Source organism: Neorhizobium sp. 05N33 (assembly GCF_056397445.1).
Window position 1 is genome coordinate 1 of record NZ_JBFTNK010000011.1, and the last position, 55113, is coordinate 55113.

58 protein-coding genes and 1 tRNA gene are annotated in these 55113 nt (G+C 62.0%); 30 read left to right on the forward strand and 29 right to left on the reverse strand.

From position 1 onward, the window contains the following. The first annotated feature begins 19 nt into the window (after positions 1-19). From AC1DLT_RS22980 to AC1DLT_RS23000, 5 genes are all read left to right on the forward strand, one after another. A complete protein-coding gene (locus tag AC1DLT_RS22980; protein WP_477488398.1) occupies positions 20-310 on the forward strand; it encodes a GIY-YIG nuclease family protein in 291 nt (96 codons plus the stop codon). Positions 311-816: 506 nt separating this feature from the next. Then, positions 817-1506, forward strand: coding sequence for a hypothetical protein (locus AC1DLT_RS22985; RefSeq protein ID WP_247138706.1), 690 nt, complete (start codon positions 817-819; stop codon positions 1504-1506). A gap of 350 nt (positions 1507-1856) precedes the next feature. Then, complete coding sequence (locus tag AC1DLT_RS22990) at positions 1857-3746, forward strand: ABCB family ABC transporter ATP-binding protein/permease (protein ID WP_477488293.1); 1890 nt, start codon at positions 1857-1859, stop codon at positions 3744-3746. Positions 3747-3788: 42 nt separating this feature from the next. After that, on the forward strand, positions 3789-3929 hold the full coding sequence (locus AC1DLT_RS22995) for a hypothetical protein (protein WP_157885094.1): 141 nt from the start codon (positions 3789-3791) through the stop codon (positions 3927-3929). A 98-nt stretch (positions 3930-4027) separates the two neighbouring features. Beyond that, positions 4028-5050 carry an LLM class flavin-dependent oxidoreductase gene (locus tag AC1DLT_RS23000; protein WP_477488294.1) on the forward strand — a complete coding sequence of 341 codons (1023 nt, stop codon included), beginning with the start codon at positions 4028-4030 and terminating at the stop codon, positions 5048-5050. Between the two features lie 83 nt (positions 5051-5133). On the opposite strand, the gene AC1DLT_RS23005 is transcribed toward AC1DLT_RS23000, so the two are convergent. Continuing rightward, positions 5134-6990, reverse strand: coding sequence for an ABC transporter ATP-binding protein (locus AC1DLT_RS23005; RefSeq protein WP_477488295.1), 1857 nt, complete (start codon positions 6988-6990; stop codon positions 5134-5136). Between the two features lie 291 nt (positions 6991-7281). Here AC1DLT_RS23005 and AC1DLT_RS23010 point away from each other — a divergent pair, with 291 nt between their 5' ends. The 3 genes from AC1DLT_RS23010 to AC1DLT_RS23020 all read left to right on the forward strand — a co-directional run bounded on the left by AC1DLT_RS23010 (position 7282) and on the right by AC1DLT_RS23020 (position 9138). After that, complete coding sequence (locus AC1DLT_RS23010; protein ID WP_477488399.1) at positions 7282-7980, forward strand: phosphatidylserine decarboxylase; 699 nt, start codon at positions 7282-7284, stop codon at positions 7978-7980. Between the two features lie 16 nt (positions 7981-7996). Further along, a complete protein-coding gene (gene pssA / locus AC1DLT_RS23015) occupies positions 7997-8836 on the forward strand; it encodes a CDP-diacylglycerol--serine O-phosphatidyltransferase (protein WP_247138950.1) in 840 nt (279 codons plus the stop codon). Between the two features lie 173 nt (positions 8837-9009). Beyond that, positions 9010-9138: a hypothetical protein gene (locus tag AC1DLT_RS23020; protein WP_255759033.1), complete on the forward strand. Its 129-nt coding sequence runs from the start codon at positions 9010-9012 to the stop codon at positions 9136-9138. An 18-nt stretch (positions 9139-9156) separates the two neighbouring features. Here AC1DLT_RS23020 and AC1DLT_RS23025 read toward each other — a convergent pair whose 3' ends face one another. Genes AC1DLT_RS23025 through AC1DLT_RS23035 form a run of 3 tightly spaced genes read right to left on the reverse strand, consistent with a single transcriptional unit; the run spans position 9157 to position 10967 of the window. Beyond that, a complete protein-coding gene (locus AC1DLT_RS23025) occupies positions 9157-9774 on the reverse strand; it encodes a LysE/ArgO family amino acid transporter (protein WP_477488400.1) in 618 nt (205 codons plus the stop codon). Positions 9775-9814: 40 nt separating this feature from the next. Next, complete coding sequence (locus AC1DLT_RS23030) at positions 9815-10582, reverse strand: SOS response-associated peptidase (protein ID WP_477488296.1); 768 nt, start codon at positions 10580-10582, stop codon at positions 9815-9817. Positions 10583-10640: 58 nt separating this feature from the next. Beyond that, positions 10641-10967 (reverse strand): YnfA family protein, encoded by a 327-nt coding sequence (locus AC1DLT_RS23035; RefSeq protein WP_477488297.1) that lies wholly within the window; start codon positions 10965-10967, stop codon positions 10641-10643. Between the two features lie 167 nt (positions 10968-11134). Between AC1DLT_RS23035 and AC1DLT_RS23040 the strand changes: the two genes are divergently transcribed. From AC1DLT_RS23040 to AC1DLT_RS23085, 10 genes are all read left to right on the forward strand, one after another. Next, entirely contained in the window at positions 11135-11413 is a 279-nt protein-coding gene (locus tag AC1DLT_RS23040; RefSeq protein WP_038585245.1) for a type II toxin-antitoxin system RelE/ParE family toxin, read from the forward strand. 15 nt (positions 11414-11428) lie between these two features. Continuing rightward, the gene (locus AC1DLT_RS23045) at positions 11429-11746 is read left to right on the forward strand and encodes a HigA family addiction module antitoxin (protein WP_407668866.1); all 318 of its coding nucleotides are present in this window, start codon (positions 11429-11431) and stop codon (positions 11744-11746) included. 25 nt (positions 11747-11771) lie between these two features. After that, positions 11772-12188: an NUDIX hydrolase gene (locus AC1DLT_RS23050; RefSeq protein WP_477488298.1), complete on the forward strand. Its 417-nt coding sequence runs from the start codon at positions 11772-11774 to the stop codon at positions 12186-12188. A gap of 47 nt (positions 12189-12235) precedes the next feature. Then, positions 12236-12667, forward strand: a complete 432-nt coding sequence (locus tag AC1DLT_RS23055; RefSeq protein ID WP_477485039.1) for a TIGR02301 family protein — start codon at positions 12236-12238, stop codon at positions 12665-12667. A 101-nt stretch (positions 12668-12768) separates the two neighbouring features. Continuing rightward, entirely contained in the window at positions 12769-13026 is a 258-nt protein-coding gene (locus AC1DLT_RS23060; protein ID WP_007752665.1) for a hypothetical protein, read from the forward strand. A 40-nt stretch (positions 13027-13066) separates the two neighbouring features. Then, the gene (locus tag AC1DLT_RS23065) at positions 13067-13816 is read left to right on the forward strand and encodes a hypothetical protein (RefSeq protein WP_477488299.1); all 750 of its coding nucleotides are present in this window, start codon (positions 13067-13069) and stop codon (positions 13814-13816) included. A gap of 308 nt (positions 13817-14124) precedes the next feature. Beyond that, positions 14125-14967, forward strand: a complete 843-nt coding sequence (gene ygfZ / locus AC1DLT_RS23070) for a CAF17-like 4Fe-4S cluster assembly/insertion protein YgfZ (protein ID WP_477488300.1) — start codon at positions 14125-14127, stop codon at positions 14965-14967. Positions 14968-15002: 35 nt separating this feature from the next. Then, entirely contained in the window at positions 15003-15587 is a 585-nt protein-coding gene (locus AC1DLT_RS23075) for a YfbR-like 5'-deoxynucleotidase (protein ID WP_477488401.1), read from the forward strand. Further along, entirely contained in the window at positions 15584-16108 is a 525-nt protein-coding gene (locus tag AC1DLT_RS23080; RefSeq protein ID WP_477488301.1) for a tyrosine phosphatase family protein, read from the forward strand. Before AC1DLT_RS23075 ends, AC1DLT_RS23080 begins: the two co-directional genes overlap by 4 nt. A 121-nt stretch (positions 16109-16229) precedes the next feature. Further along, positions 16230-17138 carry a mechanosensitive ion channel family protein gene (locus AC1DLT_RS23085; protein WP_477488302.1) on the forward strand — a complete coding sequence of 303 codons (909 nt, stop codon included), beginning with the start codon at positions 16230-16232 and terminating at the stop codon, positions 17136-17138. Between the two features lie 87 nt (positions 17139-17225). Here AC1DLT_RS23085 and AC1DLT_RS23090 read toward each other — a convergent pair whose 3' ends face one another. Further along, complete coding sequence (locus tag AC1DLT_RS23090; protein WP_477488303.1) at positions 17226-17918, reverse strand: RES family NAD+ phosphorylase; 693 nt, start codon at positions 17916-17918, stop codon at positions 17226-17228. Then, a complete protein-coding gene (locus tag AC1DLT_RS23095; protein ID WP_038585217.1) occupies positions 17915-18304 on the reverse strand; it encodes an MbcA/ParS/Xre antitoxin family protein in 390 nt (129 codons plus the stop codon). The genes AC1DLT_RS23090 and AC1DLT_RS23095 overlap by 4 nt, the downstream gene beginning before the upstream one ends. Before the next feature lie 351 nt (positions 18305-18655). Here AC1DLT_RS23095 and AC1DLT_RS23100 point away from each other — a divergent pair, with 351 nt between their 5' ends. Genes AC1DLT_RS23100 through AC1DLT_RS23110 form a run of 3 tightly spaced genes read left to right on the forward strand, consistent with a single transcriptional unit; the run spans position 18656 to position 22986 of the window. Beyond that, positions 18656-21463 carry a DUF2339 domain-containing protein gene (locus tag AC1DLT_RS23100; protein WP_477488304.1) on the forward strand — a complete coding sequence of 936 codons (2808 nt, stop codon included), beginning with the start codon at positions 18656-18658 and terminating at the stop codon, positions 21461-21463. Between the two features lie 20 nt (positions 21464-21483). Then, on the forward strand, positions 21484-22122 hold the full coding sequence (locus AC1DLT_RS23105; protein ID WP_477488402.1) for an HD domain-containing protein: 639 nt from the start codon (positions 21484-21486) through the stop codon (positions 22120-22122). Positions 22123-22134: 12 nt separating this feature from the next. After that, complete coding sequence (locus AC1DLT_RS23110) at positions 22135-22986, forward strand: MOSC domain-containing protein (RefSeq protein ID WP_477488305.1); 852 nt, start codon at positions 22135-22137, stop codon at positions 22984-22986. A gap of 248 nt (positions 22987-23234) precedes the next feature. Here the strand turns inward: AC1DLT_RS23110 and AC1DLT_RS23115 are convergent, their stop codons facing one another. After that, complete coding sequence (locus tag AC1DLT_RS23115) at positions 23235-24458, reverse strand: MFS transporter (RefSeq protein WP_477488306.1); 1224 nt, start codon at positions 24456-24458, stop codon at positions 23235-23237. Between the two features lie 158 nt (positions 24459-24616). Between AC1DLT_RS23115 and AC1DLT_RS23120 the strand changes: the two genes are divergently transcribed. Next, positions 24617-25234 carry a TetR/AcrR family transcriptional regulator gene (locus tag AC1DLT_RS23120; RefSeq protein ID WP_477488403.1) on the forward strand — a complete coding sequence of 206 codons (618 nt, stop codon included), beginning with the start codon at positions 24617-24619 and terminating at the stop codon, positions 25232-25234. A 153-nt stretch (positions 25235-25387) separates the two neighbouring features. On the opposite strand, the gene AC1DLT_RS23125 is transcribed toward AC1DLT_RS23120, so the two are convergent. Beyond that, positions 25388-27454, reverse strand: a complete 2067-nt coding sequence (locus AC1DLT_RS23125) for a hypothetical protein (RefSeq protein ID WP_477488307.1) — start codon at positions 27452-27454, stop codon at positions 25388-25390. Positions 27455-27943: 489 nt separating this feature from the next. On the opposite strand from AC1DLT_RS23125, the gene AC1DLT_RS23130 reads away from it, so the two are divergent. Further along, positions 27944-28843 (forward strand): DMT family transporter, encoded by a 900-nt coding sequence (locus AC1DLT_RS23130; RefSeq protein WP_477488308.1) that lies wholly within the window; start codon positions 27944-27946, stop codon positions 28841-28843. Between the two features lie 103 nt (positions 28844-28946). Beyond that, on the forward strand, positions 28947-30206 hold the full coding sequence (locus AC1DLT_RS23135) for an MFS transporter (protein ID WP_477488309.1): 1260 nt from the start codon (positions 28947-28949) through the stop codon (positions 30204-30206). Positions 30207-30225: 19 nt separating this feature from the next. Here AC1DLT_RS23135 and AC1DLT_RS23140 read toward each other — a convergent pair whose 3' ends face one another. Then, positions 30226-30600 (reverse strand): GFA family protein, encoded by a 375-nt coding sequence (locus AC1DLT_RS23140; protein WP_477488310.1) that lies wholly within the window; start codon positions 30598-30600, stop codon positions 30226-30228. A gap of 28 nt (positions 30601-30628) precedes the next feature. Beyond that, a complete protein-coding gene (gene recO, locus AC1DLT_RS23145) occupies positions 30629-31381 on the reverse strand; it encodes a DNA repair protein RecO (protein WP_477488404.1) in 753 nt (250 codons plus the stop codon). Between the two features lie 187 nt (positions 31382-31568). Between recO and AC1DLT_RS23150 the strand changes: the two genes are divergently transcribed. After that, entirely contained in the window at positions 31569-31958 is a 390-nt protein-coding gene (locus AC1DLT_RS23150) for a hypothetical protein (protein ID WP_051899676.1), read from the forward strand. 10 nt (positions 31959-31968) lie between these two features. Here AC1DLT_RS23150 and AC1DLT_RS23155 read toward each other — a convergent pair whose 3' ends face one another. The 7 genes from AC1DLT_RS23155 to AC1DLT_RS23185 all read right to left on the reverse strand — a co-directional run bounded on the left by AC1DLT_RS23155 (position 31969) and on the right by AC1DLT_RS23185 (position 36540). Further along, positions 31969-32466 carry a PAS domain-containing protein gene (locus AC1DLT_RS23155; protein ID WP_247036733.1) on the reverse strand — a complete coding sequence of 166 codons (498 nt, stop codon included), beginning with the start codon at positions 32464-32466 and terminating at the stop codon, positions 31969-31971. Between the two features lie 167 nt (positions 32467-32633). Further along, positions 32634-33590: a GTPase Era gene (gene era, locus AC1DLT_RS23160; protein ID WP_247036734.1), complete on the reverse strand. Its 957-nt coding sequence runs from the start codon at positions 33588-33590 to the stop codon at positions 32634-32636. Between the two features lie 10 nt (positions 33591-33600). Then, on the reverse strand, positions 33601-34317 hold the full coding sequence (gene rnc / locus AC1DLT_RS23165; RefSeq protein ID WP_477488311.1) for a ribonuclease III: 717 nt from the start codon (positions 34315-34317) through the stop codon (positions 33601-33603). Further along, positions 34317-35066 (reverse strand): signal peptidase I, encoded by a 750-nt coding sequence (gene lepB / locus AC1DLT_RS23170; protein ID WP_038541486.1) that lies wholly within the window; start codon positions 35064-35066, stop codon positions 34317-34319. The genes rnc and lepB overlap by 1 nt, the downstream gene beginning before the upstream one ends. Before the next feature lie 83 nt (positions 35067-35149). Next, positions 35150-35551, reverse strand: a complete 402-nt coding sequence (gene acpS, locus AC1DLT_RS23175; protein ID WP_477488312.1) for a holo-ACP synthase — start codon at positions 35549-35551, stop codon at positions 35150-35152. 40 nt (positions 35552-35591) lie between these two features. Beyond that, complete coding sequence (locus tag AC1DLT_RS23180; protein ID WP_046600223.1) at positions 35592-36152, reverse strand: DUF2062 domain-containing protein; 561 nt, start codon at positions 36150-36152, stop codon at positions 35592-35594. Positions 36153-36384: 232 nt separating this feature from the next. Next, positions 36385-36540 (reverse strand): DUF3563 family protein, encoded by a 156-nt coding sequence (locus tag AC1DLT_RS23185; protein WP_065814410.1) that lies wholly within the window; start codon positions 36538-36540, stop codon positions 36385-36387. Between the two features lie 288 nt (positions 36541-36828). Between AC1DLT_RS23185 and AC1DLT_RS23190 the strand changes: the two genes are divergently transcribed. Beyond that, positions 36829-38304, forward strand: coding sequence for an FAD-dependent oxidoreductase (locus AC1DLT_RS23190; protein WP_477488313.1), 1476 nt, complete (start codon positions 36829-36831; stop codon positions 38302-38304). A gap of 2 nt (positions 38305-38306) precedes the next feature. Here the strand turns inward: AC1DLT_RS23190 and AC1DLT_RS23195 are convergent, their stop codons facing one another. The 3 genes from AC1DLT_RS23195 to rpoZ form a co-directional block, all read right to left on the reverse strand. Beyond that, on the reverse strand, positions 38307-38744 hold the full coding sequence (locus AC1DLT_RS23195; RefSeq protein ID WP_038541475.1) for a VOC family protein: 438 nt from the start codon (positions 38742-38744) through the stop codon (positions 38307-38309). A 170-nt stretch (positions 38745-38914) separates the two neighbouring features. Next, on the reverse strand, positions 38915-41131 hold the full coding sequence (locus AC1DLT_RS23200) for a RelA/SpoT family protein (protein WP_038541471.1): 2217 nt from the start codon (positions 41129-41131) through the stop codon (positions 38915-38917). Between the two features lie 158 nt (positions 41132-41289). Further along, the gene (rpoZ, locus tag AC1DLT_RS23205; protein ID WP_037080919.1) at positions 41290-41697 is read right to left on the reverse strand and encodes a DNA-directed RNA polymerase subunit omega; all 408 of its coding nucleotides are present in this window, start codon (positions 41695-41697) and stop codon (positions 41290-41292) included. 289 nt (positions 41698-41986) lie between these two features. On the opposite strand from rpoZ, the gene AC1DLT_RS23210 reads away from it, so the two are divergent. Next, on the forward strand, positions 41987-42562 hold the full coding sequence (locus tag AC1DLT_RS23210; RefSeq protein WP_038585174.1) for a LabA-like NYN domain-containing protein: 576 nt from the start codon (positions 41987-41989) through the stop codon (positions 42560-42562). A gap of 98 nt (positions 42563-42660) precedes the next feature. Beyond that, the gene (locus AC1DLT_RS23215; RefSeq protein WP_477488314.1) at positions 42661-43722 is read left to right on the forward strand and encodes a bifunctional transcriptional activator/DNA repair enzyme AdaA; all 1062 of its coding nucleotides are present in this window, start codon (positions 42661-42663) and stop codon (positions 43720-43722) included. 213 nt (positions 43723-43935) lie between these two features. On the opposite strand, the gene AC1DLT_RS23220 is transcribed toward AC1DLT_RS23215, so the two are convergent. The 4 genes from AC1DLT_RS23220 to dapA form a co-directional block, all read right to left on the reverse strand. Next, the gene (locus AC1DLT_RS23220; RefSeq protein WP_477488315.1) at positions 43936-44901 is read right to left on the reverse strand and encodes a lysylphosphatidylglycerol synthase transmembrane domain-containing protein; all 966 of its coding nucleotides are present in this window, start codon (positions 44899-44901) and stop codon (positions 43936-43938) included. 81 nt (positions 44902-44982) lie between these two features. Continuing rightward, a complete protein-coding gene (locus AC1DLT_RS23225) occupies positions 44983-45276 on the reverse strand; it encodes a WYL domain-containing protein (protein WP_477488316.1) in 294 nt (97 codons plus the stop codon). Positions 45277-45371: 95 nt separating this feature from the next. Continuing rightward, positions 45372-45848 (reverse strand): SsrA-binding protein SmpB, encoded by a 477-nt coding sequence (smpB, locus tag AC1DLT_RS23230; protein ID WP_105402852.1) that lies wholly within the window; start codon positions 45846-45848, stop codon positions 45372-45374. Positions 45849-45973: 125 nt separating this feature from the next. Continuing rightward, positions 45974-46858: a 4-hydroxy-tetrahydrodipicolinate synthase gene (dapA, locus tag AC1DLT_RS23235; RefSeq protein WP_477488317.1), complete on the reverse strand. Its 885-nt coding sequence runs from the start codon at positions 46856-46858 to the stop codon at positions 45974-45976. A gap of 277 nt (positions 46859-47135) precedes the next feature. Between dapA and AC1DLT_RS23240 the strand changes: the two genes are divergently transcribed. Beyond that, positions 47136-49229 (forward strand): lytic transglycosylase domain-containing protein, encoded by a 2094-nt coding sequence (locus AC1DLT_RS23240; RefSeq protein ID WP_477488318.1) that lies wholly within the window; start codon positions 47136-47138, stop codon positions 49227-49229. Between the two features lie 175 nt (positions 49230-49404). Here the strand turns inward: AC1DLT_RS23240 and AC1DLT_RS23245 are convergent, their stop codons facing one another. From AC1DLT_RS23245 to AC1DLT_RS23265, 5 genes are all read right to left on the reverse strand, one after another. Then, entirely contained in the window at positions 49405-50445 is a 1041-nt protein-coding gene (locus AC1DLT_RS23245) for a porin (protein WP_247139051.1), read from the reverse strand. Positions 50446-50627: 182 nt separating this feature from the next. Continuing rightward, positions 50628-51692, reverse strand: a complete 1065-nt coding sequence (locus AC1DLT_RS23250; RefSeq protein ID WP_247139050.1) for a porin — start codon at positions 51690-51692, stop codon at positions 50628-50630. A gap of 419 nt (positions 51693-52111) precedes the next feature. Next, a tRNA-Ser gene (locus AC1DLT_RS23255) sits at positions 52112-52201 on the reverse strand. A 126-nt stretch (positions 52202-52327) separates the two neighbouring features. Beyond that, positions 52328-53128: an aldolase/citrate lyase family protein gene (locus AC1DLT_RS23260; RefSeq protein ID WP_477485064.1), complete on the reverse strand. Its 801-nt coding sequence runs from the start codon at positions 53126-53128 to the stop codon at positions 52328-52330. An 11-nt stretch (positions 53129-53139) separates the two neighbouring features. Further along, the gene (locus AC1DLT_RS23265; RefSeq protein ID WP_477488319.1) at positions 53140-54369 is read right to left on the reverse strand and encodes an NAD(P)/FAD-dependent oxidoreductase; all 1230 of its coding nucleotides are present in this window, start codon (positions 54367-54369) and stop codon (positions 53140-53142) included. Positions 54370-54649: 280 nt separating this feature from the next. On the opposite strand from AC1DLT_RS23265, the gene AC1DLT_RS23270 reads away from it, so the two are divergent. After that, complete coding sequence (locus AC1DLT_RS23270; protein WP_038541444.1) at positions 54650-55003, forward strand: PilZ domain-containing protein; 354 nt, start codon at positions 54650-54652, stop codon at positions 55001-55003. Positions 55004-55113 lie beyond the last annotated feature (110 nt).

A 55113-nucleotide genomic window follows, 5' to 3' on the forward strand; every position in this document is an offset into this window, starting at 1 on the left:
CCGGCGCCACACTTCAACCATGAAGGGTTACGTCTACATTCTCGCCTCTAAACGCAATGGTACGCTGTATATCGGCGTGACGCGCGATCTCCCCGGCCGCCTTTACGAACACCAGAACGAACTCACACCCGGCTTCACGTCGAAATACGGGGTCAAGACGCTCGTCTGGTTCGAGGAATACGACCTCCTTGTCGACGCGATCACCCGCGAGAAGACGATGAAGAAATGGTCGCGGAAATGGAAACTCAATCTGATCGAGGAACGCAATCCGGATTGGGAGGACGTCGCCTCGCATCTGCATTCGTTATGAAGTCGTTGGGGCAGAGTCCCCGCCGCGCAGACGCGCGGCCGCTGGATTCCTGTGACAAGCACAGGAATGAGGGTGGTTTAGGCCCAAGCCTTCACTCCAAATCCGATGTGTCTTCGGAAGCTAGTTTCGAGGTTGCTTTTGCAAAGAGGAACCCAGGTCTGAGGCGTTGCAGATAATCGCGGACAGCTCCCCTATCTCCCTCATTCCTGTGCTCGTCACAGGAATCCAGCCGCGCCGCGTCGGCGGAGCGAAAGACTCTTCCAGCGCATCTTCCCTGCCAAGAAACCGGGGGCGATTCCCCTGCCCCGTGAAAACGACCCAGCCCCTTAGCCACATTCACGTCCCCGTCCATCCCAGCCTCCCCAAAAGGCCCTTGGGCGGTAAAGCGGCCCCCGACTCCGGTTCGGCCAGCTTCGCGCAGGTTAGGAGGAATAGCGCGGTGGTCAGGCGGCGTGCTCGCATATTATCTCCGGCTCTGATCCATGCCGCGCGGACAGGAGAATAAAATGGTTTCCAGCATTAATTCCATTCGGATTTGGTCCTCTCAGGCAGCTCTCAACGCATTCAAAGATGTCTCCGACAACAGGACGCCGGGCAGCTCGACGTCCGGCTCGTCCTCCTCGTCGCTTGCCGACATGCTGTTCCCGGGCAGCAACGGCGGAGACGACTATGAGGACGACAAGATCGCGGCGCTGATCGCCTCGCTGCAGCGGACGATGAACGGCACCGCGCCAGACGAGACGGCCGGCGACGGATCGGTCGGCGACATGTCCAGCAAGGCATTCATGAAGGCGTTGCAGGAGAAGCTGGACGCGCTGAAGGCGAACCCCGACAGCAAGGCGATGGCCGAGGCGATGCAGAAAGCGCTCGACGCCGGCACACTGAAGCTGACCGACGCGGTCGCCGGCGACCAGATCACCGCCTGGGATATTACCGACGGCAAGCAGACCTCGACCGGCGTCACCTCGGTCGACAAGTCCGACTGGACCCAATTCCTGAAGGACCGCCTGACGCGGGACGACGGCGGCAAGTTCGTGCGCAACGCCGACGGCAGCTATATCGAGAAGGCGACCGGGGCCAGCTCCTATTTCGGCATGGTCGGCGAGGCCTATTATTACATTTCCTGGCCGACGCCGGCAGCGACCACCAAGCCCGCCGCAGGCGCCACGCCCGCCGCCTCCGCCAGCACCAAGTGACACGACAGGCCAGGGCCGGGCGAAAATCCCGCCCGGCCTTCCTTCCGTCTTCCGCCCGGCCTTTGAACTTTCACGAAACCGTCATTGCAACATCCGCCGCCGAACCTTATGTGCGGGAGGCGTTTTGACGCGCCCGTTATCGGGACAGTCGTATTTGGGAACGCCTCTCATCCGCCTGCGTCCTGCGGATCCTCCCCTCCCATTTGAACGGGAGAAGGACGCAAGCCGCCGGCTTTCTGCTTCCCCCAGCGATGGTGCGGGACGCTTGAGGCCAGCGGCTTTTCGTGCCGAGGGTCGGAGCGAGAGGCAATTCCATATGCGGCTGACCCGCGCCCGCTCCGGAGACATCGATGGCGAATACCAAGAAGACCATTTCGGCGGATGCCAGCAATCCGCTCGGCACGCTCGTCAACCTGTGGCCCTATATGTGGCCGGAAGGCCGCGCCGATCTGAAGGCCCGGGTCATCTGGGCGACCTTCTATCTGTTCCTCGCCAAGTTCGTGCTTCTGACGGTACCCTATTTCTTCAAATGGGCGACGGATGCGCTGAACGGCAAGCTGGACATGGCGGGCGTGCTGCCCGCCTTCCTGCTCGGCGCCGTGGTGCTGGTCATCGCGCTCAATTTCACCCGTATCCTGCAGGTCGGCTTGAACCAGCTGCGCGACGCGCTGTTTGCTTCGGTCGGGCAATATGCCGTGCGCCAGCTCGCCTACCGCACCTTCGTGCACATGCACCAGCTGTCGCTGCGTTTTCATCTGGAGCGCAAGACCGGCGGCCTGTCGCGGATCATCGAGCGCGGCACCAAGGGCATCGAAACGATCGTCCGCTTCACAATCCTCAACACCGTGCCGACACTGCTCGAATTCCTGCTGACGGCGGTGATCTTCTGGGTCAGCTACGGCTTCTGGTATGTCGCGGTGACGGCGATCACGGTGGCGCTCTACATCTGGTTCACGGTGAAGGCCAGCGACTGGCGCATCGCCATCCGCCGCTCGATGAACGACAGCGACACGGACGCCAATACCAAGGCGATCGATTCGCTCCTCAATTTCGAGACGGTCAAATATTTCGGCAACGAGGAGATGGAAGCCAGGCGGTTCGATTCGTCGATGGCGCGTTATGAGAAGGCTGCGACCGACGTGTGGACCTCGCTCGGCTGGCTGAACTTCGGCCAGGGCGTGATCTTCGGCCTCGGCACGACCGTGATGATGGTGATGTCGGCGCTTGCCGTGCAGCGCGGCGAACAGACGATCGGCGACTTCGTGTTCGTCAACGCTCTGCTGCTGCAGCTTTCCGTGCCCCTCAACTTCATCGGTTTCGTCTACCGCGAAATCCGCCAGGGCCTCACTGATATCGAGCAGATGTTCGAACTCCTGGAAGTGCAGCCTGAGGTCGTCGACCGGCCGGATGCCAAACCGCTCGACATCGCCCAAGGGTCGATCTCCTTCAAGGACGTGCATTTCTCCTATGATGCGGCCCGGCCGATCCTGAAGGGCGTCTCCTTCGACGTGCCGGCCGGCAAGACGGTGGCGATCGTCGGGCCATCCGGCGCCGGCAAGTCGACCATTTCGCGCCTGCTCTACCGGTTCTACGACATCCAGGACGGCTCGATCACCATCGACGGGCAGGACGTGCGCGACCTGACGCAGCATTCGCTGCGCGCGGCAATCGGCATGGTGCCGCAGGATACCGTGCTGTTCAACGACACGATCGCCTACAACATCCGCTACGGCCGGCCAAGCGCCAGCGAGGAAGAAGTGCTGGCCGCCGCAGACGTGGCGCAGATCGGCCACTTCATCAGCGCTCTGCCGGACGGTTTCGAAACCAAGGTCGGCGAGCGAGGCTTGAAACTGTCCGGCGGCGAGAAGCAGCGCGTGGCGATCGCCCGCACGGTGCTGAAAGCCCCGCCGATCCTGATCCTCGACGAGGCGACCTCGGCGCTCGACACCACGACCGAGCACGAGATCCAGTCGGCACTCGACGTGGTCTCCAGGAACCGCACGACGCTGGTGATCGCCCACCGGCTTTCCACCGTCATCGGCGCCGACGAGATCATCGTCCTGCGCGACGGGCTGATCGCCGAGCGCGGCACGCACAGTTCACTGCTCGAACAGAACGGGCTCTACGCCTCGATGTGGAACCGCCAGCGCGAGGCAGTGCAGGCGGAAGAACAGCTGCGCAAGGTGCGCGAGAGCGACGACCTCGGCGTCGTCCTGCGCGGCGTTCCGGCGGCGGAATAGGCCGGTGGCGGGCACGAACTCCAAAGCAGGAAGATCTCAACGATGAAACGATACCTCACTCCCCGCATGCTCGTCCTCGGCAGCGTCGCTGTCGCCTATATGCTGGTGCTGATCTTCTTCGGCTCGCCGCTGCTTGCCTTCACCACCTGGATGGGCTGGGTCGATCCGCAGGCGGCACGGTAAGCGGACGCACTGTTCACAGGGCGGCGACTGTTCATGTCGCGGTCGAGATGCCATCTAATGTGTAACTTCAGACACAGTAAATTCACGGTGGTAACATTATGAAAAAGATCGGCTTTCTCTCCTTCGGACACTGGACCCCCTCGCCGCAGTCGCAGGCGCGGTCGGCATCCGATGTCCTCCTGCAATCCATAGACCTCGCGGTAGCGGCCGAGGAACTTGGTGCCGACGGCGCCTATTTCCGCGTCCACCATTTTGCGCGGCAGCTCGCCTCGCCCTTCCCTCTGCTTGCCGCCGTCGGTGCACGCACGAAGCGCATCGAGATCGGCACCGCCGTCATCGACATGCGTTATGAAAACCCGCTCTACATGGTGGAAGACGCAGGCGCCGCAGACCTGATTTCCGGCGGACGCCTGCAGCTCGGCATCAGCCGCGGCTCGCCGGAACAGGTGATCGACGGTTTCCGCTATTTCGGCTACCAGCCGGCGGAAGGCGAGACCGACGCGGATCTTGGCCGGCGCCATGCGGAAGTGTTCTTCGACGTGCTGCGCGGTGAAGGTTTCGCCAAGCCCAATCCGCGGCCGATGTTCCCCAACCCGCCCGGCATGCTGCGCCTGGAGCCGCATTCGGCGGGCCTGCGCGACCGCATCTGGTGGGGTTCGAGCTCCAACGCGACCGCCGTCTGGGCCGCCAAGCTCGGCATGAACCTGCAGAGCTCGACGCTCAAGACCGACGAGAGCGGCAAGCCGTTCCACATCCAGCAGGCCGAGCAGATCCGCATCTACCGCAAGGCCTGGAAGGAAGCCGGCCACGCCCACGAACCGCGCGTCTCCGTCAGCCGCAGCATCTTCGCGCTGATGAACGACACGGACCGCGCCTATTTCGGCGGCAGCGGCGAAAGCCAGGACCAGATCGGCAATATCGACCCGCAGACCCAGGCGATCTTCGGCCGCTCCTATGCCGCAGAACCCGACAGGCTGATCGACCAACTGAAGGCCGACGAGGCGATCGCCGAGGCCGATACGCTGCTGCTCACCGTGCCCAATCAGCTCGGCGTCGAGTATAACGCACATGTGCTGGAGAGCATCTTGAAGCACGTGGCGCCGGGGCTGGGGTGGCGGTAACCAGGCGCAACCGCAACTAAACCTGGACAATACCTGACGACGGCTTGCCCCACGGAGCCGTCGTTCCAGTGCACCCATATGCACTAGCTATCATCAGCATCCGCGATGTAACCACCGGTCTGCCGCTTCCAGAGCCGGGCATAGAGTCCATCGCGGGTCAGCAGTTCGTCGGGCGTTCCCTCCTCGACGATACGGCCTTTGTCGAGAACGATGATCCGATCCATTTTGGCGATCGTCGACAACCGGTGAGCGATGGCAATCACCGTCTTGCCGTTCATCAGCACGGCCAACTTATCCTGAATGGCTGCCTCCGATTCGCTGTCGAGCGCGGAGGTCGCCTCGTCGAGCACGAGGATCGGTGCGTCCTTGAGAAGGACCCTGGCGATGGCGACGCGCTGCCGCTGGCCGCCGGACAATTTGACACCGCGATCACCGACGAAGGCATCATATCCCTTGCGCCCTTCGCCGTCGGTCAGTTCGGCGATGAAACCGTCGGCCTGGGCGGCCCTGGCCGCCTGTTCTATTTCCTCCTGCGACGCAGGCGGCCTTCCGTAGCGGATGTTGTCTCCGACCGAGCGATGCAGCAGGGCGACATCCTGTGAAATGACTCCGATCTTTTCCCGGAGGCTTGCCTGGGTGACGGAGCGAATGTCCTGGCCGTCAATCAGGATCGAGCCGCTCGTCAGGTCATAAAATCGCAAAAGCAGGCTCACCAACGTCGTCTTTCCGGCCCCGGAAACTCCGACCAATCCTACCTTCTCGCCTGCCTGAACGTTCAAGGTCAGGCTATCGAGAACCTTTCGGTCGGCGCGATATGCAAAGCCGACATTCTCGAAGCGGATCTCGCCGCGCGAAACGACCAGCGGCGGCGCCTCCGGTGCGTCGTTGATGGTTGGCGGCGTTGTCATCACCGGCATGGCATCACGGATGGTGCCGACGGCCTGGAAAATCTGCTGCCCCATCTGCAGAAAAGCGCGGGCATTTCCCGACAGGCGCTGGGTGATGTAAAGCGAGACGACGAACTGGCCGGTGCTGACAAAACCGGCGATCATGCCCCAGAAACCGACGGTGAGCATGGCAAACCACAGGAGCACATTGAGTGTTGTGATGCCGGTGTCGGTGGTCAGATAGATTCGCCGTTCTTTCTGCTGGGTTTCCACGACATTTGCGAAGACGTTGCGCAAGGCACCGGCTTCGCTGTCTTCCGCGGCGAATTGCTTCACCATCTGAATATTGCTGTAGAGATCGGTCATCGACCCCACGACCAGGCTGCGCTGGCGGGCCGAGCGGCGGGAGCGCTCGGTGAAATGGGGGACCGCTATAACGGCAACGACAACGCTGGCGGCAATCCAGATAAGAACCGGCAGCGCGAGCGGCCAGGCCACGGTCCCGAGCAGGAACAGCGACCCGATAAACTGCACGAGGAAATGCGGGATCGTCTGGAAGGCCACGACGACCTGCTGCTGGACCGCGGATGCGACCTGAGACAGGCGCGAGGCCACCTGGCCGGCGAAAAGATCATGGAAGAACCCGAGGTCCTGTCTCTCCACAGCTTTATGCCCCTGCCACTGGATTGCCACCGGCATGCAGACCGCGACCGCTTGCGAGGCAAGCGTATTGGCGAAAAATGCGAAGACAGGCAGAACCGGGAATAGCAGCACTCCCATGGCCACAAGCAGGCGCCACCGATCGTGGAGAAAGGCTGCGGCTCCGTTTGCCGCGACGCCGTCAACGATGATCGACAGGCTCCAGATCAAGAAAAGGTTGATGCATTCCACCAGCATGGCAAACACGGAGATGGAAATCAGAACCCCCCGGAACATTCTAATGAAGTGCAGGAGCAGCACGAAGGGGCCGCGGGAGGGCAGACGTTCATGGGGGATTTCGAGGGGCCGGATCAGGGTTTCGAAGGGGCGATAAACGAAATCTGAAAAGGACATGGCAGCTGAAAGACCATCTTGAGATTGAATCATCAAAAGAACGAGCTCGCCATTTAACCACAGATTGATATCGGGCGCGAAACTTCTCTAAGGTCGTATTCTCGGAAAAAGCTCGATTTCGTGTGCTCGCTTCGCACCACAACCGGCACCGGCGGCCGTGCGGAACGACACAATCGCGATCACCGCGAAAGCGATTGCGACCGAACCCGTCAGTTGGGTCTTGGAACCGCATTGCCGCAAAAACGGTTTCGCTGTAGTCAGGTGACCCTGACCATACGGGAGAAAACGTTGATCAACCTCTTCGACACCATCCGCAACACGCTCGTGCCGATCCATAAGGAAGGTTACATCTTCGTCGCCGCCTTCTTCATCGCCTCGTTGATCCTCGGTTATATCGCCGAGCCGCTGTTCTGGGTCGGCCTGGTGCTGACTTTGTGGTGCGCTTATTTCTTCCGCGATCCGGAAAGGGCCGTGCCCCAGGATGACGACCTGATCCTCAGCCCCGCCGACGGACGCGTCAGCCATGTCGCCATGGTCGTGCCGCCCAGCGAGCTGCAGCTGGGCTCCGAGCAGATGCTGCGCATCTCGGTGTTCATGAACGTCTTCGACTGCCATATCAATCGCTCGCCGGTGCGCGGCCAGGTGTCCCGCATCGAGTATCGCCCCGGCCAGTTCGTCAATGCCGAACTGGACAAGGCGAGCGACGACAACGAGCGCAACGGCCTGGTGATCGACACCCGCCACGGCAAGGTCGGCGTGGTGCAGATCGCCGGCCTGGTGGCACGGCGTATCGTCTGCTGGGTGAAGACTACCGAACCGGTCAATGCCGGCGAACGGTTCGGCCTGATCCGCTTCGGCTCGCGGCTCGACGTGTTCGTGCCGGCCGGCGGCCAGCCGCGCGTGTCGGTCGGCCAGCGCGCCATCGGCGGCGAAACCGTGCTTGCGGAATTCGGCTCCGCCAAGGGCCCGATCATCAGCCGCCGCACGTAAAGGGAGCTAGAGCCTGATGGAGACGCCCGCCTCGCCGCCCTCGCCCCCTCATTCGCACACGGAACACAACAGCCCGAACGAAGAGGCCCGCGGGCCGCGCCTGCGCGAAATTCCGCTCCGGCTGCTGGTGCCGAACCTGATCACGGTGCTTGCCATCTGCGCCGGCCTGACGGGCATCAGGCTCGCCTTCGAGGGGCGCTACGAGTTGGCGGTCGCCATGGTGCTGCTGGCGGCCTTCCTGGACGGCATCGACGGGCGCGTGGCACGGCTCCTGAAGGCCACCTCGAAATTCGGCGTGCAGATGGATTCGCTTGCCGACATCATCAATTTCGGCGTCGCTCCGGCGCTGGTTTCCTACGCCTTCCTGCTCGATCAGGCGCATTCGATCGGCTGGATCGCCGCCCTGCTCTATGCGATCGCCGCCGGCCTGCGCCTCGCCCGGTTCAACGTCATGGAAGACCGCAACATCAAGGCGGACTGGCAATCGGAATTCTTCGTCGGCGTGCCGGCGCCGATGGGCGCCATGCTGGTATTGCTGCCGGTCTATCTCGGCTTCCTCGGGCTCGAGGCGACGCCGATCTTCGTTTATGCAAGCGTTGCCTATACGGTGCTGATCGGCTACCTGCTCGTCTCCCGCCTGCCGGTCTGGTCCGGCAAGTCGAGCCGCATCCGCCGCGACCTGATGCTGCCGATCATGCTCGCCGTGGTGCTCTATGTAGCGCTGCTAATGAGCTATACCTGGCAAGTGCTGTCGACCACCGTCGTTGCCTATCTCCTCGTCCTGCCGTTCAGCGCCCGCGCCTGGCACCGTCGCTACGGCACGATTACAATCGAGGATGACAGTACGCATGTCTGAGTCTGCTCGAACTCGGTAAGCTGCAACTTCCGCGCAACAGTTTCCCACAAGATGACAGTTCTACGAATACCGGGCGGCAGTGCCAGCTTGCCGGCCACGATTCCGCCCGCTTTTATGGGAAAAGCCGCGATCGCAAAATGCAAACAAGAGATTCGCGTGTTGAGGAGACAGCCATGAGCACCGAGAAGAAGATTGAATCCAAACCGGAAATGACCACACCCTACCGTCCGCTCGGCCTGAAGGCGGTGGTTGCCGCAGCCCTGATGCTGAACCGCAAGCCGAAGCTTACCCCGGCCGGCTGATCAGTCGGCTGACCGGCTTCATTCGCCGCTGATAAAACTCCACAGGAGCCCCAGCGCGAGAAGGCCCATGACGATGCCGATGACGACATCCAGAACCCGCCAGGCGGCGGGTCTGGCAAACAACGGCGCCAGGAAACGCGCGCCGTAACCGAGCCCAAAGAACCAGACGAACGAGGCAATCGCCGCACCGGCGCCATAGGCCACCCGTTCCGCTCCTTCGAAGGCCGCAGACAGGCTGCCGAGCAGCAACACCGTATCCAGGTAGACATGCGGATTGAGGAAGGTGAAGGCCAGGCAGGTCAAGACCGCCGCCTTCAGCCCCATCGGTTCCGGCGCACCTGCCACCATCGCGCCAGGCTTGACTGCCCGGCGGAAGGCCATGAAGGCGTAGGTTCCGAGAAACACCGCACCGCCCAGCGTCACCACCGAGATCAGCACCGGCGACCGTGAAACGATCGTGCCGAGCCCGCCAACGCCGGCGGCGATCAGCGTCGCATCCGACAGCGCGCAGATCAGGCAGAGGATGAAGACATGGGAGCGGATCAGCCCCTGGCGCAGGATGAAGGCGTTCTGGGCGCCGATGGCGATGATTAGCGAAGCACCGAGTGCGAGGCCGGAAAGGCCGGCGGAAAACAGGTTCATGAAATTGTCCGTCTGAAGGAAGAGAGCCGAGGGGTCAGAAAAGCGACATCTGGGTCGAGTCGGGTTTCGGCTTTTTCGGCGGTTCCTCTTCCGGCTGGGCGACCGCAACCGGTTTCTGCAGGTCCGGCCCCATGTTGGCGACCTTGTTGACGAGATCGGAAACCGGCAGCGCCTCGAAGAAATCTTCCTGCACCGGCCGCATCAAGTCGGCCACTTCGCGCGGTTCCTGGGTCTTGCAGTCGAGCCAACGGGAAAAGTCCTCCGGCTCGATGACGACGGGCATGCGGTCGTGGATATGGCGAATGCCGCCATTCGCGGCCGTCGTCATGATCGCGGCGGTATCCACCTCGGAACCATCGGCCGAGGACCAGGTCTCCATCAGGCCGGCAAAAGCGACGACGCCGCCGCGCTTCGGGCGGATCCAATAGGCCTGCGGCTTGACGCCGCTTTCCTTCGGCGGCCGGCGCCATTCGTAAAAGCCGGTCGCGGGGATCAGGATGCGGCGATGGCGCATGGCGGCGCGGAAGGACGCCTTGCCGATCGCCGTTTCGGAGCGCGCGTTGATCAGCAGCGGAAACTCCTTCATGTCCTTCACCCAGCCGGGGATCAGGCCCCAGCGGGCGAGGAAGGCGCGGCGCTCCGGCAGGTTGCTGCCCGGCTCACGCTTTTCCGATGACATGACGACGAGGATCGGCTGGGTCGGGGCGATATTATAGCGGGCCGGGAAATCGTCGAGATCCGCCAGGCTGAAGAATTCCGAAATATCCTTGGGAGTCGCCGTCAGGGCGTAGCGTCCGCACATGCAGACTATGTGGCATCGGGCCTTGGAAGGGTCAAGCGCTGATGCTCAGGCGCTGACGTCATGCGCTTCTGGGGCCGAAGAGGATGATCGCACCGCCGACGAGGCACACCGTGACGCCGAGAACATCCCATCGGTCCGGCACCCGGGCCTCGATAGCCCAGAGCCAGAGGATCGAGGCGAGGATATAGATGGCGCCATAAGCCGCATAGGTGCGCCCCGCCGCCTCGCTCGGCACCAGCGCCAGCAGCCAGGCAAAGACCATGAGCGACACAACGCCTGGCACCAGCCACCAGACCGGCTTTTCCAGCCTGAACCACGCCCAGAAGGCGAAACAACCGGCAATCTCGGCAAGCGCGGCGATGGAGTAGAGGATGTAAGTTTTCATGGGAGACGTGGGCTTGAAGGAGATGGCATCTGGGGCACGTTTTCATATGATCGAAACGATGGAAACCGAAATCTGCGCGATCCCGTCATAACGCGGGCATGCACGGCCACATGTAAATTATTTGCTTACGGCCTTGACCTCGTGTAAGCAATATACTTACATACTGCATGATCAGATCCTTCAGGAACAAGGCGCTGGCTGCCCTGTTCCAGAGCGGCAAGACGAGCAAAATCGACGCGAAGATGCACAAGCGCATCCTTGTGCGGCTGGACCGTCTTGAAGCGGCCGAGCGCCCGGAGGACATGAACCTGCCGGGGTTTGATTTTCATGCCCTGCATGGCCTTGATCCGACCCGCTATACCGTTCACGTCAACGGGCCGTGGTGCATCACATTCGAATTCGACGGCAAGGACGCCGCCCGTGTTGATTTCGAGCAATACCATTGAAGCGGCGGTTTAGGGATGAGATCGATGGCGGAATATGACGTGAAAAGGCCGATTGAACGTTGCCCGTCGCATCCCGGGGCGCTGCTTGATGAGATCATCCCCGCGACAGGCAAGACGAAGGTCGAGATCGCCGAACTGCTCGGTATCTCCCGCCAGCAGCTCTATGACATCCTGCGCGAGCGCAAGCCCATCTCCCCAAATGTCGCGGCCCGACTCGGCAAGATGTTCGGCGACGGTGCCGCGATCTGGCTGCGCATGCAGGCCGCCTATGACGCCTGGCATGCGGAACGCGAGGTGGACGTCAGCAAGATTCCGACATTGAGTGCCGCCTAATAAGACAAGACGCAAAGACCGTAATATGCCTCAATCCCCCCAGGCCGCGTCCTCCGCCATTCTCGAACGCGACGGCCGGTTTCTGCTGATTCGGCGTATGAACCCGCCGTCGATGGATCTGTTCGCGTTTCCGGGCGGCCGGGCCGAGCCCGGCGAGACGCCGGACCAGACGGCAGTGCGGGAATTTTTCGAGGAGACCGGCATTGCGGTGCGCAATCCCGTCCTCTTCGCCACCTACGACCTGAAGAGCGAGAAGCAAGGTGGGCAGCATTTCTTTCTGTCGGTCTTTCGCGTGGAGGCCGACCCCGCCAGCCAGGCGATCGCCGCCGACGATGCGGCCGATGCCGGCTGGTATACGCTTGAGGAGATCCGCGGCCTGCCCGTGCCGGCGAGCGTGCTCGAATGCGCCGAGAGGCTGGCGGCGGAGACCAATGCCCGCTAAGAAGGCTCGCTAAGACAGGCGCAATCGCGCCACATCGGGACCCGTTCATGAAGCTCATTCAGCGACTTGGCTGCCTGACACTGCTGGCAATCCTCTCGGCGACGCCGCTTGCCGCCCAGTCGGCGAAACAGCAGCCGTCCGCACCGCTACCGCCTCCTCCGGCGGCCGAGGAAAAGCCGGCGCCCTATGACGGGCAACTGACGCGGCTGGCGGAAGTGCTCGGCTCCATCCAGTATCTGCGCGCGCTCTGCGGCGCGTCGACATCCGAATGGCGGGCCTCGATGCAGCAGTTGCTGGATGCCGATAGCGGCACCGAGCCGAAGCGCCGCGAGAGGTTGACCGCGGCCTTCAACCGGGGGTATCGGTCGTTTGCAGCCGTGCATACGTCCTGCACGGATGCGGCCAGGACAGCCGAGGAGCGTTATCGTATCGAAGGCGCAACACTTGCGACAGAAATCGCGGCGCGCTTCGGAAATTAGAGGATTATTTACCTCTTTTGGCGGGAGGCCGTGTCGTTTTGATAAAAGGCTGATAAAGTTTTTAACGGGCTAGTAATTAAACGGGCACCGAGGACGACAGAATGCAGACAGGCCGCAACGACATCGACGACATGATTGTGCATGAGAAGATGCAGGCTGCCTTGGAATATCAGAGCGAGGCATGGGCAGACGGCCGTGCCGACGGTATCGAGCCGGAAATCATTGCCGACGCAGCTCTGGTACTTGCCATGCGGGAAACCATCCGCATTCATGGAGAAATGGGCGCCGAAGCCATGCTTGATTCGCTCAAGAGCCGCATGCTCGCCGGCGAATTCTCCCCCGAGCGCACTGTTCAATAAACGATAGAGGTTTCCCGTGCGAAACGCGGCGGAAACGACGATGCCCAGACTCTCCATCCGCCTTTCGGCGGCAATCGTGCTTGGTGCCGCCATGACAATGGCGGTCGGCGGCCAGGCCCTGGCGCTGTCGGAGCTGCGCCCGAGCGTCGAGCCACAAGAACCGGAGCGTGGCCAGAGCCGCGCCATCGTCCAGGCTTTCGAAGGCACGACCCTGCCGCAGCCGGGTCCGGCGATCAATCGATCGGCACAGGCCGGCGACAGCAGCAAGACGACCGCTCCCCCGGCAAACCCGAACGCCGCCAAGCCCGCGCCGAACGACGACAAGCCGGCGGAAATCATCCGCGACATGACAAAGCTGCCGGCGCCGGTCAAGCAGATGCGTGAAAAGCTCGTCGAGGCCGCGGCCTCGGGCGATGTCACCCGCCTGCGCGACCTGATGGGAACAGGGGCTACTCAGACGCAGGTGATGAACGGCGAATTCGAGGATCCGATCGAAACGCTGAAGAGTTTTTCGGGCGATGCGGACGGCCAGGAAATCCTCGCCATCCTGCTCGATATCCTTTCCACCGGTGCCGCGCATTTCGACATCGGCACGCCGGAAGAAGCCTATGTCTGGCCCTATTTCGCCGGCAAGCAGCTTTCGAAGCTGACGCCGCCCGAACGGGTCGACCTTTTGCGCATCGTGACCGCCGGCGACCTCGCCGGCATGGAAGAGAACGGCAACTACAACTTCTTCCGCGCCGGCATCAGCCCGGACGGCAAATGGAAGTTCTTCTCCGGCGGCGACTGAGCCGGCGACTCCTGTCGGTTTTTGTGTCAATCGCCACCAGTGCATTTGCCGAACCGTCGCCACCCCCCTCTGTCACTTTCGTGACATCTCCCCCTCGAGTGGGGAGATCATGGGGAGATTGCCGCATCGGGTTCATCTCCCACAATAACGTCCCCAAAAATAACATAGCGTATTGGACGCCAGGCGGCGCCCGCAGAGGGGGCTGCGGCGGCATAATCGGCCGCCACCGCATTTGCCGCCCGGTATGCCTTGCCGCCGTCCCTGCGAAGACTTAACTCTCAGTCTCAGAACAACCGGATTCCCGTGCCATGCCCGCCGCCTTTCTTCCCTCGCGAAGCCTGATCCGCCTCACCGGCAAGGATGTGCAGGATTTCCTGCAGGGGCTGATCACCACCGACATCGATTCGCTGCCGGAAGGTGAGGCTCGGCCGGGTGCGCTGCTGACGCCGCAGGGTAAGATCCTGTTCGATTTCCTGGTCTGGCGGGAGGGAGATGGTTTCCTCATCGAAACCGAGACGGCCCAACGCGAGGCGCTGATGCGGCGGCTGACGATGTACAAGCTGCGCGCAGCCGTGGATATCGCCGCCGGTCCGGAAGACGGTATCACCGTGTTCTGGGGTGATGATTCGGGCAAGGGCTCGGTGAAGGATGCGGCCTTCGCCAAGGCCGGAATCCCCCTTGCCCGCGCTCCCGGCAAACTGGATGACGGGCCGGAAGAGGCTTATCACGCGCTGCGAATCGAAGCCGGCATCTCGATCTCCGGTCACGACTATGCGCTGCAGGACGCCTTTCCGCACGACGTGCTGCTCGACCAGACGGACGGACTTTCCTTCCGCAAGGGCTGCTATGTCGGCCAGGAAGTCGTCTCCCGCATGCAGCATCGCGGCACGGCGCGGCGGCGGGTGGTGATCGTTTCGGGCGAAGCCGCCCTGCCCGCCTCCGGCACCGAGATCGTGGCCGGCGGCAAGCCGGTCGGCGCGCTTGGATCCGTTTTCGGAAACAAGGGGCTGGCGATCGTGCGCATCGACCGCGTCGGCGACGCTTTGGCGCGTGGTGTGGCGCTTTCAGCCGGCGACGTCGCGGTCAGCCTGACGCTTCCGGCCTGGAGCGGGCTCTCCTTCCCCGCCGAGGCTGAAGAGGCCGAGACGTGAGCCCAGTGGTGACGGCACCACGTGCCTGGCAACGAATGCTGTCGGGACGCCGGCTCGACCTGCTCGATCCCTCGCCGCTCGACATCGAAATCTCCGATATCGCCCATGGGCTTGCCCGCGTCGCCCGCTGGAATGGCCAGACGCGCGGCGACCATGCCTTTTCCGTCGCCCAGCATTGCCTTGTCGTCGAGGAAATCTTTCGCCGCTGCAACGAAGACTGCACGGCCGACGCGCTGCAGATGACGATGCTGCACGATGCGCCGGAATATGTGATCGGCGACATGATCTCGCCGTTCAAATCGGTGGTCGGCGGCGGCTACAAGGCGGTCGAGCAGCGGCTGGAGGCGGCGATCCACCTGCGTTTCGGCCTGCCGCCGCATCCGAGCCGCGAACTCAAGGCGCTGATCAAGAAGGCCGACACGATCGCTGCCTTTTTCGAGGCCACGGAACTTGCCGGCTTCTCGGTCACCGAGGCTCGGAAATTTTTCGGCCAGCCGCGTGGCATCACCCCCGACATGCTGACGATCCAACCGATGCCGGCGCTGACGGCGCAACAGCTTTTCCTCGACCGGTTCCATCAGATCGAGGCCGAGCGCAACGCCGTGGGCAAGACGCCATGACCGCGATCGTCGTCTGCCCGCTCGGCTCCATCGCTGAGACAGCCGTTCGGCACAAGGCGCGCGAAATGGTGAGCCTGGTCGCCGAGCGCCAGGATTTTCACCGGCCCGGCGTGATTTCAGCCGAGCGTCACTTGAAGCTGGCGATGAACGATATCGGTTTTGCCGGCACGGGAGGCCTGATCGCCCCGAGCGAGGCGCATGTGGAAAGCCTGATCGGCTTCGTGCGCGATTGGGACCAGTCGGCGCCGATCGTCATCCATTGCTGGATGGGCGTCTCCCGTTCGCCTGCCGCAGCGGTGATCGCCGCGCTCTCGCTGCACCCGGAAGAGGACGATTTCGCGCTGGCTGCGAGGCTTCGCAGCGTCGCGCCGCATGCGACGCCGAATACGCGGCTGATCGAGATCGGCGACCGGTTGCTCGGCCGCAACGGCCGGCTGATCGCTGCCATCAAGGGGATAGGCCGCGGTACCGAGACTGATGGCCGAGCCTCCTTCATCTTGCCGCTAAAAACCTCGCCTTGAACCTGAAAGTTGAATTTTCCTAATTGTTTAGCTCGGAGCAAAAAAGCTCCACTTTTATCTTGACCTCGCGGCCTGCTGCGCCAATTAACGGCGAAACTAAAAATCGGGAGCAGACCGCCGGATGGACCAGGCGTCGGAATTTGTTGTGGCTACCAGGGCGGCACTCGCTCAGTTGAGCGCGCTGGCAGTGCAATATTCCTTCTCCGCCGTCGGTGCGATCGTTCTCCTCATTCTCGGCTGGATGGCCGCCGGCCTGATCAGCCGCTGGGCCCATCGCGGCCTGTCGCGCATCCACGGCATCGACGCGACGCTGTCGCAATTCTTCTCCAATATCATCCGTTATGCGATGCTGGTTCTCGTCGTCGTGATGGTGCTCGGCCAGTTCGGGGTGCAGACGGCATCAGTGCTCGCGGCTCTCGGCGCGATCGGCCTTGCGGTTGGCCTCGCGCTGCAGGGTACGCTGCAGAACATCGCGGCGGGCATCATGCTCCTGGTCCTGCGGCCGTTCCGGGTGGGGGAGAGCATCGAGACTGGCAGCGTCACCGGCACGATCGTCGATGTCGGACTGTTTGCGACCGAACTTCGGACCGCCGATGGCGTCTATCGGCTGGCGCCGAACTCGACGTTGTGGAACGTGCCGATCACCAATTACAGCCGGCTGAAAACACGCCGCAACGAGATTTCGGTCAGCATCGGCACCGACCGCGACATCGGCCGGACCCAGGCGAAACTGATGGCGATCGCCAGCGGCGACAGGCGGGTGCTGAAGGATCCGGCGCCGACCGTCTACGTGTCCGAATTCGATGCCGGCAGTGCCAAGCTGACGCTGCGCTACTGGACGAAGAGCAGCGACTGGTGGGAAACCGGCCGTGACCTGACCAGGGACGTCAAGCTCGCCTTTGATAAGTTCCCTGGCGACAAATCGCCGGAACAGATTCCAGACCCTCAGGTAGAAACCCGCGACGTCACCGGTGAGAGCGGACCTCCGGCTCCTCACGGTGCGGACGAACCGGTTACGCAGCGGACCTGAAGGAAAGGATGCATCGGGGCCGGCTTTTCACGAGGAAGCCGGCCCCGATGCCCAAATTTTTTACGAGAATCTGCTCGGCGATCGCCGTCACACGGCTTTGAGGTCGTATTCCTCACTGCCCGACCAGACGATGTCCCAGGAAGCGCCCGGACGGACGTTGCGGATGGCCGTCGGTTCGAAGGCAACGAGACAGCGGCCCTGATCGTGCCGTACCGACGGATAGATCAGTCCATCATGCCCGTCGCGCCTCAATCTTTCGGCGAGCGCCTGCCCCTGGGGGTAGCCGATCGCGGGATCCGGATCGAGCGCCGGGTGTTCCCTCTCGTCGGCGATGTCCGGATACTCGCCGATAAAATCCGCCAGCAGTTCGACATAACGCGCCGTTTCCTCAAAGACGCCGATGAACCGCAGTTCCCGCGTCTTGTGGAAGGCGACCTCGGCAATCGACGTCATTGTGTCCCAGCTGCAGTACCAGGCGCCGCGGTTTTCGTCGTTGAAGCGGTTTCCGCCTTTTCGCGTGTAGGTGAAGGCGGCGTTGATATGCGTGTTGCCATAGACCTGCAGGTCGTGCTTGCGGCGTTTCCAGGCGAGCTCGCGGCGGTCGAGATAGAGGTTCAACCCCCGCTCGGCGGTCAGCCGCGCGCTGGTCATGCCCTCGATCTCGGCAAGGATCGCCAGTTCCTCGTCGTTATCCACCAGGCCGCGCAGGCTCGGCGGCTTGTGGTAGGTCGCCGGGATCAGCCGCACCAGCGCCCGGTCGCTGACCGAGGTCACGATCACGCACCGCCCCGCAGGGCATCGAGGTAGTTTCGGACCGCGAGGAATTGCGGCAATCCCTCGTCGATCAGCGTATCGATGGGGCGAGTGCCGCGAAACAGCGGCCCCTCGTTCGGCAACGTCATCCATCTGGAAGCAATCGGATCGCTGAAATAGAGTTTCAGGGCCTTGTAGATGCCGATGACGGCGCTGAGGCGCAGCATCTGGTCCTTGGTCAAGCCTCCCGAATAGCCAGGTTTTCGGGCACGTTTCCAGGTGCTTTCCGACATATCCGCAAGGGCCGCCGCCTCGTTCACCGGCACGCCCCACTCGGCGACGACATTGCCGAAGGCCTTCAGCGCAACGGCCGTCAGCTGCTCCGCTTTCTCTTTTCTGGCTGCGACTTCCATGGCAAGCTCCTGCTTCGCCTTGAAATTAGTCCATTTGCACTGAATGTAAAGGCCATATGAACCTTTTTGATACATTGTCGGGATTGACGCTATTGCTATCGCTTGCGGGAACTGTCTGCGAAAGGTCGGTACCGCCGCCGATCCAGGGGCCGAGCGTTGCCGAGGTCGTCGAGCACTTGCGGGGTGTTTTCCAGGCCAGATGACCGGCGCGGATGGGACACGGCCATTGCGGCACGGGACCGTGACCGACACTCGACCGGCGCCCGATTGGTCGTGGAACACGGCTCTTCCCTTCCCTCGGCCGGCAATTGTATAACCGGTTGATTGAACCCTTCACCCGCGAGCGTGCCGATGATCGAAATCCTCCTCCTGCTGCTGGTGATCCTGATGGTGGGTCTTTATCGCAAGACATCGACCCGAGTGGCAGCGCTCGAAAAGGAGCTGGAGGCGATCAAGGTCGGACTGCTTTCCACGCAGCCGGTTTCTACGGCGGCACCCGTGGCTGCCCCGGCGACGGTTCCCGCTGCGGCGGCTGTTATCGCCACCGAAGCGGCGACCCAAGAACCGGCAGTTCGGGCAGAACCGGTGCTCCGGGCCGAACCGGTCGTGGCAGAGGCCGTGCCGGAAGAGACGATTGCGGCAAGCGTGGCCGCCGAGGACGTTGCGGCCCGCGAAGAGGCTCCCGCACCGGTCGCGACGACGACACGGACACCAACGCCCGCAAAACCGAAAAACCGCGAAAACCTCGAAAGCTATCTCGGCGCCCGCTGGCCGGTCTGGGTCGGCGGGGTGGCGCTTGCCTTCGGCGGCATCTTTCTGGTGCGCGCTTCGATCGAGGCCGGGCTGCTCGGACCGGGCGCGCGCCTCGTGCTCGCCTGCCTGTTCGGTCTCGTGCTGATGGCCGGCGGCGAGATCGTCCGGCGGCGGGCGATGCCGCATGTATCCGACCGGTTCAGCAATGCGATGATCCCCGGCGCTCTGACGGCGGCGGGTGCGGTGACGCTGCTGGGCGCGATCTATGCGGCCTACGGCGTCTACGAGTTCATCGGAGCGACGCCGGCCTTCATCCTGCTCGCGCTCGTCTCCTTCGCAACGATCGGGCTGTCACTGCTGCACGGGCAGGCGCTGGCCGGGCTCGGCCTGCTCGCCTCGCTGTTGACGCCGGCCCTCGTCGCCAGCGAACAGCCGAACGCCAACGCGCTGTTCATCTTCCTCGGCCTCATCTGGGTCGCGGTCAACGCGGCCTCGCGCTTCCGTCGCTGGACCATCGTGCCAATGCTCGCCAATATCGGCATCGGGCTGTGGGCGATCGCCTACACGTTCGGCGCTAATGATTTCGACCCGATGCCCCCGACGCTGACGCTGATCGTGATGATCGCCGGCACCGGCTTCTTCTGGCCGGGTGCCGTCTATGGCACCGGCCGTGTCGCAAAGAGCGGCTGGAGCGGGCTGCTGGGCCGCCAGCCGCTGACCATCACGCTCTCGGTCGCGATCATGTCGGTTCTGCCGGCGCTCGCCATGCTGGTGGCGGATTCAGTCACCGGCATCGCTCCGTATTTCGCCTCCGCTGCCGTGATCGCGGCACTCGCAGCACTCGGCGCCAGCCGCGCCTATACGGTTTGGCCGGCGATGATCGCCGCCGGCGGGGCGGTGCTGAACCTCTTCGTCGTGGCGCTTTTGCTCCTCGATACCTATGTGCCGCAACCGGTCGGCAACGAACCGCTGCCGGTCGTGACCTACGCGACGGAAGTCGGCGTCAGCCTGCTGCTCGGGGCGGTCTTCACCCTGCTCGGCTTTGCGTTCCTGAAGCGCTTCCGCAAGACCGAACCGGAATTTTCGATGGTCTGGAGCGTGCTGATGTCCGGCGCGCCGGTGGCGCTGGCGACCATCAGCTTCCTCAATTTCGGCAATCTCGGGCACGACTGGACCCACGGGCTTTACGGCCTCGGCCTCGGCCTCGTGCTGCTGGCAGGCGCCGAATGGCTGTTCCGCGACCGCGACGAGACGAGCGAAGGAGGCATCGACTGGGCGGCCAACCTGGTCGTCGCCGGATCGTTTGCGGGCTTCACCTTGGCGCTGCATGCTTTGACCAACGGCATCGTCACCACCATACTCGTGTCGGTGCTGGGTTTTGCCTATGTGCTCGGCATGCGGGCGCGGCCATGGCCGGCGCTTCCCTGGATGATGGCGGCGGCGATCCTGATCGTGTTCGGGCGGATCGCCTGGGAGCCGACACTGATCGGCCAGAACAGCCTTGGCACTACGCCGTTCTTCAACGCGCTTCTGCCGGGCTACGGTATTCCGACGCTGCTGGCGATCGTGACGGCCTATCTGCTGAAGGACTCTTCGGATTTCCGCATCCGCAACCTGATCCAGGCGCTTGCGTCGCTGGCCTCGCTGATGACGGTCGCGGTTCTGGTGCGCCATGCGATGAACGGCGGCGTACTCGACGACCGGGTGCCGACACTGGGCGAGCAGTCGATCTACACGCTGCTGACGGTCGGTTTCTCAGGGATCTTGATGACGCTCGATTTCAAACGCCCAAGCCCTGTCTTCCGCTGGGGTTCGATGATCGCCGGGGTGCTCGCCACCGCCAATGCGCTGTCGCTGCACGTGTTTGGCCTCAACCCCTATTTCAGCGGCGAAAACACCGGCGCCTGGCCTTTCTTCAACCTGCTGCTGCTCGGTTATCTCCTGCCAGGCCTCGCCTATGCGCTGGTCGCCTATTATGCACGCGGGCGGCGGCCGATGCCCTACGTGATCATGCTGGCGCTGGCCGGCGCGGTGCTGGGTTTCCTCTGGGCGACGCTTTCGGTGCGGCGCTTCTGGCAGGGGGAGAACATCGCCGACTGGAAGGGCTTCATGGCCGCCGAGACCTATACCTATTCGGTGGTCTGGCTGCTGATCGGCGTGGCGCTGCTGGCGATCGGCTCGAAGCTCAACGCCAAGAGCCTGCGGCTCGCCTCCGCCGGTCTCGTGCTCGTCGCCGTGGTAAAGGTGTTCCTGGTCGACATGTCGAACCTCGAGGGGATTCTTCGGGCGCTGTCGTTCATCGGGCTCGGCGCGGTGCTGATCGGGATCGGGCTTTTCTACCAGCGCATTCTGGTGAACAAGAGCGGTGAACCCGCCGCCATTGATTCCCAGGAACCCGTTTCGTGACCGTTTCGCTTGTCTCTTCCTTGGCCGCCGCATTTTCGCCTTTCGAGGCGCTTGCCGAAACCTTGATCCCGCATGCGACCGAGGGCGACGACGGCTCGCACGACATCGCCCATATCGTGCGCGTGTTCCGCAACGCGATGCGCATCCATGCCAAGGAGGGCGGCGACGGGCGGGTGCTGGCGGCCGCCGTGCTGCTGCATGACTGCGTTTCGGTGGAGAAGAACTCGCCGCTGCGGGCACAAGCCTCGCGGCTGGCGGCGGAGAAGGCGTCAATGATCCTTGGCGATCTCGGCTGGGACAAGACAGATATCGCGGCCGTCGCGCATGCGGTGACGGCGCACAGCTTTTCGGCCAATATCGTGCCGGAGACGCTGGAGGCCAGGATATTGCAGGATGCGGACCGGCTGGATGCGATCGGCATGGTGGGCGCGGCGCGCTGCTTCTATATCGCCGGGCGGATGGGGTCCGGCCTCTACGACCCGGCCGATCCGCTCGCCAGACACCGCCCGCTCGACGACAAGGCGTTTGCGATCGACCATTTCGAAGTGAAACTGTTCAAGCTCGCCGACGGCTTCCAGACGGCCGCGGGGCGGGCTTTTGCCACCGAGCGGCATCAGCGGCTGAGGCAGGTCCTCGACCTCTTCATCGACGAGATCTGAAGGAGACTTCCCATGCGGATCAGCGAACTCAACGTCTATCCCCTGAAGAGCGGCCGCGGCATCGCGCTTGACGAAGCGGAGATCACGGCCGCGGGCATTCCCGGCGACCGGGAGATGATGGTCGTCGATCCGACCGGCATGTTCATCACCCAGCGGGAACTGCAGCCGCTTGCCAGGCTCGAGGTCTATCCCGAAGCCGGTTCCGTCCGCTTCGCGATGGAGGGCAAAGGCGAGATCCGCGTCGCCCGGCCGCCGACTGAGCGGCGCATGGAGACCGTGGTGTGGAAATCCAGCGTCAACGCGGCGCTCGCCGACGATGCGGCCAATGCGGTGCTGTCGGGCTGGCTCGGCCGGGACATCCGGCTGGTGTTCTTCGACCAACAGGCAAGACGCGTCGCAAACCCCGAATGGGCGGGCGACAATTCGCCGGTGACCTTTGCGGACGGCTACCAGGTGCTGGTGACCACGACCGGATCGCTTGCCGCGCTCAATGCGGACATGGCGGCCAGGGGCGAAGGCTCGGTCGGCATGGAACGGTTTCGGCCGAACATCGTGCTCGACCACAACGAACCCTGGGCGGAGGACAGCTGGACCGGCATCGAGATCGCCGGCATCCGCTTCGATTTCGTCAAGCCCTGCGCCCGCTGCATCATGACCACGCAGGACCAGCGGACCGGCTCGCGCGACGTGCCGGACCCGATCCCCGCCATGGGCCGTATCCGCATGTCCGCCGACCGGCGCGTGCCCGGACCGCTGTTCGGCTGGAACGCCGTGCCGCGCGGCACCGGGCGGATGAAGATCGGCGACGTGGCGACGGTGGTTGGCGAACGGGCGGAGGCCTGGGCGATCAAGCGGCGGGCTTGAGCAACTGACGGAAATTGGTTGGCGGCGAAGGCGCTGGAGATGATTGCCGGGGTAGCCCCTCATCCGCCTGCCGGCACCTTCTCCCCGCACGTGGGGAGAAGGACTTTTGCCGCAACCTCTCCGGTCCCCCTCGCCCCGCGTGCGGGGGTCCGGAGGACGGGTCGAGACCCGTGGCTCGACCCCGTTGGTCGCCGAGCGCAGCGGAGGCGGGGTGAGGGGCTGCTCCCCGCAGAAAGTCACTAAAGAGATCACTCCGCCGGGTTCAACGCCCCTGCCCCCGGCACCGCCTGCCGATCCGGCCGGCTCAGCAATCCATAACCGGCGAGCATCGTGGTGAGCGCCAGCGCGCCGCCGGCGACCGCGACCCAGAAGCCGTTGGAGGCGCCGTAGGCATCGATCGTCCAGCCGGCGAGCGAGGAGCCGGTGGCAAAGCCGATGCTCATGCCGGTCATGGCATAGGTGATGCCTTCGGTGACCTGCGACGAGGGAACGATGCGTTCGATCAGGGTCATGGCGCTGATGAAGGTCGGTGAGATCGCAGCGCCGGCAAGGAAGATGACGGCCGTCAGCCCCCAGAGGCTGCCGACGAAGGGCATGGGCAGCGTGGTGACGGCGGCAACCAGGCTTGCAAACAGCAGCCGGCGGGCCAGCGACGACTTGAACTTGATGGCGCCGAAGACGATGCCGACCACGAAGGAGCCGGCGGCATAGGCAGACAGGATATAGCTGGCGGCACCCTTGTTGCCCATCGCTTCCGAGAAGGCGACGACCGAGACTTCCGCCGTGCCGAAAATGACGCCCATGCCGGCGCAGAGCACGACCAGGAACCACATGGCAGGCAGCCGCATGACCGAACCACCGCGTTTCATCCGCTGCGGATCGACCTTCGGTTCGGTCGATTTCTGGACCACGAACAGTGCCGTGCCGACGGCGAGGAACGCGGCGGAAGCGAGTACGCCGGCTTCCGGGAAGAGCGCGACGCTGAGGCCGATGCCGAAGACCGGGCCGCAGATATAAACGAGCTCGTCGATGACAGATTCGAAGGCGAAGGCGGTGTGCAGTTCCGGCCGGTCGCGATAGATCTCCGACCAGCGGGCGCGCACCAGCGCCATCATGCTCGGCATCAGCCCGGCGACGAGGGCGAAGGCAAACAGCGTCCAGATCGGCCAGCGCATCCAGGCGGCGGCAGCAAGGCCGATCAGCGCGAAAAAGGTGACGAACGTCGTCGGCACCAGCACCGCCGACTGCCCTTTCGCATCCACCCAGCGCGACACCTGCGGGGAGATGAAGGCGTTGGCGAGCGCAAACGTGGCCGAGACCGCGCCGGCCAGCCAATATTCGCCATGCGTCTGGGAGAGCATCGCGACGAGGCCGATCGTCGTCATCGGCAGCGGCAGCCGCGCCACGAAAGCAGCAGCGGAAAAACCTTTGGTACCCGGCCTTGCGAATATTTCGCGATAGGGATTGGGCATAACCTGCTCCTTGGGTTATTTTGAATGAGGACTTACATACGCCGCGTATGCAAGGTAAATAGTCGCATACGTTTCGTATGTCAATTCACATACGGAGCGTATGCAAATAATTTGGAGTCCGCATGGCTGAGAAGATGGCAGACAAGATCGTCACCGATATGGCTCCCGGCACGGCCCGCAGGAGCGCCGCCAGGCCGCGCAAGGAAATGATCGCCGAAACGAAGGCCAAGCTGATCGCCGCCGCAAGGCACGCCTTTGCGCGCCAGGGTTACGCCGAGGCCTCGATGGACGATTTCACCGCCGGCGCCGGGCTGACGCGCGGGGCGCTCTATCACCATTTCGGCGACAAGAAGGGCCTGCTGATGGCGGTGGTCATGCAGATCGACGCGGAAATATCAAACCGTCTCTGCGAGATCTCGAGCCGGGCCGACAATACCTGGCGCGGCTTCGTCGACGAATGCGTCGCCTATATAGAGATGTCGCTGGAGCCCGAAATCCAGCGGATCATGCTGCTCGACGGACCGGCGGTGCTCGGCGATCCGTCGCAATGGCCAAGCCAGAGCGCCTGCATCCGCACCACCACCGCAAGCATCCAGAAACTGATCGACGAAGGCACGATCCGTCCCGTCGACGCCGAAGCCACCGCCCGCCTCGTCAACGGCGCGACCTTGAGTGCCGCACTCTGGATCGCCAGTGCCGAGGACCCGGAGGCCGTGTCGAAAAAGGCGGTGGAGGCGTTTCTGACACTGGTTTCGGGGTTGCTGGTGGAGCGGTGAGTGGGGGGCTGAGCTTGTGTGGTGTAACTGCGATCCGACGTAAGTTCCTGAGATCAGGAAAATGGGGGGATGTAAGAAAGACCTTTTGAGTCCGCTTTCACCCCGAAGCGGTAGTTTATATTTTCGGGAAAGTCAGGCGGACGCTGGTGATTGCTAGTTAGTCGCAAACAAGTCTGTTCGATTTGCGACAGGCGGGGATTCAACGCGGTCACAAACAACAAAGGCAGTACCGCTCCATTCAACGTCATATTGATTGAGCTTGCTGGTGAGCTTCCTACGGCCTGCCATTGCCTGCAGCGCTGGAAGCGCCTGATCTCTTGTCATCGAGATGCTAAAGAGCTTTCCGCCAGTGGCGGTTAGGTACGCGAAGAGCCAGCCAAGCATGACGGATGCCGCTCGCACAAGCGGGGTTGCCTCCAACATAATCGGTATGCATGACGCCAACCCGATACCCAGCCCAATACCAATTCGAATTTTTCTCTTGCGGCTTAGCGCTCCCTCCACGTCAGCGCATAAGGCCATGACCGCGTCACGATCCTCTTGCTGCTTCGCAGCTAGTTGCGCACTCAGGGAAGATGCTTGCAGTTCCTTCTCTTTTTGGATGCCTTCCATTTGCTCGTTGGCTTGGTCCAGCCGCCTCTTTCCTTCGGCTTGAGCCTTTTTCAGGGATTCTCGGCTTTTCTGACGCTCTTCTTCCAGATGCGGGTGCAGCATCTCCTCCCAAAGCTGCGGGAGATTATCTTCAGTTATGACATTGGTCACACCGAGTGTTTTGTCCATAAGGGCTTGCGCGCTTCGATCCTGAGAGATCAATAAGTCGAGCTGACGGGTCTTGTCCTCGTCTCCCAATGCATCGGTGAGGCGCTTTACTGCATCAACTACACCAGGGCGGATCGCGAGTACGTGCTCGCAGCTCGCGAGTAGCATCCGCTTTGGAATGTTGAGATCACCGGCTCCCATACCGGTGCGAAGCCACATGGCAGTTGCCAGTACTCGGCGGTGAACAACCGGCGGCACCGTCTCATCGGTAGATGAGGCCATTTGCGAGGAAGTTCGGCGCACTATTTGAGCAAGGAGACCATTTCGGGTCAGCGCGACGGCATGCGATTTGAATATGTCTCTGCTGGTTCTGCCGCGTCTTTGCCTTACAACGAAGGCAGTGACGTCGGTGTCATGCTCTCGGGCGCGCGGGTTTTCTGCGAAACTCAGCTTGCTATAGAGGTCTTGCCAGTTTTCTTTTGTGAAGTATTGATGCTCAGATGGATTTTGGTCCATAGTTCTGTGCGCAGCTTTGACGCCTTGTTTTTCCAACAGGGAAGCTGGGTCCCGCGAGACTTCTGTCACATACTCCCGCAAGACTTCGCGCCGTAGCATTGCTTGAGCAGTTGGGCCTGTAGGTCGCGGATTTCTCAAGACCGCCTGTAGGCTGTTTTTTATCTCGTCGAGGCTCTGCCCGAATATCCGGACCGAAGCACCAATTCGAATAAGTTCAGCAACTACAGGCGCCGTATTTTCACGAGCCGATTTTCCCGAAACACCCAGAAGCTCCATTGCCACCGGTGCATCGAGATAGACGACAAGATCCGTTTTATCGACAGAAGTTACAGGCTTTACAAAGTCCTGTACTACTTCAGTTAGTAAACCAATTGCGGCAATACGGGCCAGAACCTCCGCACTACTTTTGTCTCCCTCGATAGCGTGCTTCACGAAACGTGCGCACAGGAATTTTTCTTCATCGCGAAGAGAGGTTGTATTCGGAACATCAATGACCTTCCGGAGTTTTCCCGCCGCATCCGGCTTAAAGCTAGATTTAAACTCTATACTCTTTTCGCTAAATGCTTCAACGTAGAGGAGCCACTCAACAAGTATATCCTCAAATTCCTCCACTTCTCTTGGTAAAGCCGTAAGTGGAGAAAGATTCTCTGAGAAATTCTTAAATTGAATGGCGATGCGACGTAGCTCAGCTTCAACGGTTCGCACCGATTCGTCTGAGTTTTCTTGAAGCCCCATTTGGATTGTATAGCTAGTGTCTTTCGTCCCGGCGATGTCGGCGGCAATCCAACCTTGGCGCTCCAAATATGGAACAAATGCCTCAACAAGATCAGAATTGAAATTCCACTTGTATGTTTCTCGGACGGATGAAGCAATGACGTCTGGATCAAGTTTATTGCCGTTATGCTGACGCAGGATCGGATCGAAAAAGGGCAGTATCCCTTCCATCAGGCTTCCACTGTCACTTCCGAGCGCCGTCAGGGCACCGTAGATGCGGACAGCAGAGCGAGTAAGCTGTTTTGTCATGACGGGCCTAAACTGCCTATTTTCCAGTTGCTTAGATCACATTACCACCACTAGCTGAATCAAGACCGCTTATCTAGCGTATTTAGCTAGAGATTTGTTCAGTAAGAGTGCTAGGGTGCGAAGCCACCGCGCCTGTGCAAGCGAATGTCAACGGTGCATCGGTGATTGATCCGTAAAGCGATTCAACATCTCGGCAATCTTCGAAGATCGGCAATTGGCGTAGCGCATAGATATTGACTTAATCCTCAGTTGCCTCCCACTCCCCCGCCCCATGCATGGCAGCTATTCGCAAAAGCAGGTTGTCCGGCCCCTTGCCGAACGGTCAGAACGGGGTCATCACCGTAAGCCGCCCTGCTTCCCATGCGCCGACCGGATTTCCGTCCGGGCGGTTTGTCGAAAGAGACTGCCTTCATGACCCCTCGGTCCACCGGCCTCATCTGCGCCATCGCGGCAGTGACGATCTTTTCGATGCAGGACGGGATTTCCAAACATCTGGGCAGCGTCTATCCGCCGATCTTCATCACCATGATCCGCTACTGGGCGTTCGCGGGCTTTGCGTTTGCGCTGGCGAGCCGCTCGGCCGGCGGGGTGAAGGTTGCGGCGAGCGCCAGCCGGCCTTGGCTGCAGGTTGCCCGCGGCGCGCTTCTGGCGGTGCAGATCGTCATCTCGATCTTCTCCTTCTCGCATGTCGGGCTTGCGGCGAGCCACACGATGTTTGCAGCGACGCCGCTGGTGGTCGCCTGTCTTTCGGTGCCGTTTCTCGGCGAAAAGGTCGGCTGGCGGCGGTGGACGGCGATCGGCGTCGGCTTTATCGGCATCCTGCTGATCGTCAACCCGCTCAACGCCACGTTCGATGCCAGGATCGTCATTCCGATGGTCGCGACGCTGATGTTCGGGCTCTATTCCGTCATGACCCGGCTTGCCAGCCGCACCGACACGTCCGAAACGGCCTTTTTCTATACCGGCGTCGTCGGCGCGGTGACGATCACCTTCGTCGGTCCGTTCTACTGGACCCAGGTCACGCCTGCCGACTGGCTGTGGATGCTGGTGCTCTGCATCACCGGCATGAGCGGGCACTACCTTCTCATCCGCGCCTTCAACCTGCTCGATGCGGTGGTCGTGCAGCCGATGACCTATATCCAGTCGGTGCTGGTCTGCCTGATCGGCGTCTTCGTGTTCGGCGAGGTGATGACCGCCAACATGATCCTCGGCGTCGCAATCGTCATCGGCGCCGGCATTTTTACCATCTGGCGCGAGGCCCGGCTCGGGCGCGCGACCCCGCCGGCGATCGATCCGCCGGGCACGCCGTAAGGGGCGTACCATCAATCCCGGTGATGGATTGATTGAGCAAAAGTTGTTTTAACACCGCAAGCGCACGCGGTATGTTTTGCCCCTTGAGTTCGAGGAGGTCCGCATGCCCACGTCCGCATCGCCATCCGTGCGCCCCTCGGGGCGGAGGCCGGCTTCCATGCCCTGGCTGATCATCGTCGCCGGCGCCCTGATCGCCATGCTGACCTTCGGCCCGCGCTCGGCCATGGGTTTCTTCCAGCTGCCGATGCTCCACGATACCGGCTGGGACCGCTCCACCTTCGCGCTCGCCATGGCGATCCAGAACCTTGCCTGGGGGCTCGGCCAGCCATTGTTCGGGGCGCTTGCCGACAAATACGGCACCGGGCGGGTGCTGACCCTTTCCGGCCTGCTCTACGCCTGCGGCCTGATCCTGATGTCGACTGCCCATTCGGTCCCGGTGCTCTATCTCAGCGGCGGCGTGATGATCGGGCTTGCGGTCGGCGCCGGCTCGTTCGGCACCATCCTGTCGGCCTTTGCCCGCAACGTCACGCCCGAACAGCGGTCGGTCGCCTTCGGCATCGGCACGGCTGCGGGTTCGGCCGGCATGTTCCTGTTTGCGCCATTGAGCCAGGCGCTGATCAGCACCTACGGCTGGTCGGACAGCCTCGTCTACATCGCCTTGCTGATGCTGCTGGTGCCGGTGCTTGCCTATCCCTTGCGCGGCAATTCCAGCTCCGGCACCCAGTCGCAGTCCGAGGTCAAGCAGACCGTCGGCGAGGCGCTGCGCGAAGCCTTCGGCCACCAGAGCTATCTTCTCCTGACCTCCGGCTTTTTCGTCTGCGGTTTCCAGGTGGCGTTCATCACAGCGCATTTCCCCGCCTATCTCGGCGATATCGGCATCGCACCCGCTTACGCGGTGATCGCCATGGCGCTGATCGGCTTCTTCAACATCATCGGCTCGTTCGGCGCGGGCATGATCGGCCAGCGTTATTCAAAACCCTATTTCCTCGCCTATATCTATATTGCCCGGTCGATCGCGGTCACCGCCTTCCTCATTCTGCCGCAGACGCCCGTCTCGGTGATCGTGTTTGCGATCGTCATGGGGCTTTTGTGGCTTTCCACCGTGCCGCCGACCAACGGGCTCGTCGCCATCATGTTCGGCACGCGCCATCTCGGGCTCCTGGGCGGCATCGTTTTCCTGTCGCACCAGGTCGGCTCGTTCCTCGGCGTGTGGATGGGCGGTTATCTCTACGACCGGTTCGGCTCCTATGATCCGGTCTGGTGGCTCGGCGTGGCACTCGGCATCTTCGCCGCCATCGTGCATTGGCCGATCCAGGAAAAGCCGGTCGACCGCGGCTTGTTGCGGCCTCAGCCGGCGGAGTAACGCGGCTTCTTGCAGACGGTCACCCGAGCGCAGGCACCCAGGAATGCCGGTGCTGGTCGTAGACGGCCTGCGAGGGTGCCGGGAAGCCCGGATCGGCGAACGAGCCGACACCGACCGCGATCAGATCCGGCCTGCGCTGTGGCTCCCAGAACACCGTCGAACCGCAATCCGGACAGAAATGCAGGTTGACCGCAAAGCCACTGTCCCCCAGGCGGGCATAGGCGGTGCTTCCCCCCTCGATGCGCACCTGGGCGCGGTCGAAGAAGGCGCCGATGCCATAGGTGCTGCCGGTCCGTTTCTGGCATTCGAGGCAATGGCAGAGCGAGACCTTGACCGGCTCTCCTTTACAGATGGCCCGCAATTTGCCGCAGGCGCAGGTGGCTATCCGCTCCATGGGTTCCTCCTTCAGCTGGATTTCTCGTTCAACCGGCCTGGCGTTCCGTATCCTTCGAAAGCGCCTTCAGCGCCGCCTGGACGAAACCGTCACGGGCGGCGTTTTCCGTCAGGCCGCGGGGTTCGTAGACGTGGCGGTGCAGGAAATAGCCGGTGAGCCGGAACGCCTCCGCCATGCTGTCGCGATCGGCGGCCGAAGCGGCGCCTTCGCTCAAGAACCCCGGCAGTGCCAGCATCCGGTCGGCATAGGGCATGCCCGCCTCGCGGGAAACGGCGCGGCCGGTTTTCGGCGAGACGTAGACGAGGTCTTTCCGCCCGCCGGTCGCGGCGCATTCGGTGAGGTCGAGGCCGAAACCGAGGTCGTTCAGTACAGCGAGCTCGAAACGCACGAAAAGCTCACCGGCATCGGAGGGGTCGTCGAAGGCATCGAGGATGATGTCCAGCGCTTCGAAGAGATGCGGATGCGGATCGCGCTCCGGCAGCAGGCGCAGCAGCGCGCCCATGGCCTGGACGCCGTAGACCGCGGTCGCCGTCTCCATCAGCTTGGCGGCGCGCAGGCGGATCGGTTCCAGCTTGAACTCGCCCAGATGTTCGTCGAGCCGCGCGCGCCAGACCACTTCCACCCGGTTTCCGGCCTGCAGCACCGGTTGCATCGCCCGCGAGCGGCCGGAGCGAACGAGGCCGAGATGCCGGCCGCGGCCACGGGTCATCAGCTCGGCGATGACGCTCGTCTCGCCGTGGCGCTTGACGCCTATGATGATCGCTTCGTCCTGCCACTGCATGTATCTGTTCAAGATCCTTCCGAGCCGATTCAACAATAGAGCATAAGTCCTTCGGACTGAATCGGTTTCTGCTTTCCCCGGTCTGCAGCAAAGATGCAGGTGTCCATGGGCTTGCCTGGAACAAATCGGCCTCCATTTGGATTCCTGTGCGAAATTCGCACGTCAAATACGACCCTTGGGAGTCTCCATGAAACACGCCCTCTTTGCCGCCCTCCTGGCTGCCTCGCCTGTCGCCCTTGTCGCTCCCTCGCCCGCTGCGGCGCAATCGCCACAGCTCGAACAGGCCTGCATCTCGGTCGCCAAGAATTTCCTGCTGGTGCCCTCGCTGAAGACGGGTATCGTCCAGTCCTTTCCGGAACTGGACCCGCCGGGCGCGCGGCTGACCTATTCCACCCGCGAGGAGCCCAAGCCGACCGATTTCAGCAACGAGATCGAGTGCGAATTCGACAAGGGGCAGCCGCCCTTCCGCTTGCAGCGCTTCTGCATTTCCGACACCTGCTACGGCCCCAACGAACAGGACCAGGACCGTCGCCGCCGTTACCTGGAGGTCAGGGCGCTGATGGACCGGCAGAAGTGAGGCGGGGAACCTATTTGCCGAGCACGTTGAGCGCCGACGTGAGATAGCGCGCGGCGAGCATCTGGCGGCGTTTGGTGGCAAGCCAGAGAGCGGCGCGGCAATGGTGCTCCAGCGGATCGGTCGCCGCAGCCGCCGTGGGCTGGATCATCACGGTGCCTGAATAGATATACGGGACACCCTCGGCATCGCGCAGACACCGACCATTCGCCGCGACGTCGATCCGGCGCCCGTCCGGATGGGTGACGCGGTAGTTTTCCTGGTATGCGAACCCTGTGACGATCGCATCGTGGATCGCCTTTGCGACCCGCTGCCTATCGCCCTCGTTGATGTAGCGGATGACCCTCTCGATCGGGGCGCCGGCAGCCAGTTCCTGATCCGAAACGCCGAATATGGAGGCAATCACCTGATCGCCATACACCTTGTTTTCCGGCACGATCCAACTGTAAAAGCCGACGGAATTCGGATCATCCGAGCCCGTGCCTTCATCTGCTGATCCGCCATCCGACATTCATGACTCTCCGCGCCATTTTGCCGATAAATTGGATCTTCGGCTCAACGTTAGCAAGTCATTATAATGATGGATAAAAATCGCTAACGAGATACTCCGTCCGTGGGTATCGCTCGCGGCGGTTGACGCCGCCACGTGGCGGCGCTGGCGGATGTGGCAGCGTTGGTTCAGGACTTCGGGAATTCCAGGCCCATCTCGCGAAAACGCTCGGGATCGTCGCCCCAGTTCTCGCGGACCTTGACGAACAGGAAGAGGTGGACCGGCTGCTCGAGGATTTCGGAGAGTTCCTTGCGGGACGCGGTGGAGATTGCCTTGATGGCGTCACCGTTCTTGCCGAGCGCGATCTTCTTCTGGCTGTCGCGCTCCACGTAGATCACCTGTTCGATGCGCACCGAACCGTCCTTGCGCTCCTCCCATTTCTCCGTCTCGACATGGCTGGCGTAGGGGAGTTCCTGGTGGAGGCGCAGGAAGAGCTTTTCTCGGGTGATCTCGGCGGCCAGCTGGCGCATCGGCAGGTCGGAGATCTGGTCTTCAGGGTAATACCAGGGGCCTTCCGGCAAGGTTTTGGCAAGGTAGTCCATCAGGTCGTCGCAGCCGGAGCCTGTCGTTGCCGAGACCATGAAGGTGCGCTCGAATGGCACCGCTTCGTTGGCGGCGGCGGCGAGCTTCAGCAGGTCCTCGTGGCGGACGCGGTCGATCTTGTTCAAGACCAGGATTTTCGGCTGGTGGACTTCCTTCAAGCCTTCGAGGATCGCCTCGGCGTCGCCGCGGATGCCGCGTTCGCTGTCGATCAGGAGCAGGATCAGGTCGGCATCCTTGGCCCCGCCCCAGGCCGAGGTCACCATGGCGCGGTCGAGCCTACGGCGCGGCTTGAAGATGCCGGGCGTGTCCATGAAGACGATCTGGGCGTTGTCGTGGATGGCGATGCCGCGCACGATGGCGCGCGTCGTCTGCACCTTGTGGCTGACGATCGAGACCTTCGCGCCGACGAGCCGGTTGAGAAGCGTCGATTTGCCGGCGTTGGTGGGGCCGATCAGCGCCACGAAGCCGGAATGGGTCGGGCCACCAGCCTGGGTTTTGCCGGCTTCGTTCTCTTCACCGGGAATGTTGTCGTTTTCGGTCATGGTGTCCAATTCATTGTTCGGCAGCGGGTTTCTGCCACACGCCTTCGCGCTCGAGCATCTTTGTGGCGGCCACCTGTTCGGCGGCGCGCTTGGAACGGTCCACGCCGGTTTCCGGCGCCACGCCGGTTACCTCGACGGTCACCGTGAAACGGGGATCATGATCCGGTCCGGAGCGTTCGTCGACCCTGTAGGCGGGCGTCAGGCCGAATTTCGCATGCGCCCATTCCTGCAGCTCCGTCTTGGCATCGCGCCGCGCGCCGTCGGCGCGGGTGGCGCGGGCTTCCCAATACCTGATGATGAAGCCGCGGGCAGCTTCCAGCCCGCCATCCAGATAGAGCGCGGCGATCAGGCTTTCGACCACGTCGGCGCGCACGTTCATCATCCGCTTGCCGGTCAGCTTCTTCACATCGGCGCCGGTGCGGATGAACCGGTGCAGTTCCAGTTCGTCGGCAACAACGGCGCAGCTATCGGCGCTGACAAGCTGGTTCAGACGCACCGAAAGCTCGCCCTCGGCGGCGGTGCGGAACGTCTTGAACAGCAGTTCGGCGACACAGAGGCCGAGCACCCGGTCGCCCAGGAATTCCAGCCGCTCGTAATTGGCACTCTTGGCGGACCCGGTGCTCGCATGGGTGAGCGCCCGGTCCAGCCATTGCTTGTCGGCGAATTCATGACCGATGGCTTTTTCAAGCTGGCCGCGTTCCTCCGCCGAAAGCGACTTTGACTTCATCACCGGACGACCTTGAAAATCCGATCCCAACGCATGTTCGTCGGCCACTTCCAGATTTCGCGGAACGAGGTGTCGTTGCCGAGCGAGAAGAAGATGACGCTGGCGCGGCCGACCAGGTTTTCGGCGGGCACGTAACCAACGTCGAAACGGCTATCGAGCGAGTTGTCGCGGTTGTCGCCCATGAAGAAATAATGATCCGCCGGAACCACGAATTCCTGAGTGTTGTCGCCGCGCGAAACCGGCGAATGGTCGAGCGTGTCATAGGTGACACCGTTGTCGAGCGTTTCGCGGAAAACCGGCACGTCGGTGCCCGGATCGAGGCTGTAATCGGAGGTAAAGGCGCCGTCGCCCTGTTTGGGGACCGGCTTGCCGTTGACGAACAGCACGCCGTTGGTGACCTGGACGCGGTCGCCCGGCAGGCCGATCAGGCGCTTGATATAGTCGACATCCGGATGGCTCGGCAGGCGGAAAACGATGACGTCGCCACGCTTCGGCTGGTTGAATTCCAGGATACGGCCGGAGAACAGATCGGGCGAGAACGGCAGCGAATATTTCGAATAACCATAGGCGAACTTGTTGACGAAGATATAATCGCCGACGAGCAGGGTCGGCATCATCGAGCCGGACGGGATGGTGAAAGGCTGGAAGAGTACGGTGCGGATCACCATCGCCAGCAGCAGAGCCTGGATGATGACCTTGATGTTTTCCCAGAGGCTGTTCTGCGACTTCGTCTCGGCTTTGTCGGACACGTTTGACGTCTTTCTGTTCGGCGCGGCTGTTGCCAGCGGTTTTGCGTTCTCTAAACCCTTCGCAAAGCGGCGGCAATGGTCGATTAGGCCGCGAGGCGGGCTTCGATCACCACAAAGGCCTGCGCATAAGGGTATTCGTCGGTGATCGTGATGTGAATAACCGCTTCGTGACCCGCCGGTATCATGCTCGAGAGACGTTCGGCGGCGCCGTTGGTGAGCACCATGGTCGGCCGCCCGCCGGGCAGGTTGACGACGCCCATGTCCTTCCAGAACACGCCGTGGGCAATGCCGGTGCCGAGCGCCTTGGAGCAGGCTTCCTTGGCGGCGAAACGTTTGGCATAGGAGGCGGCGCGGTTCTGGCGGCGATCGGATTTCGCCCGCTCGATCTCGGTGAAACAGCGATGGGTAAAACGCTCGCCAAACCTCTCGATGGATTTTTCCACGCGTCTTATGTCGATGAGGTCACTGCCCATGCCGATGATCATGAAATCTTCCTCACGGCGCCAGGCCGGTTCTCGTCAGTCTTTATACTGACTTGAGGGCTCCGGCCCGTGCCGTCAAGCGTTCCAGCCGCCGGTTGCGGAAACTGCGCACGCCCAGATAGGTGACCGCGTAGAAAACCAGACCGCACAGGATGCCCGGCGGCAGGGAGCCGATCAGCATCGGCTCGAGGATCGGCCGCCAGAGCTGCGAGAAATCGAGGTGGTGGAACAGTCGGCCGAGATCGAGATGGTCATGGCCGGAGGCTTCGTTGCCGAGCAGGGTCTCGCCGATCTTCCAGGTGAGCGGCCAGATGATCGGACAGGTGACGGGATTGGCAAACGTGGTGCCGAGGGCTGCGGCGATCATGCTGCCGCCGAAGAGATAGGCGAGCGGGATGGCAAACAGGATGTGGAGGCCAAGGAACGGCGTCCAGGCGCTGACCACGCCGATCGCAAGACCTGCCGCGACCGCATGCGGCGAGCCGCCGATGCGCATGACCTTCAGGCGATAATAATCGAGGACGCGGCGAAAGCCCTTGGGAGGCAGGACGGCACGGCGCAGTCTTTCACGAAATGCAAGCGGTGTACGGCGGCGAAACGGCATAGGGGCGCATCTGGTTCGGCAGCGGGATATTCATCCGTCGGCTGCGGGAATCTTCGATCGAACAGGCTTTAGCCCAAGCCGAAGATGATGGCGAAAATTTGCCCGTCTCGCATGAGACAAGGTTTTCGCGGAGGTGATCAGGCCTTCGGTCGCATCGAGGCGGCACGGGAAGACCCACATCTGCCGCGCGGCGATATTCCGCGCGAACGGGTGGCTGATCGGAACGTGTCGCTTAGAAGGACGACTTGCGGAACATGCCGCGGTCGACCTGGCGCATGCGGAATTCAAGGTCGATCCGGTCCTTGGATTCGTTCAGGTAGGCGACTTCACGGTCCTGGGTGGAGGGAACGCGGAAAGCGCGGGCGAACTTGCGTACTGAGTCAAACATGATGTTTTCTTTCTCTCTTATATTGCACTGCACCAATATATGACGCGGCATCGCGCTTTACCAACGCCGCAACTGCTGGTCAGCCCTGCGTGAGAAGCATGGCGGGTTAATCCGGATGCGCATGAAATAGGCGGACGGAGGAAGCCACCGGGAGCCGGGCTTCATCACCTAGCGTGAATCGAGAAAGCTCTATCGGCGTATTGGTGTCTTTTCCAGGCTGCTTTTCCTTGGCTAAATCACCTTCGGGATCGTCGGGCGTGACGGCCCGCAGAAATCAGGGAGGATGCCATGACTGATCAGAAGGTTTCGGTGAAGGAGATACGCCAGAACGAAAACCGCTTCCTGAGCTCCGACATCTTCGAATCCGGGCACTATGTCTTCCCGCGCCGCAACGGCGGAGGCGTTCTCCGGGAGGAGGCGCGCGACATTCCGGTCTATCATCGCTGCGACGTACTGGTCGTCGGCGGCGGGCCATCCGGAACCGCCGCAGCGCTCGCCGCTGCGCGAACCGGCGCGGAGGTCGTGGTGCTGGAGCGCTATAACCATCTCGGCGGGCTTTCCACCGGAGGCGTGGTGATCTGGATCGACCGGATGACCGACTGGGACGGGCGGCAGGTCATTCGCGGTTTTGCCGAGGAGGTTCTGGGCCGTCTTCCCCCTGAAGCCGTCGCCGGGCCGGACAAGAGCCTCTGGGGGCAGCGGGACGCGGATCTCGCAAAATACTGGCGGCTGCGCACTTCCGCCTTTCATGGGGTCGTCACCTGGGCGCCCACGATCGACCCTGAAAGACTGAAGCTGATCTCGCAGGAAATGCTGATCGAGGCGGGCGTGCGGATCGTCTTCCATTCCTGGGCAGCGACCCCGGTGGTCGAGGACGGCGCGGTAAAGGGCGTCATCTTCGAAAGCAAGGAGGGCCGCCAGGGGATCATGGCCAAGGTCGTGGTCGACTGCACCGGCGACGGCGATGTTTTTGCGCGCGCAGGAGCGAGTTTCGAGGCCGATATCGAGGAAGGCGACGTGCATCACTCGATGAATACCGGCTTCATGCTGGGCGGCGTGGACATGGAAACATGGCTGACATTCCGTGCCACCCAGGAACAGGCCTTTGCCGACTTCAACACGCTCGGGCGCGACGAGCTCGGCTTCTTCCAGACGCCCTATGTTTCCTGGCGCAACGACATCGCGCTGTTCCTCGGGCCGCGGCAATCGGGGCTTTCGGCGCTCAATGTCGACGACATGACCGAGGTCGAAATCCGCTCGCACCGGTTCATGCTGTCGCATTGCGAATTCTTCAGGAAACATGCGCCGGGTTTCAAGGACGCTTATATGCTGCTCAGCGCGCCGCAGCTCGGCGTCCGGCACACGCGGCGTCTGGCCGGCGCCGGCCGGGTCGAGCGCAGCCAGTGGCCGATCGGCGCCGTTCTGCCGGATGAAATCGGCGTCAGTCCCTCGGTCTCGCCGAAGTTTCCGGTGATCTCAGTACCCTACGGAGCGCTGGTGCCGGCAAGGCTGGACGGACTATTGGCCGCCGGGCGGCATATCTCCTGCGATGCCAATAGCCACGGTTTCATGCGCGAAATTCCGCAATGCTGGCTGACCGGACAGGCAGCGGGTGCCGCGGCGGGCATTGCGGCCAACCGTGGCGTGACACCGCGGAATGTAGACATTGCCGAGCTGCAGTCGACGTTGCGGGCTCAAGGCGCCTTCGTGCGGGATGCGAGCGAGGCGGCGGCGGCGAGCCAGGCAGAGACGGTGCAGGGCTGATCTCAGGTGAGCTCCTGGGCCAGCCCGATGAGAAGCCCTCCGGGCCCACGGATATAGCAAAGCCGATACACGTCCTGATAGTCGACGACCTCGCCTACGAGCTCAGCGCCGCGCGCGCGGAGCCTTTCAAGCGTCTCGCCGATGTCGTCCACGGTGAACATGACACGAAGGTAGCCGAGCGCGTTGACCGGGGCGTTCCGGTGATCTGCGACGACCGGCGGCGTGAGGAAGCGGGAGAGCTCGAGCCGGCTGTGGCCATCCGGTGTGCGCATCATGGCAATCTCGACGTGCTGATTGCCCAACCCGGTGACGCGCCCGGCCCATTCTCCTTCGATCGTCGCCCGCCCTTCGAGCTCAAGGCCGAGTTCGCGAAAGAAATCAATCGTCACGTCGAGGTCTTCGACGACGATTCCTACATTGTCCATCCGCTTCAGCGCCATGTTTCCAATCTCCGATGTATCGATTCACGCTACAAGGTGTTCGCCTCGTCTGACAAAAGACGTTCGGGGCACACCAATACCGACAGCCATCCGCGCTGAATCGGCCGTTTCCACATCAGAAGCTTGAATGAGGGCAACCTCGAACCTACGGCCCCTTTTCAAACGGTCTCTCAGTCATACACCCGCTTGACGTTCGCCACGCAGTCGAGATCCTTCAGCTGGCTCAACAGCTGGTTCAGCTGGCGCAGGTCCCAGACTTCCACTTCCATGGTGATCTCGGAAAAATCGGCCGCGCGGTTGCTGCCCATGGTCAGCGTGCGGATGTTGATGTCGAGATGGGCGATCGTCTGGGTGACGGTTGCGAGCGTGCCCGGCTCGTTCAGCGTGTTGACCTCGATGCGAGCAAGGAAGCGGGACTTGTTGGCCTCGTCCAGATCCCAGCGCACGTCGATCCAGCGTTCGGGCTGATCGTCGAACCGCTGCAGGGCAGACGCCTGGATCGGGTAGATGGTGATGCCCGTATCCTTTTCCATGATGCCGACGATGCGGTCGCCCGGTACTGCGCCGCTCGGCGCAAAACGTACCTGGAGATTGCCCGAAAGACCGCGGATCGGCAGCGGATCCGGGCCGGCTTCGACTTCCTCCGGCGAGACGCGACGCTGGTTCGGCAGTTTGAAGATCATGCCCGAGGCGCTGCGCATGTTGAACCAGCCGTCGTCGGCGGCGGGCTTCACGGTCACACGCTCGTCCTTGTAATCCGGGAAGACGGCGCGCAGCACGTCGAGCGACGAGAGTTCGCCCCGTCCGACCGCGGCGATCGCATCCTCGACATCCTTGTGGGCCAGTCGATGCAGCGCCGGCTTGAGCGTTTCGCGGGTAAACACCTTGCCGGCGCGCTCGAAAGTGCGCTCCAGGATACGATGGCCGAGGCCGGCATATTGCTTGCGGATCGCCATCCGCGTGGCCCGGCGGATCGCCGAACGGGCCTTGCCGGTGACGACGATCTCCTCCCAGGCAGCGGGCGGCACCTGCACGCCGGAGCGGATGATCTCCACCTCGTCGCCGTTGTTGAGCCTCGTCACCAGCGGCATGATGCGGCCGTTGATCTTGGCGCCGACCGTGGTGTTGCCGATATTGGTGTGGACCGCATAAGCAAAGTCGATCGGCGTGGCGCCGCGCGGCAGCGCGATCAGCTTGCCCTTCGGCGTGAAACAGAAGACCTGGTCCTGGAACAGTTCGAGCTTGGTATGTTCCAGGAATTCTTCCGGATTGTCGCCCTCGGCCAATGACTCGATGGTGTGGCGCAGCCAGGAATAGGCGTTGGACTCCTTCGGCAGCAGCTCCCCGCCCCTGCCGTCCTTGTAGAGCGCATGCGCGGCGATCCCGTATTCAGCGATTTCCTGCATCAGCTGGGTGCGGATCTGCAGCTCGATGCGCTGGCGGGACGGGCCGACGATGGTGGTATGGATCGAGCGGTAGTCGTTCTGCTTTGGGTTCGAGATATAATCCTTGAAACGGCCGGGTACGACGCGCCAGCGCGTATGGACGATGCCAAGCGCGCGGTAGCAGGATGGGATGTCGCCGACGACGATGCGGAAACCGTAGACGTCCGAAAGCTGCTCGAAGGAGAGCGACTTCGACTGCATCTTGCGAAACACCGAATAAGGCTTCTTCTGGCGACCCTTGACGAAGGCATCCTTGAGGCCGTTGGCGATCAGCAACTCGCGCAGCTCGTCCTCGATCTTCTTGATCAGGCCCTCGTTGCGGGCTTCAAGATCCGCCAGCCTCTGGGTAACGGTGTCGTAGGCCTCCGGATTCATGTAGCGGAAGGACAGTTCCTCCAGCTCGTCGCGCATGTCCTGCATGCCCATGCGGCCGGCAAGCGGCGCATAGATGTCCATGGTCTCTTCGGAAATGCGCGCCTTCTGCTCGGCCTTCATGTGCTCGAGCGTGCGCATGTTGTGCAGCCGGTCGGCGAGCTTGACGAGAAGGACGCGCACGTCGTCGGAAATGGCAAGCAGCAGCTTGCGCAGGTTTTCCGCCTGCTTGGCTTTCTTGGAAACGAGGTCGAGGCGCTTCAGCTTGGTGAGGCCTTCGACCAGCCGGCCGATATCCTCGCCGAACAGTTCGTCGATCTCGGCGCGGGTGGCGGTGGTGTCCTCGATCGTGTCGTGCAGCAGGGCAACCGCGATGGTCGACTCGTCGAGATGCATGTCGGTGAGGATGGCGGCGACTTCGAGCGGGTGGGAAATATAGGGGTCGCCGCTGGCGCGCTTCTGCTGACCATGCTTCTGCATGGCGTAAACATAGGCTTTGTTGAGCAGAGCTTCGTTGGCTTCGGGCTTGTATTTCTGAACCCGTTCCACCAGCTCGTATTGCCGCATCATCCTGAAAAATGTCCTCGATACCGCTTCAGTGCCTGCGAATGGGCACCGGACGAAAAGAAAATGGCGCGCCAACCGGAAAGGTTGGCGCAGCCATCATAAAACATTCAAGCAGATTAGGGCGAGAGAATGAACGAAAACTTGCTAAGCGGGTGTTTCGCTTAGTAATCGTCGCTCTTTTCCGGCGGCACGAGGCCTTCGATGCCGGCGAGCAGTTCTTCTTCCGACATCTGGTCGAAGGTGACGGTCTCTGGAGCGTCGTCTTCCTCGTCGCGATCGGAGGCAACGGCAACGCCGCCGGCAGCAATCAGCGAAGCTGGATCGGGCTCGGGCTCGTCGACTTCGACATGCTTCTGCAGCGAATGGATAAGGTCTTCCTTGAGGTCGTCCGGCGAAAGCGTCTCGTCGGCGATTTCGCGAAGAGCGACGACAGGATTCTTGTCATTGTCGCGGTCGATGGTGATCGAAGCGCCCTGCGAGATCTGGCGGGCGCGGTGGCTCGCGAGCAGGACCAGTTCGAACCGGTTGTCGACTTTGTCAATGCAATCTTCTACTGTGACACGGGCCATTGCCTGTCCTTTGATCAGTGATTTTCGGAATTGATACGCCCGATACAGGCATTGCGCGGCAAATTCAAGTTTTTCCTGATAATTGACTTTCGGCAAGTGAGGCCACGCCTTCTGGGGGTGCCGGCGAAATTCAACCCCAAGCTGCTTGGATTATTGCGAATCGTGCCATAAATGACAGTTATATGAATAGTTCGTAATGTAGTGGATTATTCCGGAGATTTGGCTCGGCTTATATTGACCAGGCCTCCACCTGCCAAGCAGGTTCATAAGAAAAGGGGATGGAGACCATATGTTTGACCCAAGGGAGAAGATTGCTCTCTTCATAGACGGCGCAAATCTTTACGCTGCTTCGAAAAGCCTCGGTTTCGACATCGATTACCGGAAATTGCTCAAGGCCTTTCAAAAGCGCGGTTATCTTCTTCGCGCCTATTATTACACCGCCCTGATTGAGGACCAGGAATATTCCTCCATCCGCCCGCTGATCGACTGGCTCGACTACAACGGATACAAGGTCGTCACCAAGCCGGCCAAGGAATTTACCGACAGCATGGGCCGCCGCAAGATCAAGGGCAACATGGATATCGAACTTGCGATCGATGCCATGGAGCAGTCGGAAACCGTCGACCATCTGGTGCTGTTTTCCGGCGACGGCGACTTCACCACGCTGGTCGAGGCCCTGCAGCGGAAAGGCCGGAAGGTTTCCGTGGTTTCGACCATGGCGACCCAACCGCCGATGATCGCAGACGACCTGCGCCGGCAGGCCGACCACTTCATCGACCTGGTGTCGCTGAAGGCCGAAGTCGGTCGGGATCCGTCCGAACGCCCGGCCCGTCCGGCGGAATCGACCGAAGCCGCCGATCTCTGATCCGGCCCTTTGCCCGGATCGCTATCCGGCATATCAAGAGAAGAATAGGCGCCCGTTTTTCGGCGGCGCCTTTTTTCGTTCTGGGATAGAAGGGCTTCATGCTTTTCGAACGCCCTTCCGATGATCTTCTTTACGACGCGCTGGTCGCCCGCGACGCCTCCTATGAGGGTTTTGCCTGGGCGGCGGTGAAGACGACCGGCATTTTCTGCCGCCTCACCTGTCCGGCCCGCAAGCCGAAGCGGGAAAACACCAGTTTCTTCGAGACGATTGCCGAATGCCTGGAGGCCGGCTTCAGGCCCTGCAGCCGTTGCCGGCCGATGCTCAAGCTCGGCGAGGCGGATCCGATGGTGACGCGGCTGCTTTCGGCGCTCGATACGGAGCCTTTCCGTCGCTGGAGCGAGGAGGATGTCGTTTCTCTCGGCATCGACCCCTCCACCGCCCGGCGTGCCTTCAAGCGGCAGTTCGGCATGAGTTTTCTGGAGATCGCCAGGCTCAGGCGTATGGGCAAGGCGGCGGAAACGCTAAAGGAAGGGGCGAGCGTTCTCGATGCGCAGCTCGACGCCGGTTACGAATCCGGCAGCGGCTTTCGCAGCGCCGTGACGAAGCTGTTCGGTGCGGCGCCCGCCAACCTGCGGACCAAGGCGCTGCTCAGGGCTGACTGGATCGAAACGCCCATCGGGCCGATGATGGCGATCGCCGACCAGCATTCGCTGCACCTCCTCGAATTCGCCGAGCGCAAGGCGCTGCCGGCGGAAATCAGGAAACTGCAAAAGTTCACCGGTAGCGGCATCGTCATGGGGCGCCATTCGCCGATCGATCAGATCGAAGAGGAGCTGAAGGCCTATTTCGCCGGCGAGGACCGGGGCTTCAAGACACGGATTGCCGGACACGGATCGCCGTTCCAGCGGCAGGTCTGGGAGGCATTGCGAGCAATCCCGGCCGGCGTCTCCACCACCTATGGGGCGGTCGCTGCGGAACTCAACCTCTCCTCCTCCACCCGCGCGGTGGCGGGCGCCAACGGCGCCAACCAGATCGCCATCGTCATCCCCTGCCACCGGCTGATCGGCGCCGACGGCAGCCTCACCGGTTACGGCGGCGGGCTGTGGCGCAAGCGCTGGTTGCTGGAGCATGAGCGGAGGATGGTGATGAGGACCAGCTAGCTAAGTTCGCGGTATTGCGGATGCGACCCCCCTCTGCCCTGCCGGGCATCTCCCCCACAAGGAGGGAGATTACAAGTGGGATGACCGCCGCTCCCAACGTTCGTGGCAGAGGGTGAGACCTCAGAGAGAGCCCTGAGCACGCCGCCAGCCGATCTCCCCCTTGTGGGGGGAGATGCCCGGCAGGGCAGAGGGGGGTGGCGGCGCCCACCAATCTCACGTCGATGCCGGCTCGCGCATCTGAAGCCCTTCCGCCGAAGACCGCTTCGCCTTCCGCGCCCGAAACACCGCCTCGACAACCAGCGACAGCGGCAGGCCGATGAAGAACGGGATAAAGAAATAGATGACCCGGAAGGCGACCAGCGAGCCGATCGAGGCCTGGTCCCCCATGACGTGGCGAACAGTCGCTTCCAGCACGCCAAGACCGCCCGGGGCGTGGGTGATCAATATCGCCAGGTTGGCGAGCACGAAGGCGGTCGCCGCCTTGAGATAGCTGACATCCGCCGTGGCGCCCATGACCTCGCGCAGGCAGGCGGAGACCATTGCGAAATTGATCGTGCCGATCACCACTTGGGCTATAGCGATCTTCAGCGTCGGCATCTCGAAGGTCCATGCGCGGATTTTGAGCGGCGTGCGGACGAAGGCGGCGAGCGCCAGGTAACCGGCTGTGGCGGCAAGGCAGGCAAAACCGATCGCGATGATCACGGTTTCGCTCAGGCCCAACACCGAAGCGGCATCCTTCGGATTGATGACCATAACGATGCCCGACAGCACGGCCATGCCGATACCGACGGTAACGCCCGACAGCAGAACGATCTTCGCCACGTCCTCGGCGCTCATGCCCCAATGCGCATAATAGCGGTAGCGCAGCGCGCCGCTGCTCAACCCTGAAAGACCAACGCTCTGGCCGATCGACAGCGCGATGAACGAGGCAAGTCCGATCTTCGGATAGGAGAGATCGTTCTTCACATAACGCACGCCGGCCCAGTCGAAGCCCGAAAGGCAGAGATAGGAACCGAAGGCAAAAAGGAGTGCCATCAGGAGGTTGAAGGTGGGGATGGCGCGGACGGATTCGACGATGTCGGAAACCGAGTATTCGCGAAAGGTGTGATACAGGAGATAACCGGCGGCACTGACGCCGATCACCAGCATGCCATAGGTCAGGATTTTCTTTCGCGTCATTGCCCCGTTGCCTATTGCCCGCTCGCGCTCAGAGATGAAAAACGAACGGGCGAAGGTGGATTTTGTTCCTAGGGCGGGATTTTACAGTCGCTCGATGATCCGCGAAAAGGCGGGATCGTCGGGATTATATCCGCGCGCAGGGCTGCGAAAGCCCGCATCGGTCTCGGTCAGATCGCTGATATCGTCGACATGAAACAGACGCCACCCGGTACCCGTTCCGGCAATCTGCCAGGCGCTGAGGGCAAGAGCGCCCTCGCCGACATAACCGAGGATATGCGGCCGCACCCTGCGCTTTACGTCCTTGTAGCGGAGTTCGATAATCCGCCGCCGCTCGATCGCATCGATGATGATATCCGGATAATTTGTCTTCCGCACGAGAACTCCCTGGTGTCTCCCTTAACGGCCGGGAGGCAGGGAAGTTCACGATCGATATACGGCGAAAATGGCTTCGGCGGGATCTGCGCGGTTGATCAGTTCGACTTCAACAGCCGCGACTTCTGGCGGTTCCAGTCGCGTTCCTTCTCGGTCTCGCGCTTGTCGTGCAGCTTTTTGCCCTTGGCGAGCGCGAGTTCGAGCTTGGCGCGGCCCTTTTCGTTGAAATAGATCTTCAACGGCACCAGCGTCATGCCCTCACGATTGATGCCAACGCGCAGGCGGTTAATCTCGCGCTTCGACAGAAGAAGCTTGCGGCGGCGGCGCGGTTCGTGATTGAAACGGTTGGCCTGCAGGTATTCCGGCAGATGCGAGTTGATCAGCCAAATTTCATTGCCCTCGTCCGATGCGTAGGATTCGGCAATGTTGGCCTTGCCTTCGCGCAAAGACTTGACCTCGGTTCCGGTCAGGACCAAGCCGGCCTCATAGGTATCCAGGATTTCATAGTTGTAGCGGGCCTTGCGGTTCTCCGCGACAATCTTGTTGACCGTGCGCTGGCTGCCTTTGGGGGCCATGGGATTAACTTCCGTTCCGCCCTTTTTATTCGAAAACAAATCCCCGCCCATGGGCGATGAGCGGGGTTCCTTCAGCTATGTAATGCGGCGGATGCCGAAAGTGAAGCGGCGAGCGCTGACGTCTCTCAGTTCAGCAGCCCGGCATGGCGCAGCGCGGAGTCGATCGCCGCCTCGGTTGCCGGCTCCAGCGTCGAGACCAGCGGCGAGCGCACCGTGCGGTTCATGCCGCGGGTCCTGTGAAGGCCGTATTTGGCGCCGCAGAGGCCGGGTTCCAGGAAGATCGCCTTGTGCAGCGGCATCAGGCGGTCCTGGTATTCAAGCGCCTTGGCATAATCGCCGGCAAGCGTCGCTGCCTGGAATTCCGCACAGAGGCGCGGCGCGACATTGGCCGTCACCGAAATGCAGCCGACGCCGCCATGGGCATTGAAGCCGAGCGCTGTCGCATCCTCCCCCGAGAGCTGCACGAAATCATTGCCGCAGGTGATGCGCTGTTCCGAGACACGCTCGATCTTGCCGGTCGCATCCTTGACGCCGACGATGTTTCGGTGCGCTTTCACCAATGCGCCCATCGTTTCCGGCGACATGTCGATAACCGAACGCGGCGGGATGTTGTAGATGATGATCGGCAGCTTGGTCGCTTGGGCGATCGCCGAGAAATGGGCGATCAGGCCCTTCTGGGTCGGCTTGTTGTAATAGGGCGTCACGACGAGGACGGCATCGGCGCCTGCCTTTTCGGCGTGCACGGCCAGCTCGACGGCTTCACGCGTGTTGTTGGAGCCGGCGCCGGCGATCACGGGAACCCGCTTTCTGGCCACTTCGATACAGAGTTCCACGACGCGCTTGTGCTCGTCATGGCTGAGCGTCGGCGATTCACCGGTGGTGCCGACCGGCACCAGTCCGCTGCTGCCTTCGACGATCTGCCAATCCACATGCGCGGCAAAAGCCTGCTCATCCACTGCGCCATCGGCCGTGAACGGGGTAACCAGGGCGGGCATCGATCCCTTGAACATGCAATACTCCCAGTCGGCAACGTTCATTCTGCTGCCGCAATCCATGACTATGAGGGACGTTCAGGACATTTGGACGGGCAGCGACGCAGCCGATCTTTTCCAGAAAGCCTCTCAGGTCGCGCACCATAAAGCGGCGGGAAAGCGACGACAAGCGCAAGTGCCAGGGATTTCATATGGAATCTCATATAAGAAACCGCGCATTTTCATAAACGTGGTAAGCTTTCGTTAATGTGGCTGGCGGCTAATAAGGGGACGACATATTTTCGCGAGTTACCGGATGTACAGGCCTGTTCTGATCCTCGCAGCACTGGGGCTCGGCGCTGTGAGCATGCATGCATTTGCCGCATCGCTTCCCGAGAGCATGGCGCCCCTCCCCTATGTGAAGCCCGAAAACCCGGTCGCGATCACCATGCCCGCCGCGATGCCCGCGCCTGTTGCAACTCCCGTGCCTGACGTCACCGGCACGATCCCGAGGACCGACCCACTGGTCGTTGCTCCCCAGCTGAAAGCCGGGCTCGATGCGCTTGCGGGCAACGACATCGCCGCCGCCCTTGCCACGCGGAATGGTCTCGCCGAAGGTTCGCTCGACCGTCATATCCTCACCTGGGCTATCGCCACATCCGGCGCGCCGGGCGTGCCGTCGGGCGAGATCGCGGCGGCGCAAACGGAACTGAAGGGATGGCCGGGGCTCAAGGGCCTGCGCGCCAACTCCGAACGGGCGCTTTATCGTGAAAACCCGCCTGCCCCGACCGTGCTTGCTGCCTTCGGCGCGACCCGGCCGGAAACCACCGAGGGCACGATCATCCTCGCCCGCGCGCTCGTCGCCTCCGGCAAACAGGCGGAGGCTGCACGTCCGCTGCGGCAGATCTGGCTCACCGACACACTCGACAAACCGACCGAGGACAAGATCCTCGCCGAGTTCTCGGCGCTTTTCACCGCCGCCGACCATAAGGCGCGCATGGACTTCCTGATGTACAAGGGGCGCGCAGCGCAGGCCAAGCGATTTGGCGATCTCGGCAAGGCGCAATCGCTCTACAAGGCCTGGGCTGCGGTCATCGGCAATGCCAAGAATGCAGAGGCGCTGCTCACTGGCGTCGACAGCTCGCTGAAGGACGATGCGGGTTATCTCTTCGCCCGTGTCGAATATCTGCGCCGCCAGGACAAATATCAGGATGCGGCGGACCTGCTCGAAAAGGCACCGCGCGACGCGGCAAAACTGGTCAATACGATGGAATGGTGGAACGAGCGGCGCATCGTGGCGCGCGGTCTTGCCGACCAGGGCGAGTTCAAGCTCGCCTACCGGACCGCGGCCAATTATGTCGCCGCTTCCTCCACCGATATCGTCGATGCGGAATTCCACGCGGGCTGGTATGCGCTGCGGGCGCTGCATGAACCGGAAACTGCCGAAAAGCACTTCCGCAAGATCCTCGACACTTCGAACAAGCCGCTGTCCGCTTCGCGCGCCCTCTACTGGCTCGGCCGCGCTGCCGAAGACGGCGGTCCGGGCAATGCCAAGGAGTTCTTCTCCAAGGCGGCGCATTTCTCCAGCACGTTCTACGGCCAACTGGCCGCCGCGCGGCTGGACCTCAAATCGCTCGACGTCACCTATCCGAACCCGAGCGGGGTCGACCGCCAGAATTTCGAAAGCCGCGAAGCCGTCCGGGCGATCGCAAGGCTCGAAGATGCCGGCCACGGCAAGCGCGCCGCGGTGCTCTATCGCGCGCTGGCGGAAGAAATGACCAGTCCCGGGGAACTGGCGATCCTCGCCGCCAGGGCGGAATCGGAGGACAACCACGCCCTTTCGCTGCAGATCGGCAAGACCGCTTTCAGCCGCGGCATCGATGTGGCCGCACTCGCCTTCCCGGTCGGCGTCATCCCGGCCGGCGCCGATATCGAAGGTTCCGGCAAGGCGCTCGCCTATGCGATCGCCCGCCAGGAAAGCGCCTTCAACCCGGGCGCGGTTTCACCCGCCAATGCCCGCGGCCTGCTACAGATCCTGCCCGGCACGGCGCAGGGCGTCGCCAAGCGGCACGGCCTCACTTATGCGGCCGCGCGGCTGACCACGGATGCGGGCTACAACGCGACACTCGGCGCCCATTATCTCGGCGAACAGATCGATACGTTCGGCGGCTCCTACATCCTGACCTTCATCGCCTATAATGCCGGGCCGAAACGGGTGCCCGAATGGATCACCCGCTATGGCGACCCGCGCGGCAAATCCCTCGATGAGGTGGTCGACTGGATCGAGCGCATCCCCTTCCCCGAAACCCGAAACTACGTGCAGCGGGTGATGGAGAACTATCAGGTCTACAAGACGAGGCTGGGGCAGAAGGCGGATATCGAGGCGGATCTGCGGTTCGGGCGGCAGTAGCAGGCTGCGGCTCGACCGAGATCATTCCTCTTTTCTCTTGAACAAGAGCCGGTCGCGTCTTCCAAGACGGTGTCGGGCTCATTGCGGCCGGCCTTGCTGTTGAAGGTCGCAGTCCCCCAAAGCAAAAAAGCCCGGCACGAGGCCGGGCTTCTGAACTCAACCTGATCAAGTCAGATTAGAAGTCGCGCTGCAGGCGGACGATACCGCGGACGTCGTCGTCGCCGTGTTGGACCTTGAAGTAGTCGACGGCAACCTTGGCCGCAAAGTTTTCGACGATCTGGTAGTTGACGGTCACGCCAGCAGTCCAGCTGTCAGCACCGGTGAACTCGTTGTCAGCGGTCAGTTCCGTGTTCCAGGTGTACTGGGCTTCCGGGATGATTTCGAGCTTGTCGGTTGCCTTGAAGGAATAGGCTACAGCAACAGCTGCTTCACCAGCACCGGTATCGAGCACGCCGTAGTAGGCGTTTTCACCCGAAGACCAGACACCGGAGAGGTAGAAGGTGCCCGGACCGACGGCCACGGAGCCGATCGCACGGACAGCACCTTCTTCGGCACCGAAGTCATAAGAACCGAGCAGTTCGAGTTTGGCCGGGCCGATTGCCGCCTGAACGACAGCTTCGATACCGACGTTCTGACCGCCAACGCCCTGAAGACGCGACAGTTCGTCAACCTGAACGCCAGCCGTGAAGGCAGAGCCGGTATAGGTGTAGGAGATCGACTGCAGACGGTTCGAACCGAGGTTGTCCGCTTCGCCCGGAAGGTCGTTTGCATCCCACCAGTTCAGCCAACGACCGACGCGGAAACCGCCGAGCTGGATGTAGGCTTCGTTGATGTAAGCCGGGGTAGAGCTCGTGTTGGAGGTGTAACCAACGTCCTGATTAGCTTCGAAGCGAACCGAGGCAACCGAGGTCAGCGTGCCGAGTTCGGTGTCGGACTTCGCCGTGAAGTCGAGCTGAGCGCGGCTGTACGAGTCCCAGTCACTGTCGTTGAAGCTGTTTGTGCTGTTGCCAAAGCCGACTTCGAAACGGACATAACCGCCGACCTTGAGGCAGGTTTCCGTGCCCGGGATGTAGAAGTAACCAGTGCCAAACGCGTCGCAGACGCGAACGTATTCCATAGGCTCCGGTTCGGCAGCGACGATGGCGTCGGCAGCCTGAGCACCGGAAACTGCCGCGAGAGCCGCTGCAGAACCGAGAAGAAGGCTCTTAATGTTCATTCTTTTGACCTCCAGTCAATTTCTCTGAATGCTAGTTCGCGCCCGATCGAAAATTGATCAAACACGTAAAGGCCGCATAAGCAGCCCCATCCCCCGGTATCAACTCCCCATATGGAGGCCCTGCATAGAGGCCCACCATTTATAGAAAACTCCCCCGGCGAACCGGGGGAGTTCCATTATGATTAGAACGAGCGATCGAGACGGACGAAGCCATCCCAGAACTTGTTCTCGCGCGACGTCAGGCCATCGGTCTGAGTCTGGTTGTAGTTCGCAGTGAGCTTCGCGGTGAAGCCCGGAACGATCGTGTAGTCGACCGTCAGACCAACGCGGTAAGCATTGTCGCTGCCGTAATCGCCGATACCGTCAGCAGCATTCCAGATGTAGGAACCGCCGGGAGTGATGGTCAGCTTGTCGGTGACCTTGAAGGCATAAGAAGCAGCCAGGGTCCATTCGCCACGGTTGTCGTAGGCATTTTCGCCGTTCGCATCACCCAGACCGCTCGACCAGATGGCGAGAGCCTGCAAGGTGCCTGGGCCTACCGGAGCCGAAATGAGGGCGCGAACGGCGCCTTCTTCTGCACCCAGATCATAAGCACCGAGAAGATCGAACGCTACAGCGCCGAACTTGGCAGTGACGAGAGCTTCGATACCGACGTTCTGGCCACCAACGCCCTGAAGACGCGACAGTTCGTCAACCTGGACACCTGCGCTGAAGGCGCTGCCCGTATAGAAGTAGCCGACAGACTGCATGCGGGTCGTGCCCGAACCGGAGTTCCAATCGGACTCGCCGTTGATACCCTTATCCCACGGGTTCAACCAGCGACCAACCTTGAAGCCGCCGAGCTGGATGTAGGCTTCGTTGATGTAAGCCGGAGTAGAGCTGGTGTTGGACGTGTATCCAACGTCCTGGTTGGCTTCGAAACGAACCGAAGCAACAGAGGTCAGCGTACCAAGCTCGGTGTCAGACTTCGCGGTGAAGTCGAGCTGAACGCGGCTGAACGCATCCCAGTCGGTATCGTTGAACGAGTTCTGGTCCTGGCCGATGCTAGTCTCGAAACGGACATAACCGCCGATCTTGAGGCAGGTTTCCGTGCCCGGGATGTAGAAATAGCCGGTGCCGAAAGCGTCGCAAACGCGAACGTATTCCATGGGCTCCGGTTCTGCAGCTACGATGGCGTCAGCTGCCTGAGCGCCGGAGACTGCTGCGAGGGCAGCAGCGGAGCCGAGAAGAAGGCTCTTGATGTTCATTTTTGACCTCCAGTCAAAGTTTCGTATGGGTCTGGGTTCTTTTGGCTGAAGGACAGCGTTCCCTGCCCCATCCCCGTCGATTGCTAGAAGAAGGACGATCCACCGCCTCGCTTCCGGATTTGAAAATACAAGACGGGGAGGGTCATGCAATCTGGAACTTCAACCGGACGCCATTCCGGTACCCGCTTCCCAGAAGTCTGTTGCCGAAAGGACACAAAGCCAGGGACTGCCTTAGGTGGTATTTTACGCTTTGTTAAGAAAGGGCTTATCCGGCAGCCACTTAGCGCCGCGGAGAGGCCTCGTAGGGGAATCACCTCACCCGATCAGGCGGCGCAAGTGCACGGCCGTGCGAGCGGCTGGCAAAGGTCGATCAGAATGGGATTTGGATTCAGAATTGGGCGGGCGTTTCGAGCCTGGAATGGCGGAGAAGATGGGATTCGAACCCACGATACCCTCTCGGGTATACTCCCTTAGCAGGGGAGCGCCTTCGACCACTCGGCCACCTCTCCGGTCGGGCCTGATTATTGGGAAACGATATCGATGGCAAGGTCTTTTATGGAAATGTCATGCGATTCCCACCGGTCACGGCACACGAATCGCAACAAGTGATTCCATTCCTGCCGCTTCGGTGATTCTCAGTAGCCCGAACGCTGCTTGCCGATCCCGCCACCGCGACCGTAGCGACCGGCAAGCGATCGCAACGCGCCGGAAAACTCGGTGACGTCGGCGCCGACCGCCACGAAGCTCGCGCCAAGATCGAGATAATGGCGGTTCAGGGATTCGCTGAAGGTGAGGATGCCGGCCGCCTTGCCGGACTTCACGATCGTGCCGATCGCCTTCTCGATCACTTCCTGGACCTCCGGCGCCTCCATGCGGCCGAGATAGCCCATGTCGGCGGAAAGGTCGGCCGGACCGATGAACACGCCGTCGACGCCATCCACGGCTGCAATGTTCTCCAGGTCGCGGATCGCGGCCATGGTTTCGGCCTGGACGATCAGGCAGATTTCGTCGGCGGCCGTCTCGGCATAGTCGGGAATGGCGTTGAAGGCGGAGGCGCGGGCAACGGCGGCACCGACGCCGCGCACGCCGCGCGGCGGATAACGCACGGCGCGGACGAGTTCCCTCGCCTGCTCCGCCGAATCGACCATCGGCACCAAAAGCGTACGGGCGCCGATGTCGAGCATCTGCTTGATGACCCAGGTCTCGCCGATCGGCGGCCGCACGACCACTTCCGAGGGCGAGGTGGCAAGCGCCTGCAATTGCGCCAGAATGCTGCGCAGGTCGTTCGGCCCGTGTTCGCCGTCGATCACCAGCCAGTCGAAACCGGCATGGCCGGCGATCTCGGCGGTCAGCGCCTCGCCCATGTTCAGCCAGAGGCCGATCTGCGGCAGGCGGGCCTTCAACGCCGCCTTGAAGTGATTCTTCGGAGACGGCATGGCGTTTCCCTTCAGGCGAGGAGCTGTTTCAGGTCGGCGGTGGGATCGGCGAGGATGGCGCGGCTCGGTTCGATGCCGGCGTCGAGCAGCTTCTTGCCGCTCACATAAGCCTTGGCATCGTTGATCGCGTCGACGGCGATGAACCGTCCCTCGCGGAAATACCAGATCGACAGGCTGCCCTCGCGGACGCCCTTGCGCACCAGCGTCTCGTCATAACCCAGGTTGAAACCAGCGATCTGCAGCTTCACATCATATTGGTCGGACCAGAACCAGGGCTTTGCGTCGTAGGGCGCGGAGCCGCCAGCAAGGATCGCTGCGGCGGCTTCCGCCTGGTCGACGGCGTTCTGCACCGATTCGAGACGGATGCGCTTGCCCTTCCAGGGCAGCATGGCGCAGTCGCCCATGGCAAAAATCGACGGATCGGAGGAGCGGGCGAATTCGTCGACGATCACGCCGTTGCCGACTTCGAGGCCGCATTCCTGCGCCAGTTCGTCGTTTGGTTTGACGCCGATGCCGACGATGACGAAATCGACCTCGATCGTGCTGCCGTCGGAAAGCTCGGCGGCGCGCACGTGATTCCCTTCCGGGCCGCCTCCGCCGATCAGCCGATGCAGGCCGGTCTTTTCGCGGATGACCACGCCGTGGCTGTCGTGGATGGCGCGCATCACGTCGGCGGTCTCTTTTGCCGCGACGCGCTGCAGGATGCGGTCGGCCATTTCGATCAGCGTCACTTCGAGGCCGAGATGGCGGGCGACGGCAGCGGCTTCGAGGCCGATATAACCGCCGCCTATAATAAGGAGTCGGCGACCCGGCTTCATTTCGCCGGCTAGAAGATCGGCATCGCGCTTGTCGCGAACGGTGAAGACGCCGTCGAGATCGCCGCCGACACTTGCCGGCAGCGTGCGCGGCGTCGAGCCGGTGGCGAGCGCCAGGGTGTCGTATTCGATGACCGCGCCATCCTGCATGCGGACGGACTTCGCCTTGCGGTCGATTTCCTCGACATAAGTCGAGAGCAGAAGCTCGACGTCGTTCTCGGCAAACCAGCTTTCAGGCCGGAAAGTCAGCCGCTCGAATTCCATTTCACCGAGCAGATATTTCTTGGAGAGCGGCGGGCGCTGGTAGGGAATCACGTTTTCCGAACCGATGATCGTGATCGGCCGTGCATCCTTCAGTGCCCGGAGTTTTGCGGCGAGCGCGAAACCCGCCTGGCCCGCGCCAATAATCACCAACCTGCCCGTCACGTCTTGCTCCCCACGCCGATCATGGTTTCGTTGATAGCACCACTCATCCGATCGCAAGGGGTATCCCCGCGACACCGGCCCGTCAACAACGCGACATGGTCGATTACGGGCTTTGAGTTCACAGCTGTCCCACACGAAAGGGAAAAACCGCCTCCGCGGCACTTAAATGCCGGATTTTTGGCGATATTCCCGCTATCCGTCGCATTTTACCATTCCGTTTCAGAATGTGTCAGCGGACGAGGAATATAGTCACATCCTAGGAGCGCAACAGGAGGGTGTCATGCCCTTGAACATGGACCACGACCCAAAAACAGACGGCTCACGCGAGCACGCTTTCGAGAAGTTCTCGATCGATCGGCCGGGCAAGATCATCTTCGTCGGGCATCATCTCAGCACCAAGACGAGTTTCCGCTGCCTGATCCGCAGCATCTCGCTTCACGGCGCGGAACTCGAGGTCAGCCCGCACCTGCCGGTGCCCAACAACTTCTTCCTCGAGATCCTCGGCATCCATGACGACATCGGCTGCACGGTGATCCGCCGCGAGGAAGAGAAGGTCACCGTCGGCTTCAACATGCTGATCGATGCCGAATTTCTGCATCACGTGATCCGGCTGAACTTCGAGACCAGCCACTGACCGGCTGATAGTCTCGCGACCGGAGGGCGTTCCTCTCCTGTCGCTTGTGGTTGCCGTTCGTCAGCCGCGACAAAAGCGGCACCGCCCACAGCAGCCCTCGCCATTCGGCG

Bases quoted from the DNA above. Each gene is read 5' to 3' on its own strand.
- AC1DLT_RS22980 (WP_477488398.1), top strand. From the start codon at position 20: ATGAAGGGTTACGTCTACATTCTCGCCTCTAAACGCAATGGTACGCTG.
- AC1DLT_RS22985 (WP_247138706.1), top strand. From the start codon at position 817: ATGGTTTCCAGCATTAATTCCATTCGGATTTGGTCCTCTCAGGCAGCT.
- AC1DLT_RS22990 (WP_477488293.1), top strand. From the start codon at position 1,857: ATGGCGAATACCAAGAAGACCATTTCGGCGGATGCCAGCAATCCGCTC.
- AC1DLT_RS22995 (WP_157885094.1), top strand. From the start codon at position 3,789: ATGAAACGATACCTCACTCCCCGCATGCTCGTCCTCGGCAGCGTCGCT.
- AC1DLT_RS23000 (WP_477488294.1), top strand. From the start codon at position 4,028: ATGAAAAAGATCGGCTTTCTCTCCTTCGGACACTGGACCCCCTCGCCG.
- AC1DLT_RS23005 (WP_477488295.1), bottom strand. From the start codon at position 6,990: ATGTCCTTTTCAGATTTCGTTTATCGCCCCTTCGAAACCCTGATCCGG.
- pssA (WP_247138950.1), top strand. From the start codon at position 7,997: ATGGAGACGCCCGCCTCGCCGCCCTCGCCCCCTCATTCGCACACGGAA.
- AC1DLT_RS23020 (WP_255759033.1), top strand. From the start codon at position 9,010: ATGAGCACCGAGAAGAAGATTGAATCCAAACCGGAAATGACCACACCC.
- AC1DLT_RS23030 (WP_477488296.1), bottom strand. From the start codon at position 10,582: ATGTGCGGACGCTACGCCCTGACGGCGACTCCCAAGGATATTTCGGAA.
- AC1DLT_RS23035 (WP_477488297.1), bottom strand. From the start codon at position 10,967: ATGAAAACTTACATCCTCTACTCCATCGCCGCGCTTGCCGAGATTGCC.
- AC1DLT_RS23040 (WP_038585245.1), top strand. From the start codon at position 11,135: ATGATCAGATCCTTCAGGAACAAGGCGCTGGCTGCCCTGTTCCAGAGC.
- AC1DLT_RS23045 (WP_407668866.1), top strand. From the start codon at position 11,429: ATGAGATCGATGGCGGAATATGACGTGAAAAGGCCGATTGAACGTTGC.
- AC1DLT_RS23050 (WP_477488298.1), top strand. From the start codon at position 11,772: ATGCCTCAATCCCCCCAGGCCGCGTCCTCCGCCATTCTCGAACGCGAC.
- AC1DLT_RS23055 (WP_477485039.1), top strand. From the start codon at position 12,236: ATGAAGCTCATTCAGCGACTTGGCTGCCTGACACTGCTGGCAATCCTC.
- AC1DLT_RS23060 (WP_007752665.1), top strand. From the start codon at position 12,769: ATGCAGACAGGCCGCAACGACATCGACGACATGATTGTGCATGAGAAG.
- AC1DLT_RS23065 (WP_477488299.1), top strand. From the start codon at position 13,067: ATGCCCAGACTCTCCATCCGCCTTTCGGCGGCAATCGTGCTTGGTGCC.
- ygfZ (WP_477488300.1), top strand. From the start codon at position 14,125: ATGCCCGCCGCCTTTCTTCCCTCGCGAAGCCTGATCCGCCTCACCGGC.
- AC1DLT_RS23075 (WP_477488401.1), top strand. From the start codon at position 15,003: ATGCTGTCGGGACGCCGGCTCGACCTGCTCGATCCCTCGCCGCTCGAC.
- AC1DLT_RS23080 (WP_477488301.1), top strand. From the start codon at position 15,584: ATGACCGCGATCGTCGTCTGCCCGCTCGGCTCCATCGCTGAGACAGCC.
- AC1DLT_RS23085 (WP_477488302.1), top strand. From the start codon at position 16,230: ATGGACCAGGCGTCGGAATTTGTTGTGGCTACCAGGGCGGCACTCGCT.
- AC1DLT_RS23095 (WP_038585217.1), bottom strand. From the start codon at position 18,304: ATGGAAGTCGCAGCCAGAAAAGAGAAAGCGGAGCAGCTGACGGCCGTT.
- AC1DLT_RS23100 (WP_477488304.1), top strand. From the start codon at position 18,656: ATGATCGAAATCCTCCTCCTGCTGCTGGTGATCCTGATGGTGGGTCTT.
- AC1DLT_RS23110 (WP_477488305.1), top strand. From the start codon at position 22,135: ATGCGGATCAGCGAACTCAACGTCTATCCCCTGAAGAGCGGCCGCGGC.
- AC1DLT_RS23115 (WP_477488306.1), bottom strand. From the start codon at position 24,458: ATGCCCAATCCCTATCGCGAAATATTCGCAAGGCCGGGTACCAAAGGT.
- AC1DLT_RS23120 (WP_477488403.1), top strand. From the start codon at position 24,617: ATGGCTCCCGGCACGGCCCGCAGGAGCGCCGCCAGGCCGCGCAAGGAA.
- AC1DLT_RS23125 (WP_477488307.1), bottom strand. From the start codon at position 27,454: ATGGAAGGGATACTGCCCTTTTTCGATCCGATCCTGCGTCAGCATAAC.
- AC1DLT_RS23130 (WP_477488308.1), top strand. From the start codon at position 27,944: ATGACCCCTCGGTCCACCGGCCTCATCTGCGCCATCGCGGCAGTGACG.
- AC1DLT_RS23135 (WP_477488309.1), top strand. From the start codon at position 28,947: ATGCCCACGTCCGCATCGCCATCCGTGCGCCCCTCGGGGCGGAGGCCG.
- AC1DLT_RS23140 (WP_477488310.1), bottom strand. From the start codon at position 30,600: ATGGAGCGGATAGCCACCTGCGCCTGCGGCAAATTGCGGGCCATCTGT.
- recO (WP_477488404.1), bottom strand. From the start codon at position 31,381: ATGCAGTGGCAGGACGAAGCGATCATCATAGGCGTCAAGCGCCACGGC.
- AC1DLT_RS23150 (WP_051899676.1), top strand. From the start codon at position 31,569: ATGAAACACGCCCTCTTTGCCGCCCTCCTGGCTGCCTCGCCTGTCGCC.
- AC1DLT_RS23155 (WP_247036733.1), bottom strand. From the start codon at position 32,466: ATGTCGGATGGCGGATCAGCAGATGAAGGCACGGGCTCGGATGATCCG.
- era (WP_247036734.1), bottom strand. From the start codon at position 33,590: ATGACCGAAAACGACAACATTCCCGGTGAAGAGAACGAAGCCGGCAAA.
- rnc (WP_477488311.1), bottom strand. From the start codon at position 34,317: ATGAAGTCAAAGTCGCTTTCGGCGGAGGAACGCGGCCAGCTTGAAAAA.
- acpS (WP_477488312.1), bottom strand. From the start codon at position 35,551: ATGATCATCGGCATGGGCAGTGACCTCATCGACATAAGACGCGTGGAA.
- AC1DLT_RS23180 (WP_046600223.1), bottom strand. From the start codon at position 36,152: ATGCCGTTTCGCCGCCGTACACCGCTTGCATTTCGTGAAAGACTGCGC.
- AC1DLT_RS23185 (WP_065814410.1), bottom strand. From the start codon at position 36,540: ATGTTTGACTCAGTACGCAAGTTCGCCCGCGCTTTCCGCGTTCCCTCC.
- AC1DLT_RS23190 (WP_477488313.1), top strand. From the start codon at position 36,829: ATGACTGATCAGAAGGTTTCGGTGAAGGAGATACGCCAGAACGAAAAC.
- AC1DLT_RS23195 (WP_038541475.1), bottom strand. From the start codon at position 38,744: ATGGCGCTGAAGCGGATGGACAATGTAGGAATCGTCGTCGAAGACCTC.
- AC1DLT_RS23200 (WP_038541471.1), bottom strand. From the start codon at position 41,131: ATGATGCGGCAATACGAGCTGGTGGAACGGGTTCAGAAATACAAGCCC.
- rpoZ (WP_037080919.1), bottom strand. From the start codon at position 41,697: ATGGCCCGTGTCACAGTAGAAGATTGCATTGACAAAGTCGACAACCGG.
- AC1DLT_RS23210 (WP_038585174.1), top strand. From the start codon at position 41,987: ATGTTTGACCCAAGGGAGAAGATTGCTCTCTTCATAGACGGCGCAAAT.
- AC1DLT_RS23215 (WP_477488314.1), top strand. From the start codon at position 42,661: ATGCTTTTCGAACGCCCTTCCGATGATCTTCTTTACGACGCGCTGGTC.
- AC1DLT_RS23220 (WP_477488315.1), bottom strand. From the start codon at position 44,901: ATGACGCGAAAGAAAATCCTGACCTATGGCATGCTGGTGATCGGCGTC.
- smpB (WP_105402852.1), bottom strand. From the start codon at position 45,848: ATGGCCCCCAAAGGCAGCCAGCGCACGGTCAACAAGATTGTCGCGGAG.
- dapA (WP_477488317.1), bottom strand. From the start codon at position 46,858: ATGTTCAAGGGATCGATGCCCGCCCTGGTTACCCCGTTCACGGCCGAT.
- AC1DLT_RS23240 (WP_477488318.1), top strand. From the start codon at position 47,136: ATGTACAGGCCTGTTCTGATCCTCGCAGCACTGGGGCTCGGCGCTGTG.
- AC1DLT_RS23245 (WP_247139051.1), bottom strand. From the start codon at position 50,445: ATGAACATTAAGAGCCTTCTTCTCGGTTCTGCAGCGGCTCTCGCGGCA.
- AC1DLT_RS23250 (WP_247139050.1), bottom strand. From the start codon at position 51,692: ATGAACATCAAGAGCCTTCTTCTCGGCTCCGCTGCTGCCCTCGCAGCA.
- AC1DLT_RS23260 (WP_477485064.1), bottom strand. From the start codon at position 53,128: ATGCCGTCTCCGAAGAATCACTTCAAGGCGGCGTTGAAGGCCCGCCTG.
- AC1DLT_RS23270 (WP_038541444.1), top strand. From the start codon at position 54,650: ATGCCCTTGAACATGGACCACGACCCAAAAACAGACGGCTCACGCGAG.